Here is a 56678-nt window from a genome sequence, read left to right as displayed (position 1 = left end):
CCACCGCCGTCCTCGACCGGGACAAGGCGGCGATCGCTGAGACGGGCAGCGCCAGTTGGTTCGACGACGTCAGTGCGGTACCGCTCGCCTCCTGGTCGTACAAGGTCACCGGCGTCCACCGCAGCGGCTCCACCGCCACCGCCGACGCGGAACTGCGCTACCAGGTCCAGGGCTACGACAGCGCCCCCGTCACCGTCGCCCGCACCCTGGACCTCTCCCTGGACGCGTCCGACCAGTGGTACGTCGTCGGTGAGAAGCCCGCCGGGAAGGCACCGCAACAGCTGTGGGACCAGGGCGAGGTGACCGTCGTGCGCGGACGGCACAGCCTGGTCCTCGGCGTCGGACACTCCGGCGAGAAGCTGCACTCCTTCGCGGATCTGGCCGACCACGCCGTGCCCGCCGTGTCGGACGCCTGGGGCACCGAGTGGTCCCGGCACGTCGTCGTGCTCGTGCCGGGGTCCGTGGAGGGGATGGCGGGCCTGCTCGGCTCGCCCGCCTCCTCGTACCGCGGGATCGCGGCCGTCACCACCGGCGAGACCGGTGCCCCGGCGCAGGCGCCCGCGGACCGGATCATCGTCAACCCCGACGCGTACGGCCTCCTCGGCACCGTGGGCGGGCAGGTCGTGCTCACCCACGAGACCACCCATGTCGCCACCCGCGCCGACAGCACCGCCGCGACCCCGCTGTGGCTGTCGGAGGGGTACGCCGACTGGGTCGGTTACCGCGGCACCGGGCGCACCCCGGCCGAGGCCGCACCGGAGCTGGGAGAGGCCGTCGCCGAGCGCCGGGTGCCGACGGTCCTGCCGTCCGACGCGGACTTCGGTTTCGGCGGCACCGCGACCGGGCTCGCCAGGTCCTACGAGAGCGGCTGGATGGCCTGCCGGATGATCGCGGACCGGTGGGGCGAGGCGAAGCTGGGCGCGTTCTACCGGTCCGTGGGCACGCACAAGGAGCGGCCGGGGGCGGTGGAGGAGGCCATGGCGAAGGTGCTCGGCACCGACCTGAAGGCGTTCACGGCCGAGTGGCGCGCGTATCTGCGGGCTCAGCTCGGCTGATCCAACCGTTCGATGGCCAGAGGCTGGTGCGGGGTCGTGACGGTGCTGTTCCGGCGGACATGTGCCGGAGTTCAGGAGGAGGCGGAGGCTTCCTGGGCGGGGGCCTCGGCCTGATCCGGCACCGGGGCCGCCGGGGCGGGCTTCGGGACCGTCGCCTTCCACAGCTCGCGCATGCCGATGACGGTGGCGAGGACCAGCAGGCCGTTGCGCGCGACCAGGAGGACGATGCCGCGCGGGGTGCTCCCCACCACGTCCGCGAACCAGATCGGGAACTCCAGGACCGTCACGAAGCACGCCATCAGCACCAGGACGGCCGGCACGCCCATCCGGCTCGCGCGAAAGCACAGACAGGCCGCCGCGAGACCGACCAGCCACACCAGGTACTGCGGGCTGATCACGCGGCTGGTGGTGGTGAACATCAGCACCGCCACCAGCGCCGCGTCGGCCGCCGTGTGCGCCTCGAACCGGGTGGCCGCGAGCCGCCACAGCAGCAGCAGTCCGAAGGCCATGCCGGTCAGCGCGAGCGCGGCCGTGCTGACCATGGTCACCCAGGGGCCGAGGAACTCCACAGAGCCGTAGTTGAGCAGCACCGAGCCCTCCCAGCCGTGGTGCCGGGCGATGTGGAAGACCAGCGAGCCCAGCGACTCCACCTCGGTGCCCCGCTCCCGCTGGAAGGTCAGGAAGGCGAAGGCCCCCGGCATCGCGACGGCGAACAGCCCGGCCACCACCACGACCGTCACCGCGGCCGAGGCCCAGACGCTCCGCCTGCGGATCCCGACGAGGATCAGCGCGGGCCACACCTTCAGCAGCGCCCCGAAGCCCACCAGCGCCCCGGCCACCTTCGGATGCCGGGCGGCCGCGAGGACCGCGGCGACGGCCACCGCGGTCACCATCACGTCGTAGCGGGAGTAGACGGTCGGGCCGAGCAGCGGTACGCCCGCCACCCACACCCAGGCCCCCCGCAGCCGCCGTCCGGGACGCAGGCCCGCGTACAGCAGCAGGAGGAGGGCGGCCAGGTCCGCGGCGAAGGCCATGAGGAAGAAGGCCTGCGTGTACTCCAGGAAGGGCAGCAGCGCGGGGGAGAGGATCGCGAGCGCCGCGGCGGGCGGATACTGCCAGGTCACGTCGGACTGCGGGAACGTTCCGGTGCGCAGGACGTCGTACCAGCCCTGGTAGATGACCGACACGTCACTGGTGACGTCCGGGCCCGGGAAGACGTAGACCTTGAAGACCCACAGCAGGAGCAGCAGCCTGGTCACGCCCCAGGTCAGCAGCAGCCACGTCAGGGACCGCCGCACGCCCGTCGTCTCCACGTGGTTCCCCGCCGTTCGCCGTAGCCCTGAAATGGTCGCTTGAGGAGAACATGATGTCCCGCTCTCCTGTGAGGGTGCCATAAGGGCGGCCGTCCCCGGCTGTGAGCTGCCGGTTCGGTAGGGTCGGCGGCGATGCACAAGACCCTGATCGTGACGAACGACTTCCCGCCCCGCCCGGGCGGTATCCAGGCGTTCCTGCACAACATGGCGCTGCGGCTCGACCCCGATCGCCTGGTCGTGTACGCCTCCACCTGGAAGCGGAGCCGGGAGGGCGTCGAGGCGACCGCCGCCTTCGACGCGGAGCAGCCCTTCACGGTCGTACGGGATTCCACGACCATGCTGCTGCCGACGCCCGGGGCCACCCGCAGGGCCGTCGGGCTGCTGCGTGAGCACGGCTGTACGTCGGTGTGGTTCGGGGCGGCCGCGCCGCTCGGGCTGATGGCGCCGGCGCTCCGGAGGGCGGGTGCCGGGCGACTGGTGGCCACGACCCACGGGCACGAGGCCGGATGGGCCCAACTGCCCGCCGCACGGCAGCTGGTCGGCCGGATCGGGGAGTCGACCGACACGATCACCTACCTCGGCGAGTACACGCGGTCCAGGATCGCCGCCGCGCTGACCCCGGCGGCCGCCGCACGGATGGTGCAGCTGCCGCCGGGCGTCGACGAGAAGACCTTCCATCCCGGGTCGGGCGGCGACGCCGTGCGGGCGCGGCTGGGGCTGACGGACCGGCCGGTGGTCGTGTGCGTGTCCCGGCTCGTGCCGCGCAAGGGACAGGACACGCTGATCCTCGCCATGCCGCGGATCCTCATGAAGGAGCCCGACGCCGTTCTGCTGATCGTCGGCGGCGGGCCCTACGAGAAGGAGCTGCGCAGGCTCGCGCACGAGACCGGTGTCGCCGACTCCGTCCGCTTCACCGGAGCCGTGCCCTGGGCCGAGCTGCCCGCCCACTACGGCGCCGGGGACGTCTTCGCGATGCCGTGCCGGACCCGCCGGGGCGGGCTCGACGTCGAGGGGCTCGGGATCGTCTACCTGGAGGCCTCCGCGACCGGCCTGCCCGTGGTCGCCGGGGACTCCGGAGGCGCCCCGGACGCGGTCCTCGACGGCGAGACCGGCTGGGTCGTGCGCGGCGGATCGGTCGAGGAGACCGCCGAGCGGATCGTCGTCCTCCTCGGCGACGCGGAACTGCGGAGGCGTATGGGGGAACGGGGACGGGAGTGGGTCGAGGAGAAGTGGCGGTGGGATTTGTTGGCGGAAAAGTTGAAGACCCTGCTATAGCCGGAGGCCGATAATCCGCCGATGCTGCGCGCATGACAGCAAAACTGATGCAGCGTCAGCTGACTAGACGTCAGATCCTTGGTATGGCCGCCCTCCAGACGGCGGCCACTTACGGCTTCACCCGTGTCGGCCTCCAGTCGGCCCGCGCGGACGAGCCCGCCGCGGTCGAGTCCGCGCCCGCCATCGTCGTCGGCTCCGGCTACGGCGCCTCCGTCGCCGCCCTCCGCCTCGGCCAGGCCGGCATCCGCACCCTCGTCCTCGAGATGGGACGGCTCTGGAACACCGCAGGGCCCGACGGCAACGTCTTCTGCAACACCGCCAACCCCGACCAGCGCTCCATGTGGTTCCGCACCCGCACCGAGGCGCCGCTGGCCACCTTCCTGTGGCTGGACGTCGTCAACAAGGACATCAACCCCTACCCCGGCGTCCTGGACCGCGTCCGCTTCTCCAACATGTCCGTCTTCGTGGGCCGCGGAGTCGGCGGCGGCTCCCTGGTCAACGGCTCGATGGCGGTCACCCCGCGCCAGTCCTACTTCGCCGAGCAGTTCCCCGGCGTCGACACCGCGGAGATGTACAACACCTACTTCCCGCGCGCCCGCGCCATGCTCGGCGTCAACACCGTCGACCCGGCCTGGTTCGAGTCGACCGAGTGGTACCAGTTCAGCCGGGTCTCCCGGAAGCACGCCGGCAACACCGGCCTGACGACCACCTTCGTGCCCAGCGTCTACGACTTCGGCTACATGCAGCGCGAGGCCGCCGGTACCGCCACCAAGTCGGCCCTCGGCCAGGAGGTCATCTACGGCAACAACCACGGCAAGAAGAGCCTCGACAAGACGTATCTGGCGTCCGCGCTCGGCACCGGCAACGTCACCATCCACACCATGGAGAAGGTCACCGGGATCAGCCGGGCGGGCGACGGCAGCTGGGTGCTGACCGCCGACCGCATCGACAACACCGGCGCGGTCGTCGAGACCAGGCAGTACGGCTGCACCTATCTGTTCCTCGGTGGCGGCAGCCTGGGGACGAGTGAACTCCTGCTCAGATCACGGCAGTCGGGGACCCTCCCGGCGCTGGACGCGAGCGTCGGGGCCGGCTGGGGCCCCAACGGCAACGTGATGCTCGGGCGGGCCAACCACCTGTGGGACACCGTCGGCGCCAACCAGTCGACCATGCCGGTCATGGGCATCGACGACTGGGCCAACACCGACAACCCCGTCTTCGCCGAGATCGCGCCCTTGCCCACGGGACTCGAGCACTGGGTGAGCCTGTACCTGGCGATCACCAAGAACCCGCAGCGCGCCAGATTCTCCTACAGCGGAGGGAAGTTGAACCTCGACTGGAGCGCCGCGCAGAGCTCGGTCTCCTCCGGCATGGCCAAGAAGCTCTTCGACCGGATCAACTCCGCCAACTCGACCATCTACCGGTACGACCTCTTCGGCTCCCCCAGCAGGGTCTTCGCCGACGACTTCACCTACCACCCGCTGGGCGGCTGTGTGCTGGGCAGGGCCACCGACACCTACGGCCGGGTGAAGGGCTATCAGAAGCTCTACGTCACCGACGGCTCGCTGATCCCCGGCAACATCGGGGTCAACCCGTTCGTCACCATCACCGCGCTCGCCGAACGCACGATGGCGCGGGTCCTCGCCGAGGACACCGCGCCATGACGCTCTCTCACCAGGCGTTCTACTTGGCGTAGATCGCCTCGATCTCGTCCGCGTAGTCCTTCGCCACCACATTGCGCTTCAGCTTCAGCGACGGCGTGAGGTGGCCCGTCTCCTCCGTGAACTGGGAGGACAGAATGCGGAACTTCCGCACCGATTCCGCTTTCGACACCGCGGCGTTGCCGTCGTCGATCGCGGCCTGGATCGCCGCGTTCAGGTCCGCGTCCCCGGCCAGCGACGCCGCGGTGGCACCCGCCGGCTTGCCGTGCTCCTCGGCCCAACGGCCCAGGAACTCCTCGTCGATGGTGATCAGCGCGCCCACGAACGGCCGCCCGTCGCCCACCACCATGCACTCCGCGACCAGGGCGTGCGCCCGGATACGGTCCTCGATCACGGCCGGCGCGACGTTCTTGCCGCCCGCGGTGACGATGATCTCCTTCTTGCGGCCGGTGATCCTGAGGTAGCCGTCCTCGTCGAGGGTGCCGATGTCACCGGTGTGGAACCAGCCGTCGGTCAGCGCCTCGGCCGTGGCGGCCTCGTTGTTCCAGTAGCCCTTGAACAGGTGCTCGCCGTGCAGCAGCACCTCGCCGTCGTCCGCGATCCGAATCACCGAACCCGGCAGCGGCTGACCGACCGTGCCGATCTTCGTGCGGTCCCACGGGTTGAACGCGGTCGCGGCACAGGACTCGGTCAGGCCGTAGCCCTCCAGGACCGTGAAGCCGATGCCGCGGAAGAAGTGCCCCAGGCGCTCGCCGAGCGGGGCGCCACCGGAGATGGCGTACTCGCCGCGACCGCCCAGCACGGCCCGCAGCTTGCTGTAGACGAGTTTGTCGAAGGTCTTGTACTTGATCTTCAGGCCGAGCGACGGACCCGACGGGGTGTCCAGGGCCTTGCTGTAGGCGATCGCCGTGTCGGCGGCCTTGTCGAAGATCTTGCCCTTGCCGTCCGCCTGCGCCTTGGCGCGCGCCGAGTTGTAGACCTTCTCGAAGACGCGCGGGACGCCCAGGATCAGCGTCGGCCGGAAGGACGCCAGCTCGTCGGTGAGGTTCTTGATGTCCGGGACCATGCCCAGCTTGATCGGCGCCATCATCGGCGCGATCTGCACCAGCCGGCCGAAGACGTGCGCGAGCGGCAGGAAGAGCAGCACCGAGCACTCACCGGTGCGGAACAGCGGGCGCAGCCGCTCCACGATGTTGCCGCACTCCGCGAAGAAACTGCGGTGGGTGAGCACACAACCCTTGGGACGGCCGGTGGTGCCGGAGGTGTAGACGATGGTCGCCGGGTCGTCGGCCTTCGCCAGCGAGCTGCGCTCCTCGACGGCCGCGTCGCTGATGTCCTTGCCGGCGCGGGCCAGTTCCTCGATCCCGCCGCCCTCGATCTGCCAGACGTGCTTCAGGGCGGGCAGCGAGTCGCGCACCGACTCGACGGCCGCGGTGTGACCGTCCAGCTCCACGACGCAGGCGGTCGCGCCGGAGTCGCCGAGGATCCACTGGATCTGCTCCGGCGAACTGGTCTCGTACACCGGCACGGTGATCGCGCCCGCGCTCCAGATCGCGAAATCGAGCAGCGTCCACTCGTAGCGGGTACGGGACATCAGGCCGACCCGGTCGCCCGGCTGGACGCCGGAGGCGATCAGCCCCTTGGCGGCGACGTGCACCTCGGCCAGGAACGCCGTGGCCGTCACGTCCTGCCATTGACCGCCCACCTTGCGGGCGATGACGGCGACGTCGGGATGCTGCGCGGCGTTTCTCCGGACGATGTCGGTGAGATTGCCGTCCGCAGGGACCTCGTACAAAGCCGGAAGGCTGAACTCGCGCAAGACTGCTGCTCCTCATAGGGCGCCGGCGCCACGACGTTGTGTGATGCGACGGTCGGTCCAAGGCTCGGGCAGTGCTCAGAGATTCAGTAGTTGAACGCTGAGCACGACTGGACTGCCCGGACGTTACCCGCCGGTATGGCTTCTTCGACAGGGGGTCTCGGCGAGATGTTCGCTGCGTCACACGTATTGGGGGTTCTTCGCGCACAGTAGTCCACCTACTTACCGACTGGCCAGTAACCACAGGACCGGTCGGCTCTGTTCACGTATGCCGCACAGGCCTACTCTTGATCGTCATGGCACCCACACCGGCCGGAAACCGGAAGACGCGCGTACACGTGGTCAGCGATGTGCACGGCAACGCCCGTGACCTGGCCAGAGCCGGCGAGGGTGCCGACGCCCTGATCTGCCTGGGCGACCTCGTTCTCTTCCTCGACTACGCCGACCACTCGCGCGGGATCTTCCCCGACCTGTTCGGGACGGAGAACGCCGACCTGATCGTGGAACTGCGCACCGCCCGCCGTTTCGAGGAGGCGCGAGAGCTCGGGGCCCGGCTGTGGGGCGGGATCGGCGCCGACCGGGCCTCCGTGATCGAGAAGGCGGTGCGCAAGCAGTACGCCGAGATGTTCGCCGCGTTCCCCACACCGACGTACGCGACTTACGGCAATGTCGACATGCCGCCTCTGTGGCCGGAGTACGCAGGGCCCGGTACGACCGTGCTCGACGGCGAGCGGGTGGAGATCGGCGGCCGGACGTTCGGCTTCGTGGGCGGCGGTCTCAGGACCCCCATGCGGACGCCGTACGAGATCAGCGACGAGGAGTACGCGGCGAAGATCGAGGCGGTGGGCGAGGTGGACGTGCTGTGCACGCACATCCCGCCGGAGGTGCCGGAGCTGGTGTACGACACGGTGGCGCGGCGGTTCGAGCGGGGGAGCCGGGCGTTGCTGGACGCGATCCGCCGAACCCGGCCCCGGTACTCGCTGTTCGGTCACGTCCACCAGCCGTTGGTCAGGCGGATGCGGATCGGGGCGACCGAGTGCGTGAACGTGGGGCACTTCGCGGGGAGCGGGAAGCCGTGGGCGCTGGAATGGTGAGCCCGGACGCGCGGTAGCCTTCACGCTGCACAGACGTGCGTACCACCCTTCCTCACCGGACCTTATCTGGAGGAGCCACGGCGATGGCGGAACACACCAGTTCGAGCATCACGATCGAAGCTGCGCCTGCCGACGTCATGGCGGTGATCGCGGACTTCGCCCGCTACCCGGACTGGACGGGCGAGGTGAAGCAGGCGGAGGTCCTCTCGACGGACGCCTCCGGCCGCGCCGAGCAGGTCCGGCTGGTCATGGACGCGGGCGCCATCAAGGACGACCAGGTCCTCGGCTACACGTGGACCGGCGAGAACGAGGTTTCCTGGACGTTGGTGAAGTCCCAGATGCTGCGGCAGCTGGACGGTTCGTATGTGCTGAAGCCGGCGGGTGCGGGTTCGACGGAGGTCACCTACCTGCTGACGGTCGACGTCAAGATCCCGATGCTCGGCATGATCAAGCGCAAGGCGGAGAAGGTCATCATCGACCGGGCGCTGGCGGGGTTGAAGAAGCGGGTGGAATCGGGGCAGTAGGGGTTTCGCGGTCGGCTGCGGGCCGGTGGGGGTCGGTCGCGCAGTTCCTCGCGCCCCTGAGTAGGTGCAGTCATTGCCTGCCTAGCTGTACCCACCTAGGGGCGCGGGGAACTGCGCGACCAGCCCCCACCGGCCTGGAGCCGGACTGATCCGCCGCGTCCGTTACGGTTCACCCCTATGCGCACCATCCTGATCACCGGCCCCGGCGGCAGCGGTCGTACGACGGTCGCCGCCGCCACCGCCCTGCGCGCCGCAGGCAACGGCATCCGCACCCTGGTGCTGAGCGCCGACCGCACCGACACCCTCGGCACGGCTCTCGGCGCGACAACGGGCCCCACCCCCACCCGGGTCACCCCGCACCTCACCGCCTGGCGCCCCGACGCCACCGCCGGCTTCCGGGATGATCTCGCCCGCTTCCAGGACCGCGCCTCCAACGTGCTCAACCTGCTCGGCGCCTCCCGCCTGGACCCCGAGGAGGTCACCCCCCTCCCCGGCGCCGAGGAGCTCACCCTCCTGCGGGCCGTGCGCGACGCGGCGCTCTCCGAGCGGCACGAGCTGCTCGTCGTGGACCTGCCGCCCACCCAGCAGGCCCTCGCCCTCCTCTCCCTCCCCGACGAACTCCGCCGCTACCTGCGCCGCCTGCTCCCGGCCGAGCGCCAGGCCGCCGCGGGCCTGCGCCCCGTGCTCGGAAGGCTCGCCGGCGTCCCCATGCCCTCGGAGTGGCTTTACGAGACCGCCGCCCGCTGGGACACCGAACTCGGCGCGGTCGAGGCCGTCCTCGCCGATCGGGAGGTCGTCGTGCGACTCGTCGCCGAACCCGGCCCCGCCGGCACCGACGACGTACGGTCCGCGGGCCTCGCCCTCGCCCTGCGCGGCCTGCGCCCCGACGCCCTGATCGCCAACCGCGTGGTACCGGAGGAGTGGCCCGCCGGCCTCGTCGCCCAGCAGCGCAAGGCCCTGGAGGAGTGGCAGGAGTCGTACGACGTCCATGCCGTCCCGCACCTCGGCCACGACCCGCGCGGCACCGACGACCTCACCGCCCTGCCCGTCCCCGAGGTCAACGACACGACCTCCACGGTCGAGTGGCCCGTCACCGATCACCTCGCCGAGGACGGCGTCCTGGTGTGGCATCTCCCGCTGCCCGGCGCCATACGCGACGAACTGGACCTGATCCGGCGCGGCGACGAACTCCTCGTCAGCGCGGGGCAGTTCCGCCGGATCGTGCCGCTGCCCTCGGCCCTGCGCCGCTGCACCGTCGCCGGCGCCGCCCTGCGCGAGGGCGAGCTGCGGATCCGGTTCGCGCCGGACCCGGATCTGTGGCCCCGGACCCCGTGAACCGGGTACGCCCGTTCGGGTAACGTCGTAGGGACGAACCGTAGTCAGGAGGTCGTCATGAGCGAAGAGCTCCCCCCGTCCGACGCCGGAGACCGCGAGCCCGTGGAGCCCGTGGACGAGGTACGGGCGACCGACGCCGACGCGTGGGCGACGGCGGCCGCTGAGGACCTCGCGGCGGAGAAGGCCCGCCGCCGCACCCAGTACGGCCCGCCCCCGGGCTCGGCAGCCGAGGAGCTGCGCAAGCTCGTCGACAACGTCGCCGAGAAGCTGTCCGGCCTCCAGTCCCCGCTCCTCGGGGGCATCGCAGGACCTGCCGCCCAGCAGGTGGTCAAGCAGGTCGTCCAGCAGGCCAAGGCCGCGGTCGAGCCGGTCATCGAACGCAACCCGGACGTCTTCGACCACCTCGCCGCCGCAGGGGGCGAGCTCCTCGCCGCGTACCGTTCCGCGGTCCAGGCACAGGAGCAGCGCTGGAGCCGCCGCGACGACACCCTGCGCGACCGGGGCGAGGACCCCGGTCCCGGTGAGCGCATCGACTTGGACTGAAACCCCCTGACGGCAGGGGCTCGGGTACGGTTGGCCGTAGCGGGGCTCGACCGAAACTGAGGGATTCATGGGACTCACCATCGGCGTCGACATCGGCGGCACGAAGATCGCGGCCGGCGTGGTCGATGAGGAAGGCAACATCCTCTCGACCCACAAGGTGCCGACCCCGGGCACGGCCGAGGGCATCGTGGACGCGATCGCCTCGGCGGTGGAGGGCGCGCGCGCCGGGCACGCGATCGTGGGCGTGGGCATCGGTGCGGCCGGATACGTCAACCGCCAGCGCTCGGAGGTCTACTTCGCGCCCAACATCCACTGGCGCAACGAGCCGCTGAAGGAGAAGGTCGAGACCCGGGTCGGCCTTCCGGTCGTCGTGGAGAACGACGCCAACGCGGCCGCGTGGGGCGAGTACAAGTTCGGCGCGGGCAAGGGCCACCGCAACGTCATCTGCATCACCCTGGGCACCGGCCTCGGCGGCGGCATCATCATCGGCAACAAGCTGCGCCGCGGCCACTTCGGGGTGGCGGCCGAGTTCGGCCACATCCGCATGGTCCCGGACGGCCTCCTGTGCGGCTGCGGCTCGCAGGGCTGCTGGGAACAGTACGCGTCGGGACGGGCGCTGGTGAGGTACGCCAAGCAGCGCGCCAACGCGACCCCCGAGAACGCCGAGATCCTCCTCGGCCTCGGCGACGGCAGCCCCGACGGCATCGAGGGCAAGCACATCTCCATGGCCGCCCGCCAGGGCGACCCGGTGGCCGTCGACTCCTACCGCGAGCTCGCCCGCTGGGCCGGCGCCGGCCTCGCCGACCTGGCCTCCCTCTTCGACCCCTCCGCGTTCATCGTCGGCGGCGGCCTCTCCGACGAGGGAGAACTGGTCCTGGACCCGATCCGCAAGTCCTACAAGCGCTGGCTGGTGGGCGGCAACTGGCGCCCGGTCGCCGACGTCATCGCGGCCCAACTGGGCAACAAGGCGGGCCTGGTGGGCGCCGCGGACCTGGCGAGAGAGCCGGACCCGATCATGTAAACCTGCATGCAGTGGACCTACTCAGGGGCGCGGGGCGGCACACACCTCGCGCCCCTCCCTCTTGCTCTGGGGCCTTGCTCTTGGGCGTAGATTGATCCACATGGTTCCGGTCAAAGTCCTGAGCTACAACATCCGCTCGATGCGAGACGACACAGACGCGCTGGCCCGAGTCATCAAGGCCTGCGAACCCGATCTCGTACTGATCCAGGAGGCCCCCCGCTTCTTCCGCTGGCGCAAGAAGCTGGCAAGGCTGGCGTCAGCCTCAGGACTGGTCATCCTCACCGGAGGCGGCACAGCGGCGGGCCCCGCGATCCTCTGCAACCTGCGGGCAACGGTCGAACGTACCGAAGACGTCCTCCTCCCGCTCACCCCCGGCCAGCACAGAAGGGGCTTCGCCACAGCGGTCGTACGACTCGGCGGCGCCCGCCTCGGTGTCCTGAGCTGTCACCTGTCGTTGCAGGAGGACGAGCGCTACGACCAGGCGGGCATGCTCCTCGACCGCCTCGCCGGCATGGGCGTGGACCACGTCATCGCGGGCGGCGACCTGAACGACCGCCCCACCGGCCGCACCTTCAGGCGCCTCGCCGCGAACCTCCAGGACTGCTGGGCGACCAGCCCGATGGGTGCCGAACACACCTGGACCCACTCGGAGCCCCACCAGCGCATCGACGCGATCTTCGCCACGAAGGGCATCGAGGTGCTCGGCTGTGGAGTCCCCACGCACCTCCCCGGGATCACGGAGGCAGACATGAGGGCGGCCACCGACCATCTCCCGGTCCTGGCCACCCTCCAAATCCCCACGAACTGAGCCGTACTAGACCACGGCACCCCGGCCGGGATCCTCGTCGTCCTCGTCGTCCGGCCGCATCCGCGTCACCAGCGTGACGAAGCCACCCAGGAACCCGCCGATCCCCGCCGTGGCCAGCCACCACGTCATCTCCCAGCCGAGCAGCACCGCGACCAGCAGCAGAACCGGCCCGCCCAGCACTCCCAGCCAGGCGAACCTCGAGGTGGTGTCGGCGGCCGGGAGCGGTGGCGGCTCCGGCGGGACGAAGTGCCCCTCGTCGTCCTCCTCGAAGTCCTCCTCGGACGGCTCGGGCGCGCTGTAGTCACGGGGCCCGACACCGGGTGCGAAGGCGACGGAACCGCCCAGCGGTTTCGCCGGGTTCTCGTCCTGCTTCGGCGCGTCCTTCTTCGCCCCGTCCTTCTTCGCCCCGTCCTTCGTGGGCTGCGTCTCCGTGGTCGTCGGGTCGTCGTTCGTCTCGGTCTCGAGGAGCGCGAGATCCTCGACCGACTTGAACGGCTTCGTGCCCGGCGGGTCCTTCGGCTCCTCGCCGTATCCGGCCACGATGGCCGCCCACGCGGCCTCCTCGTCGAACGGGACGCCCTGCTCGTCCGGCTCGCGGTCCTCGCGGTCGGAGTCGTGCTCAGCCACGTGCGGCCGTCCCTTCGCTGCCGATGCCGGTGGTGTGCCGGCCGATGAACGCGAGGCTCTCGTCGAAAATCCGCTCCGCGTCATGGTCCAACGTCGCCACGTGGTAGCTCTGTTCCAGCACGATCTCAGTTACGTCCGTCGACGACACCCGGCTCAGCACACGCGCGGAGTCGGCCGCCGGCACCACATGGTCCTGGGCACTGCGCAGCACCAGCAGCGGCTGGGTGACCTGCGGCAGCTCGCCGTCCACCTGCCGGAAGAAGGTGCGCAGGGAGTGCGCCGCGTGCAGCGGCACCTTGTCGTACCCCAGCTCGACGCTGCCCTCTTTCTTGATGTCGCTGGCGATCCCGGGCGCCGTACGGACGAAGTGGCGGGCCACCGGAAGGGCGTACGGCGCGAGGCCGTGCATGCGGTTCGCCGGGTTGACGACCACGACACCGCTCACCGCGTCCCCGTGCTTGGCGGCCAGCCTGAGGGCCAGGGTGCCGCCCATGGACAGACCGGCCACGAACACGGAGGTGCAGCGCTCGCTGAGGGCGCGCAGCTCGCGGTCCACCTCGGCATACCAGTCCTGCCAGCCGGTCAGGGCCATGTCCTGCCAGCGGGTGCCGTGCCCGGGCAGCAGCGGCAGGGAGACCGTCAGGCCGTGCTCGGCGAGGTGCTGGGCCCAGGGGCGCAGCGACTGGGGGGAACCGGTGAAGCCGTGGCAGAGAAGGACACCGGCCTCCCCGCCCTCATGGCGGAACGGCTCGGCTCCGGGGAGGACCGGCACCTAGGTCTCCTGTTCATGAAAGAAGCGTGAGCAAGTCCAGGTGAGGTTCACCGTACGCGACCGCACTGACACCGACCAGGGCCGTCGGGCTGTTTGACAGGGCTCCGGGTTAAGGTCTCATCGACGGACACAGGAGGCACTCGGTTGTTGTACGGCACGATGAAGGTCGCCATCGGAGGGCCGCTGAAGGTCGCCTTCAGACCCTGGGTGGAAGGCCTCGAGAACATTCCCGCCGAGGGCCCCGCGATTTTGGCGAGCAACCACCTCTCCTTCTCCGACTCCTTCTTCCTGCCCGCGGTCCTCGACCGCAAGGTCACCTTCATCGCGAAGGCCGAGTACTTCACGACTCCCGGGGTGAAGGGCCGCCTCACGGCCGCCTTCTTCAAGGGCGTCGGCCAGCTCCCGGTGGACCGGTCCGGCGCACGCGGCGCGGGCGAGGCGGCCATCAAGAGCGGCCTCGACGTGCTGGAGCGCGGCGAGCTGTTCGGCATCTACCCCGAGGGCACCCGCTCGCCCGACGGCCGCCTCTACCGCGGCAAGCCCGGCGGCCTCGCGCGCGTGGCGCTCGCCAGCGGCGCCCCGGTCATCCCGGTCGCGATGATCGACACGGAGAAGATCCAGCCGCCGGGCAAGGTCATGCCCAAGCTGATGCGGCCGGGCATCCGCATCGGCGAGCCCCTGGACTTCAGCCGCTACCAGGGCATGGAGCACGACCGTTTCGTGCTGCGCGCGGTGACCGACGAGGTCATGTACGAGATCATGAAGCTCTCCGGCCAGGAGTACGTCGACATCTACGCGACCGCCGCCAAGCGGCGGATCTCGGAGGCGGCCAAGGCCGAGAAGGAAGCGGAGAAGGCCGCCAAGGCCGCTGTCGCGAAGACCGACAAGGACAAGCCCTAGGATCCTGGGACACGGTGGTCCGGGCCCGGGGTGGGGGAAATGGCCAAACAAGTACGCGTCATGCGCATGTCGGTCGAGCAGCCGCTGTGGCGTGCGCTGACCGGGTACCGGGTGCTCACCATGCTGTACGCGGTCGGGCTCTTCGCCACCGCGTACGACGAGTTCGACCGGCCCGGCATCGCCATCGCCTACTACGTCGTCCTGTGCGTGTGGACGTTCGCCACGCTGCCCCGCGTCCAGAACGCGGCCGCCTGCACCAAGCGCTTCCTCGCCGTTGACCTCGCGATCGCGGTCACCGGGATCGTGCTGACCCCGCTGGTCGTCAACGACCACCACATCGACAGCGGCGGCCCCACCCTGCCGTCGATATGGACGGCAGGTTCCGTCCTGGCGTTCGCCATCAAGGGCGGCTGGCGCTGGGCCGCGCTCGCCTCCACGCCGGTCGCCGCCGCCAACCTCATCGAGCGCGGCCAGCCGGCCCGCGACACGGTCCACAACGTGATCCTCGTCTGGGTCGCCTCCATCGCCATCGGCTACGTCGTCGAGGTCGCCCGCGCCTCCGAGCGCACCCTCGCCCGCGCCCTGGAGATCGAGGCGGCGACCCGGGAGCGTGAGCGGCTGGCCCGGGACATCCACGACAGCGTCCTTCAGGTGCTCGCCATGGTGCAGCGCCGGGGCGCGGTCATGGGCGGCGAGGCGGCCGAGCTGGGCCGGATGGCCGGTGAGCAGGAGGTGGCGCTGCGCACCCTGGTCTCCGGTGGCCTGACCTCCGTCTCCCGGGTGTCGGGGGACGCGGCCCAGGGGGCGGTCGTCCACGTCGTCGACGACGAGCGGGACGGCGACGGGCCGGACGGCGGGCCGCTCGACCTGCGCGCACTGCTCGCCCCGTACGCCTCGGCGAAGGTCTCCCTCGTCGAGCCCGGCGCCCCCGTCCCGCTGCCCCCGCCCGCCGCGCGCGAGCTGGCCGCGGCCGTGGGGGCCGCCCTGGACAACGTCCACCGGCATGCCGGTGAGCACGCGCGCGCGTGGATCCTCGTCGAGGACGAGCCCGACGAGGTGATCGTGACCGTACGGGACGACGGACCCGGCATCCCCGAGGGACGGCTCGCCCAGGCCGAGGGCGAAGGGCGGCTCGGGGTGGCCCTGTCGATCCGGGGCCGGCTGCGCGAGCTCGGCGGCAGCGCCGAGCTGATCTCGCCTCCGGGACAGGGCACGGAGGTCGAACTGAAGGTACCGAAGGTCTCACGGGGGAAGGCAGGACAGCGATGAGCGACAAGGGTCCGATCAAGGTCATGGTGGTCGACGACCACCCCATGTGGCGCGACGCGGTCGCCCGGGACCTGGCCGAGTCCGGCTTCGACGTGGTCGCGACCGCGGGCGACGGCGACCAGGCCGTACGCCGGGCCAAGGCGGCGAACCCCGACGTGCTGGTGCTCGACCTGAACCTGCCGGTGAAACCCGGCGTCCAGGTCTGCAAGGAACTCGTCGGGCACAACCCTGCCCTGCGCGTCCTCGTGCTGTCCGCGAGCGGCGAGCACGCCGACGTACTGGAGGCCGTGAAGTCGGGCGCGACCGGCTATCTGCTGAAGTCCGCGTCGACCGAGGAACTCCTGGACGCGGTCCGCCGCACGGCCGTCGGCGACCCCGTCTTCACGCCCGGCCTCGCCGGGCTGGTCCTCGGCGAGTACCGGCGCCTGGCCACCGACCCCGCGCCCACCACCGACCCCGACCAGCCCAGGGCCCCGCAGCTCACCGAGCGTGAGACCGAGGTGCTCAGGCTGGTCGCCAAGGGCCTGAGCTACAAGCAGATCGCCGAACGCCTGGTGATCTCCCACCGCACCGTCCAGAACCACGTCCAGAACACCCTCGGCAAGCTGCAACTCCACAACAGGGTCGAGCTCGTCCGATACGCCATCGAAAGAGGCCTCGACGACGAGTGAGACGCGCGTCACACTGACCCTTCGTCAGGCACCTGCGGCGAAGGGAACTGTCCATGCGCGTCGGAGTACTGACCGGAGGCGGCGACTGCCCCGGCCTCAACGCCGTCATCCGGGCCATCGTCCGCAAGGGCGTTCAGGAGTACGGCTATGACTTCACCGGCTTCCGGGACGGCTGGCGGGGTCCACTGGAGGACCGCACCGTACGTCTCGACATCCCGGCCGTCCGCGGCATCCTGCCCCGCGGCGGCACCATCCTCGGCTCCTCCCGCACCAACCCGCTCAAGCAGCAGGACGGCATCCGCCGGATCCAGGAGAACCTCGCCGCGCGGGAGATCGAGGCGCTCATCGCCATCGGCGGCGAGGACACCCTGGGCGTGGCCGCAGAACTGTCCGACCACCACGGCGTGCCCTGTGTCGGCGTCCCGAAGACCATCGACAACGACCTCTCCGCCACCGACTACACCTTCGGCTTCGACACCGCGGTCGGCATCGCCACGGAGGCCATCGACCGGCTGCACACCACCGCCGAGTCCCATATGCGCGTCCTGGTCTGCGAGGTGATGGGCCGCCACGCCGGCTGGATCGCCCTGCACTCCGGCCTCGCGGGCGGCGCCAACGTCATCCTCATCCCCGAGCAGCGCTTCGACGTCGACCAGGTGTGCGCCTGGATCACCTCCCGCTTCAAGGCGTCGTACGCCCCGATCGTGGTCGTCGCCGAGGGTGCCATGCCGAAGGACGGCGACGTGGTCCTCAAGGACGAGTCGCTCGACTCCTTCGGACATGTGCGGCTGTCCGGCGTCGGCGAGTGGCTGGCCAAGCAGATCGAGAAGCGCACCGGCAAGGAGGCCCGCACGACGGTCCTCGGGCACATCCAGCGCGGCGGCACCCCCAGCGCCTTCGACCGCTGGCTCGCCACCCGCTTCGGCCTGCACGCCATCGACGCCGTCCGCGAGGGCGACTTCGGCAAGATGGTCGCCCTGCGCGGAACGGACATCGTGCGCGTGCCGATCGCGGAGGCGACGGCGAGGCTGAAGACGGTCGACCCGAAGCTGTACGAGGAAGTGGGGGTGTTCTTCGGCTGACGCCAGCCGGCTCACACGGCCGTGCGGCGCAGCTGCCTCACCAACTCCCGTACGACGACGGCGCCGTTCAGCGTCAGGACCGACTCCGGGTGGAACTGGACGCCGGCGAAGCCGGGGCCGCGCAGCGCGTGCACTTCTCCGTTGCCGGCCCGGCTGATCTCGACCTCGTGCGCGTCCAGTTCGCTCGCCGTCTCGTCGTCGCAGTGCGCCACGAAGCTGTTGTAGAAGCCGACGGTCTCGGACCGCCCGAACAGATCGACCGTCGTCTGCGCACCCTGGTACGGCACTTCCTTCCGTACGATCTCCAGGCCCAGCTCGGCCGCGATCAGCTCGTGTCCGAGGCAGACGCCGAGGACGCCGTGCCGGTGATCGCGGAGCACTTCGGCGGTCAGGGCACGCAGGAACCGCATCTTGGGATCCTGGAGATCGGACGGGTCACCGGGACCGGGGCCGAGCACGACGGGCCCCTCGTGCGCGCGCACGGCGTCCGTGAGGCCCGGTTCGTCATAGCGCCTCACGGTCACGTCCAGCCCGCCCGACCGCAGCACATGCGCGAGCATCGAGGTGAAGGTGTCCTCGCCGTCCACGACGAGGGCGTGCCCTTCGAGGTCGTCCGACCGCTCCTGCATCCGCAGCCAGAACGGGGCGAGGTTCGTGCGCCGCCCGTCGAGCGCGGCACGCACGCGTGGATCGTCGGCGAGACTCACGCGCGCGTGCTCCGCACGGGTCCGGGACGGTCGTACGCCGAGAGCCGCCAGTACCCCCGCCGCCTTGGCGTGGGTCTCCGCGACCTCGCTCACCGGGTCCGAGCCGCGCACGAGGGTCGCGCCGACGGGGACCTTGAGGCGACCGTCGGCGGAGATGTCCGCGGTGCGGATGAGGATGGGGGAGTCGAGGGTCTGCGCCCCGACAGCTCCTTCCCGCCCGCCACCCGCGTACCGGCCGAGCAGGGCCAGCGCGCCGGCGTAGTACCCGCGCCCCCCGACCTCGTGCCGCTCGATGACCCGGCAGGCGTTCTGCACCGGCGAGCCGGTGACGGTGGCCGCGAACATGGTCTCCTTCAGGACCTCCCGCACGTCCAGCGAGGACTTCCCGCGCAGTTCGTACTCGGTGTGCGCGAGGTGGGACATCTCCTTCAGCCGGGGCCCGATGACGACCCCGCCCATGTCACCGACCGTGCACATCATCTTGAGCTCCTCGTCGACGACCATCGACAGCTCCTCGATCTCCTTGCCGTCGGCGAGGAAGTCGAGCAGGTGCTCGGGGGTGGGGCCCTCGGCGGGATAGCGGTACGTCCCGCTGATCGGGTTCATGACGACGGTCCCGCCGCTCATCCGGACGTGCACCTCCGGGCTCGCGCCGACCAGGGTCCGCTCGCCGGTGTGCACGACGAAGGTCCAGTACGCGCCCCGCTCGCCCACCAGGAGCCGCCGGAACAGGGCGAGCGCGTCCGCGCGGGAGAACCCCGGGATCTGGCCCTCGTAGGTCCGCCGGATCACGAAGTTGGCGCCCTCGCCGCGCCCGATCTCCTTGTCCAGCACCCGTCCGACGATCTCGGCGTACTCCTCGTCGGCCACGTCGAAGCCGCCGTTCTCGACGCGGACGTCGTGGGCGGGAAGCTGCGCGAGGGCCTCCCTGAGGGAGAGGACGCGGGTCTCCTCGGGCGTCAGCACCGCGAGCGGCGTCCCGTCGTCCCGCACGTCGAAACCGCGCTCACGGATCTGGCGGAAGGGGATGAGCGCGAGCCCCTCGTCGGGGAGGTCGGCCAGACGGTCGTAGGTGCTGACGGGGCCGAGGAGCAGTTCCACCGTGCTGTCGTCGTGGCCGGGGGTGCGGCGGCGGAGCAGGGCGAACGGGCGGTCGTCGTCCAGGAGGTGTGTCAGGTCCATGGTTCCTCAACTCTCGATGACTCGATGTCGGTGAGGAACGACCCCGGAAAACACCGAAGGCCGCCCCTCGGGCGGCCTTCGCGAAGTCTTGCGTACGCGCAGTCAGTGGGCCGCCGGATGAGCGGTCCACCACCAGTTCTGGGATGAGTGCGCGAACATGCGACGCACCCTATCCCATGTCCGACCCTTGTACCCCGTGTCTCATTTCCTGGGCATGGCTCGGGAGCCATGACACGACCCCGTAATGTTGACGTCGTGACCGTGAACGCTAAGACCAGCGCCAGCGCTGGCAACACCTGGCGAGACCTGCCCGCGGCGCAGCAGCCCGAGTACCCCGACACCGAGGCTCTGCGCGCAGTGATCGCGGACCTCGAGTCGTATCCGCCGCTCGTCTTCGCGGGCGAGTGCGACCAGCTGCGCGCCCGGATGGCGGCCGTCGCCAAGGGCGAGGCGTTCCTCCTCCAGGGCGGCGACTGCGCCGAGGCCTTCGACGCCGTGTCCGCGGACCACATCCGCAACAAGCTCAAGACCCTGCTCCAGATGGGCGCCGTGCTGACGTACGCCGCCTCGGTGCCGGTCGTGAAGGTCGGCCGCATCGCCGGCCAGTACTCCAAGCCGCGCTCCAAGGGCACCGAGACCCGCGACGGCGTGACGCTGCCGACGTACCGGGGCGACTCGGTCAACGGCTTCGAGTTCAACGAGAAGGCCCGCATCCCGGACCCCGAGCGCCTGAAGCGGATGTACAACGCCTCCGCCTCCACGCTCAACCTGGTGCGCGCCTTCACCACCGGCGGCTACGCCGACCTGCGCCAGGTGCATGCCTGGAACCAGGACTTCGTGAAGTCGTCCCCCTCCGGCCAGCGCTACGAGCAGCTGGCCAGGGAGATCGACCAGGCGCTGAACTTCATGCACGCCTGCGGGACCGACCCGGAGGAGTTCAAGACCGTCGAGTTCTACTCCTCGCACGAGGCGCTGCTGCTCGACTACGAGTCGGCGCTCACCCGCGTGGACTCGCGCACCGGGCGTTTGTACGACGTCTCCGCGCACATGGTGTGGATCGGTGAGCGCACCCGGCAGCTGGACGGCGCGCACATCGAGTTCGCCTCGAAGATCCGCAACCCGATCGGCATCAAGCTCGGCCCGACGACCACGGCCGAGGAGGCGCTGCAGTACATCGAGCGCCTCGACCCCGACCGTGAGCCCGGCCGGCTGACCTTCATCGTCCGCATGGGCGCGGACAAGGTCCGCGACAAGCTGCCCGAGCTGGTCGAGAAGGTCACCGCCTCCGGCGCGACCGTCGCCTGGATCACCGACCCGATGCACGGCAACACCTACGAGGCGGCCTCCGGCCACAAGACCCGCCGCTTCGACGACGTGCTCGACGAGGTCAAGGGCTTCTTCGAGGTCCACAAGGGCCTGGGCACCCACCCGGGCGGCATCCACGTCGAGCTCACCGGTGACGACGTCACCGAGTGCGTGGGCGGCGGCGACGAGATCTTCGTCGACGATCTGCACCAGCGCTACGAGACGGCCTGCGACCCGCGCCTGAACCGCAGCCAGTCGCTCGACCTGGCGTTCCTCGTCGCGGAGATGTACAGGGACCAGTGACGGGGACACCTGTTACAGGAACGTGAATGGGGCGCGGATCACATACGATCCGTGCCCCGCTCCACTTTTGCGGTTCCTGAGCGCCGGGTAAGGTTAGGTTAGCCTTATCGATCTCGGCGGGAGGTGGAGTCCGCGTGTACGTCTGCAACTGCTTCGGAGTGACCGAAGCGCAGGTCCAGCAGCACGCGGACAACGGCGCCTGTACGCCCCGCCAGATCGCCTCCGCCTGCAAGGCCGGGACGGACTGCGGATCCTGTGTACGTCGGATCCAGGCGATCCTCGGCCGAGGCGCCTACCCTCGCCGTGAGCCGGCCGACCCGGGCCGGCAGGTCCTGACCGGACTCGAGGAACTCGAAGAAGCGGCCTAGCTCGGCCCAACTCGGTCTAGCTCTCCGGCTGCTCGATCAGCTGCGCGATGTAGAGCGCCTCGCCGAGCTTCTCCAGAAGCTCCAGCTGCGTGTCGAGATAGTCGATGTGGTGTTCCTCGTCCGCGAGGATCGACTCGAAGATGTTCGCCGACGTGATGTCCCCCTTGGCGCGCATCACCTCGATGCCGCGCTTGAGGCGGTCGATGGCCTCGACCTCGACCTGCCGGTCGGCCTCGAACATCTCCTTGACGGTCTGGCCCACGCGCACGTGGAACAGCCGCTGGTAGTTCGGCAGCCCCTCCAGGAAGAGAATGCGGTCGGTCAGCACCTCGGCGTGCTTCATCTCGTCGAACGACTCGTGCCGCGTGTACTTCGCGAGCTTCGTCCAGCCGAAGTTCTCCTGCATCTTCGCGTGCAGGAAGTACTGGTTGATCGCGGTGAGCTCGCCCGTGAGCTGCTCGTTGAGGAATTCGATGACCTCGGGGTCGCCCTGCATCGCAGAGGCTCCTTCCAACCGTGGGGAACTGGCAGGCTGCGCCGCATCCTCGCACCGGTGAAGAAGATCGTCCAGTAAGTCTTCACTTAGTAAGTAAGGGCATGCTTAGTCCGATGTGAGATGAATTGGACGAGGGCTGGTCAGGTGCATCGCCTCGGGTCTGTCAGGATGGAAGGCATGGGTCAGCCGGTGGAGAGCGAGAGTGGAGAAGCGGCGCACTCCGAGCTTCCGCCAGGGCAGCGACTGCAGCGCGGCTGGCCCGTCACGCACTACGGCCCGGTCCCCAGGTTCCGGCCCGAGCGCTGGGAGTTCCGGGTCTTCGGCGCCACCGCGGACGGCGAGAAACACTGCTGGAACCACGAGGAGTTCACGGCGCTGCCGTACACCACCGTCGTGGGCGACCTGCACTGCGTGACGAAGTTCAGCATGCTCGGTGCCGAGTGGGGTGGCATTCCCGCCCGCACCATCCTGGACATCGCCCCGCCCGCCCCTGCGGTCACCCACGTAATGGTGTGGGCCGAGTACGGCTTCAGCTCCAACCTCCGCCTCGAGGACTTCGCGTCCGAGCGCGCGATCTTCGCCACCCACAAGGACGGGGAACTGCTGACCGCGGAGCACGGCTTTCCGCTCCGGCTGGTCGTCCCCCATCTGTACGCCTGGAAGGGGCCCAAATGGGTCCGTGGCGTCGAGTACATGACCGCCGACCGCCGCGGCTTCTGGGAAGAGCGCGGCTATCACAACGTCGGCGATCCCTGGAAGGAACAGCGGTACTCGTACCAGGAGCAGCCGGGAGACGGCCCCGAGCTGTGACGGTCAGTGCGGCCAGTGCCCTTACCCGTTCCGGAGTTTCTTCAGCCTCTCCACGTCCGCTGCGTGCCCCTCCTTGCCGCCGGGCGTTTCGATGATCAGCGGTACGCCCGCGGTGGCGGGGTGGGTCATCAGGGCGCGGAACGGGTCCTCGCCGATGTGGCCGGAGCCGATGTTCTCGTGACGGTCCTTGTGGGCGCCGACCACGTCCTTGGAGTCGTTGGCGTGGATCAGCTTCAGGCGGCCCTCGCCGACGGTCTCCACCAGGAGGTCGAGCGTCTGGTGCATGCCGCTCGGACCGGTGAGGTCGTGGCCGGCCGCGAAGATGTGGCAGGTGTCCAGGCAGACGCCCAGCCTCGGGTGGGCGTCCAGCGCCTCGAAGTACGGGCCGAAGTCCCAGGTGCGGGAGCAGAGGGAGGATCCCTGGCCGGCCGTCGACTCCAGGAGCAGATACGGGTCGTCGTCGTGGGTGAGTTCGTCGAGGAGCGGCAGCAGGTGCTCGCGCACCTGCTTCAGGGCCACGGAACGGTCGCGGCCGCCGGTGGCGCTGCCGGTGTGCACGACGACGCCCAGCGCGCCGATCTCGCGTCCGCGCCTGAGGGAGTGCCGGAGCGAATCGACCGACCTCTCCACGGTCGCCTCGGTGTGTGAGCCGAAGTTGATCAGGTACGGCGCGTGGACGTACGCCGGGATCGCCTCTTGCGCGCAGGCCTCGCGGAACGCCTCGTCCTGGCGGGGGTTTCCGGCGGGGGTGGCCCAGCCGCGCGGGTTGGCGACGAAGACCTGCACGGTCTCGGCGTCGAGGTCACGGGCATACGACAGGCCGACGGAGTTCAGGCCGCCGGCCACGGGGACGTGGCCGCCGACGGGGTTGCGCTGAGTTGTCACCGGTCAAGGGTGCCATTGCCTGCGGCGCTTGGGCGGGTGGGGTGGGGTGCGGCTTCTCGTTGGGCGGTCGCGGGTCGGGGTGGGGCTGTTCGCCGTCGGCGGCTGCGGGTCGGTGGGGGGCTGGGCGCGCAGTTCCCCGCGCCCCTGGGTGGGTGTGGCACAGGGGGTCGCCCCTGCAGCCGTGTGACGGCAAGGAGCTGCCACGCGCCCTGGGCGGGTGTGCGTAGGGGGTCGTCAGCGAATGGTGATCGTGATCGTCGAACCCTTGGGGGCTGTGTCCCCGCCCTTCACGGACTGTTTCTTCACCGTGTCGCCGAACAGGCCGAGCAGGCCGCGGTCCTCGTCGACCTGGAAGCCCGCGTCCTCCAGTTCGGTCTTGGCGTCGTCGACGCTGTCGCCGGTGACGTCCGGGACCTCGATCATCTCGGGGCCCTTGGAGAGCGTCAGGGTGACGGTGTCACCGTCGGCCGCCTGGCTTTCGCCTGCCGGGGTCTGCTTGGCGACCTGGCCCGCGTCGTACTCGGAGTTGACCCGGGTGGTGGCGATCCTCACCTTCAGACCGGCCTCCGTCAGGTCGGCCCTGGCGTCGGCCAGGTCCTCGCCGGTGACGTCCGGGACGTCGACCGGGGCGCCCTTGCTGACGGTGAGCGCGATCGCCGAGCCGGCGCGCAGGGTGGTGCCGTCCTCGGGATCCGTGCTGATCACGAAACCCTTCGGTACGTCGTCGCTGAACTCCCGGGTGACCATGCCCGGTTGCAGCCCTTCCGCCTTCAGCCGGGTCCTGGCAGTACTCAGCGCGTCCCCTTGGACATCGGGCACCTTCACCGTCTGCGGGCCCTTGGAGACGGTGATCGACACGGAGTCGTTGTTCCGTATGCGTTCGCCCACCTCCGGGTCCGTGCTGATGACGGTGCCGCGCTTCACGGTGTCGCTGTAGGCGTACGTGACCTTGCCGGTCTCCAGACCGGCCTCGTCCAGTCGGTCCCGGGCCTGTGCCTCGGTCTTCGTCAGGAGGGCCGGGACCTGGGTGAACTGGCCGGAGTTGATGTACCAGACGCCCGCCCCGAGCCCGAGGGCAAGCAGGATCGCAGCGACGATCAGGAGCGGGCCGCGCCGGGGGCCGCCGGACGAGCGGCCGCGCCGGGAAGGCGGGGGTGGCGGGCTCTCCAGGCGGCTGGTGCGGTGGTACACCGGCTCGTCCTCGTTGACCGGCAGGGGGCGCGGCACGGTGAGGGTGCGCGGGATCACGCTCGTGCGGTTCTCGGCGCCCGCGTACTCCGCCGAGAGCGCCTGCGGCGGTACCGCGTCCAGCTGGTCGGCGCTCAGCCTGCCGTGTGCCTCGCGGGTCTGCGCGAGCAGCGCCACGGCGTCGTACGGACGCAGGTCCGGGGTGCGGGCGGTGGCCGACGCGACCAGCTCGTCCAGTTCGTACGGCAGCCCCGGGACCACGGCCGAGGGCGGCGGGACGTCTTCGTGGAGGTGCTTGTAGAGGACGACGGCGGGGGAGTCGCCGTCGTGCGGGCGATCGCCGGTCAGCATCTCGTACAGGACCACACCGCACGCGTACACGTCGACGCGGGCGTCCGCGGTGCCTGGCTGCTCGATCTGCTCGGGCGAGAGATAGGACACGGTGCCGAGTACGGCTCCGGTGGTGCTGGTCACGGTGTTCACCGACCGCACGAGTCCGAAGTCGGCGACCTTGACCCGGCCGTCGTCCCCTATCAGGACGTTCTCCGGCTTCATGTCCCGGTGTACGAAACCTGCCCGGTGTGCGGCGCCGAGCGCGGCGAGCACGGGCTCCAGGATGTCCAGGGCGGCGCGCGGCTGCAGGGCCCCGCGCTCGCGGAGCACGTCGCGCAGGGTGCACCCGGCGACGTACTCCATGGCGAGGTAGACGTACGACCCGTCGGTGCCCTGGTCGAAGACCTGCACGACGTTGGGGTGGGCGAGCCGGGCGACGGACTTGGCCTCCCGGATGAACCGCTCGACGAAGGACCCGTCCGCCGCGAGCGCGGGGTGCATCACCTTGAGCGCGAGCACGCGGTCCAGACGGGTGTCCAGGGCCCGGTAGACCGTGGCCATCCCGCCGACCGCGATCCGCGCGTCCACGCGATAGCGGCCGTCGAGCACCTGCCCGACCAGCGGGTCCTGAAGGGTCGTATCCACGCAGGTGAGTGTACGAGCCGACGCTGACAGCCCGTCCGGTTCGGCCGATATCGAGGCGGGACTGCAGCGTAGCTGTGACGCAGATCGCACGGAGGTGCCGGTCGGGGACAGGCGTGCCACTCGGGTCACGTCCCTCGCCCAGGCCCCACGTCAGGTCACTGGAAAGCAGGCCGCTCCGGGTCCAGTACCGCCCTGCCCGCCACCGGAGACGACGCCTCGGCGAAGTGCCGTCGGGGGATCCGCCCCGCCCGGTACGCCAGCCGCCCCGCCTCCACCGCGTGCCGCATCGCGTGCGCCATCAGCTCGGGCTCCTGCGCCCGCGTCACCGCTGAGGCGAGCATCACACCCGCGCACCCGAGCTCCATCGCCAGAGCAGCGTCCGACGCCGTGCCCGCCCCCGCGTCCAGGATCACCGGCACCCGCGCGTGCTCGACGATCAGCTGGAAGTTGTGCGGGTTGCGGATGCCGAGGCCCGAGCCGATCGGTGAGCCCAGCGGCATGACCGCCGCGCAGCCCACGTCCTCCAGCTTCCGGGCGAGCACCGGGTCGTCGTTTGTGTACGGCAGCACCGTGAAGCCGTCGTCCACCAGGGTCTCCGCCGCGTCCAGCAGCTCTATGGGATCCGGCAGAAGGGTGCGCTCGTCGGCGATGACCTCCAGCTTGACCAGGTCGGTGCCGAGCGCCTCGCGCGCGAGGCGGGCCGTCAGGACGGCCTCTCCGGCGGTGAAACAGCCCGCGGTGTTCGGGAGCACCCGGATGCCGAGCCTCTCCAGTACGGACAGCACCGAGCCGTGCACCGAGGGGTCCACGCGACGCATCGCGACCGTCGTCAGCTCGGTGCCGGAGGCGACCAGGGCCCGCTCGAGCACGTCCAGGCTGGGCGCCCCGCCCGTGCCCATGATCAGCCGGGACGAGAAGGACGTACCGCTGATGACAAAGGGATCGTCGGCCATGGGTCAGCCTCCTTGGACGGCGGTGAGGACTTCCACGCGGTCACCCTCGGAGAGGGACGTCGCGGGCCACTGCGCGCGCGGGACGACGGTTTCGTTGAGCGCCGCGGCCACCCCGGACGGCGCCGGCGTCAGCGCCCGCACGACGGTGTCGAGAGCCGTGCCGGGAGCGAACTCCCGGGTCTCCCCGTTGACGGAGATGTTCATGCCGGCTGCTCCAGGAGTTCCGTGGCGGCGAATCGCCTCGGGGTGAACGGGCGGGCCACATCGGGGAGTTCACCCGTCGTCAGAACGTGCGCCATGGCGTCCCCGGTGATCGGCGTGAGCAGCACGCCATTGCGGTAGTGGCCGGTCGCGAGCACCAGCCCGGTCAGTTCCGTGGGTCCGAGCAGCGGGGCGTTGTCCGGGGACCCCGGGCGCAGACCCGCGCGGGTCTCCGTGAGCGGCAGCTCGGTGATGCCGGGGACCAGTTCGTGGGCGTCCCGCAGCAGCTCGTACACCCCGCCCGCGGTCACCGTCGTGTCCCAGCCCAGCTCCTCGCTGGTCGCGCCGATCACCAGCTCGCCGTTCTCCCGCGGCACCAGGTAGACCTGGCTGCCGCGGACCACGGCCCGCACCGTGCGGCTCAGGAAGGGCGCGCTGCGCGGCGGCACGGTCAGCCGCAGCACCTGGCCCTTCACGGGCCGTACCGGGGGCAGGACATCCGCTGGGACCCCTTCGAGGCGGCCGCTGAGACTTCCGGCGGCGAGCACCACCTGCCCCCCGCCCAGCTCGTCGCCGTCGGTCGTGGTGACCCCCGCGGCCCGGTCCCCTGCGACCCGGAGGCCCTTGGCCCACGCGCGGTGGAAGACGACACCCGCCTGCTCGCACGCGGCCAGCAACGCGCGCGTGAGCCGCCGTGGATCGATCTGGTGATCGCCGTCCACCCGCAGTCCGCCCCGCACCCCCGGTGCGAGCATCGGCTCCAGGCGTCGGCACTCCCGGCCGGACAGCCACTCCGACTCCAGCCCCGACTGCCGCTGCAACGCGTGCAGTTCGCGCAGGTGGGCGCGGTCGTCGGCGTCCAGAGCCACGGCGAGTGTGCCGCAGCGGCGGTAGCCGAGGTCGAGGCCTGTCAGGTCGGTGAGCTCGGCCGCGAAGTCGGGATAGCGGTGGGCCGAGGCGAGGTTCAGCCCCAGCAGGGTGTGCTCGCCGTAGTGCAGTTCGGTGACCGCGGCCAGCATCCCGGCAGCCACCTGGGCGGCCCCGCCGCCCGGTTCGGGGTCCACGACGGCCGTGGTGAGCCCGCGCTGCGCGGCCCGCCAGGCCGTGACCAGGCCGATGATGCCGCCCCCGACGACGAGGACGTCTGACGTACGTGAGGACATGGGCGTCCAGCCCCTCCCTTCGCCGGCATGACCCGGATCAGGTTCGTACGGTCGGAGGCCGCCAGCCTCCCTCTCAGCCCGGTGCGTCCGGGCTCCCGCGAGTGCTCTACGTTGGCCACCCTAGCCCGTGCCCGTGCGCCTCTGTAAGGGAGCCTTCCGCCATGCCCCGCTCGCTCGACGGCCTCGTCCTCGCCCCGGTCGCCGATCAGGCACCGGGTCAGGTGGGTACACGGACCCGGTTCACCTACCACGAGCAGGACGGGGAGATCTGGGCCGAGTACGCGGGCGGTGACGTCGTACGCGGACATCTCGTCGGCACGCGCGCGGGGGACCGTCTCGACTTCAGGTACGTGCAGCTGAAGCACGACGGAACGACATCCTCCGGGCACTGCGTCTCGACGGTCGTGGAGCTTGTCGACGGCCGGCTGCGGTTGGAGGAGACGTGGGAGTGGGAGTCGCAGCCGGGCAGCGGTACGAGTGTTGTGGAACAGGTCACTGAGCACGACTCCTGACTGACGGATTGTCAGGTGACTAGGGTGATCAAATGAGCGAGCAGACGCAGGCGCAGCGGCGGGTGGTCGTGGTCGGCGCGGGCATGGCCGGCGTGCAGACCGCGGTCGCCCTGCGCGAACAGGGATTCAAGGGCACGGTCACGGTGATCGGCGCGGAGCCCCATCAGCCGTACGACCGTCCGCCGCTGTCCAAGGCCGTGCTGCTCGGCAAGGCCGAGGACTCCGCCTTCGACGTGGACTTCGAGGCCCTCGGCATCGAACTGCTGCTCGGCCGCGAGGCGCTGGGCGTACGCCCCGAAGCGCACGAACTGGACACCGAAGCCGGGCCTGTCCCGTACGACGTCCTGGTCCTCGCCACCGGTGCCGAACCGATCCGGCTGCCCGGCACGGAGGGTGTGCCGGGCGTGCATCTGCTGCGCACCCTGGACGACGCCGAACGGCTGCGCCCCGTGCTCGCCCGACAGCACGACATCGTGGTCGTCGGCGCGGGCTGGATCGGCGCCGAGTTCGCCACCGCCGCGCGCGAGGCGGGCTGCGCGGTGACGGTCGTGGAAGCCGCCGACCGGCCGCTCGCGGGCGCGCTGCCCGCCGAGGTGGCCGCGCCGATGACCTCCTGGTACGCCGACGCGGGTGCCGTGCTGCGCACACACGCGCGCGTGGAGCGCGTCGAGCCCGGCGCGGTCGTCCTGGACGACGGCTCCCGGGTGGCCGCGGGCGCGGTCGTGGTGGGTATCGGCGCCCGGCCCGCCACGGCCTGGCTCGCAGGTTCGGGCATCGAACTCGGCGCCCACCGCGAGGTCGTCGCCGACGACCGGCTGCGCACGTCCGCGCCCGACGTCTACGCGGTCGGCGACTGCGCCTCCTTCCCCTCGGGGAGGTACGGCGAGCGCCTGCTGGTCCACCACTGGGACAACGCCCTCCAGGGCCCCCGCACGGTGGCCGCCGACATCCTGGGCGAGACCCGCATGGTCTACGACCCCGTCCCGTACTTCTGGTCCGAGCAGTTCGGCCGCTTCGTCCAGTACGCCGGCCACCACGCGTCCGCCGACACGACGCTGTGGCGCGGCGAGCCGTCGGGCCCCGCCTGGACGGTGTGCTGGCTGCGCGAGAACCGCCTGGTGGCCCTCCTGGCGGTGGGCCGGCCCCGGGACCTGGCCCAGGGCCGCCGCCTGATCGAGGCGGGCACGGAGATGAACCCGGAACTGCTGACGGACCCGGCGAGGCCGCTGAAAGCGGCGACGGCGTAGGAGACAGCCCGGCGGCTCGGGCAGCCCGCCGCGACCGGCCGGGCGGACTCCGCCGGTCCTTGGCGGCCGGGGTGCGGAATCTGGTGACCGGGGCGCGCGCGGTTTCTGGTGACCGGGGCGCGCTTGGTCTCGGCGGCCGGGTCCGCATGGCTCCAGCGACCGGGATCGCCTGGTTCTATGGCGGTCGGCAGCCGGTGATCATGCCCCCCGTTCCCCCGCCGGAGGCGCCCCGGCTTCCGACTGTCAGTGCGGGATGGCACGCTTAATCCCGTGACCGAGATTGACGCAAAGATCGATGCTCTCGTCCCCGCCTGGCTCACCCTCCCCGACATCGCAGAGATGCTCGATGTCGAGGTGACGCGTGTGCGGCAGCTGGTCAAGGACGGCCAGCTCATCGCCGTACGCCGTGGTGAGAACCGTGCGCTGCACGTCCCCGCCGCCTTCATCGACGGGGCCGAGCAGAAGGTCGTCAAGGGCCTGGCCGGGACCCTGACGCTCCTGAGGGACGACGGCTTCACCGACGAAGAGATGCTGGAGTGGCTCTTCACGCCCGACGAGAGCCTGCCCGGCACCCCCGCGCAGGCCCTGAGCGAGAATCGCGGCACGGAGGTGAAGCGCCGCGCCCAGGCGCTCGCCGTCTGATCCGAACCACACCGGCGTACGGGCCGTGACCGCCGAGGCCACGGCCACGGTCCGGCACGGCCCGTACGCCACCGAACCCGGGGGAGACTCACGCATGCCCGACACCACCCGTGACCTGCTCGCCGACGCCCGCGTCTACCTCTGCACGGACGCCCGCAAGCGGCAGGGCGACCTCGCCGAGTTCCTGGACGCGGTCCTGGCCGGGGGCGTCGACATCGTGCAGTTGCGGGACAAGGGCATGGAGGCGGCCGAGGAACTGGAACATCTGCAGGTGTTCGCCGACGCCTGCGCGCGGCACGGCAAGCTCCTCGCGGTCAACGACCGGGCCGACGTCGCCCACGCGGCCGGCGCCGGTGTGCTGCACCTCGGCCAGGGTGACCTGCCCGTCCCCGCCGCCCGCGCGATCCTCGGCGACGACATCCTCATAGGCCGCTCCACGCACGCCGAGGCGGAGGCCGCCGCGGCCGCGGTCCAGGACGGCGTGGACTACTTCTGCACCGGCCCCTGCTGGCCGACCCCCACCAAGCCAGGCCGGCACGCCCCGGGCCTCGACCTGGTCCGGTACACCGCCGCCCTAGGCACCGACCGCCCCTGGTTCGCCATCGGCGGCATCGACCTCGGTAACCTCGACGACGTCCTGGAGGCCGGTGCCCGCCGGGTCGTGGTCGTCCGGGCGATCACCGAGGCGGACGACCCGGGCGCGGCCGCCGCGGAGTTCGCCAAGCGGTTGAGTGACACGGAGTAAGGGGCCGGTATTCGCCGGTCGCATGATCGGCCCGGTGTCCGAGGGGTGGACAACAAGTCGACAAAACAGGCATATTTCCGTGATCCGGTTGGGCGACCGCTCCCCCCTGGCTAACCTGCGGGTATGGCCCTAGGAACCGCATCCACCAGGACTGACCGCGCACGCACGGTGCGTGACATGCTCGCCGCAGGCAAGACGACGTACTCCTTCGAGTTCTCGGCGCCGAAGACCCCCAAGGGTGAGCGGAACCTGTGGAGCGCGCTCAGGAGGGTCGAGGCGGTCGCCCCGGACTTCGTCTCCGTGACCTACGGCGCCGGCGGCTCCACCCGCGCGGGCACCGTCAAGGAGACCCAGCAGATCGTCGCGGACACCACCCTGACCCCGGTCGCCCACCTCACCGCGGTCGACCACTCCGTCGCGGAACTGCGCAACATCATCGGCCAGTACGCCGACGCCGGGATCCGCAACATCCTGGCCGTGCGCGGCGACCCGCCCGGCGACCCGATGGCCGAGTGGGTGGCGCACCCGCAGGGCCTGACCTACGCCGCCGAACTCGTCCGGCTCATCAAGGAGTCGGGCGACTTCTGCGTCGGCGTGGCGGCCTTCCCGGAGATGCACCCGCGCTCGGCCGACTGGGACGCCGACGTCACGCACTTCGTCGACAAGTGCCGCGCCGGCGCCGACTACGCCATCACCCAGATGTTCTTCCAGCCGGAGTCCTATCTGCGGCTGCGTGACCGAGTCCACGCGGCGGGCTGCGCGACCCCCGTCATCCCCGAGATCATGCCCGTGACCAGCGTACGGATGCTGGAGCGGCTACCACAGCTCAGCAACGCGATCATCCCCTCCGTCCTGAAAGAGCGGATCCTCACAGCAAAGGACGATCCGACCGCTGTACGCTCGATCGGAATCGAGTTCGCCACGGAGTTCTGCGCCCGGCTGCTGTCCGAGGGAGTGCCCGGACTGCACTTCATCACGCTCAACAACTCCACGGCGACCCTGGAAATCTACGAAAACCTGGGTCTGCACCATCCACCGCAGGCCTAGACCGGCCGCACGGATATACGACACACTGCGTAGCGGTCACTGGGAGAGGGGCGTACATGGGCTGGACGGTCCTCTACATCGCGTTCGGAATCGTCGCGCTGTGGCTGCTGGGCGAGGTGCTGCTGCAGTACAAGGCACGGCTGCGCTGGCGGCTGCTCGCCTTCGTCGGCTTCCTCGGTGTGGTCCTCGGCGTGCTGATGCCGTCGGTGGTCGTCATCGGGCTGGGCGCGATCGCCTTCGCGGTCGGCCAGACCTACGTCACGCTGTCGTTCCGCCGCGGCTTCGAGCAGGGCTGGGCGGTCAACCCGCCGGCCGCGCTGGGCGGTCTGACCGGCGGCAAGAAGAGCCGTCGTGAGCGCGGCCGTGAGGAGCCCGCCCTGGAGGTCTCCGACCTGGAGGCGGGTGAGGCGGCCCACGGCGACGAGGCCGGGTACGACCAGGGCCGGCCGGACACCTCCGGCTACGGCCACGACGACTACGACCGCGACGACGTCTTCACGCCCGCGCGCTCCGCCGCGCCCACGGCCGCCGAGACCACCTCGGTCTACGAGCCGCAGCCCCTGCCGGACGACACCGGCTCCTACGGCATATACAACGACTCCTCCTACGCCGGTGACCAGTCCTACGCGTCCGCGGGCCAGGCCCAGGACCAGTACGCGACGGCCGCCGCCGACCAGACCTACGGCTACGACGGCTACTCGGGCTACGACCAGCAGCAGTACGGCTACGACCAGACCGGGCAGCAGCAGTACGCCGCCTACTCCGACCCGTACATCGGCACCCAGACCTATGGCGCGGGGTCGTACGACACCTCCTACGGCGGCCAGCAGCAGTTCGTCCAGCAGGGCTACGACCAGTACGGCGGGACGTACGGCGGAGAGACCCCGGCCGGCGGGGTGTGGGTGCCGCAGCAGCGCACCGACGAGTCCTACGGCGGCGAACTCCCCCAGGAGCAGGGGTACTACCAGGACAACAGCGGCCAGGGGCAGCAGAACCAGGGCCAGGGGTACGACGAGCAGTACCGCTTCTGACGCGGCGCGGCTCCGTCACTGAGAACCGCGAAACTCCGGTCCCTCCACGACCAGTCCGGCCACCAGCGAGCCCGACATGCCCGCGTGGGGGAGGCCCCCGCCGGGGTGTGACCAGCCGCCGACCGCGAACAGGCCAGGTATCGCCGTGCTGTTGGACGGGTGCAGGGTGCCCTCGCCGCCGGCCAGCGCGGGCGGCGGAACGGCGCCGCCGACGGCTCCTGTCTCCCACTCGGTGTGCACGGGCGTCCGTACGTCGCGCCAGAGGATCCGCTCACGCAAGCCCGGAATCGCCCGGTCGGCGGCCGCGACCATCCGGTCCGCGAAGGCCTCGACGACTCCCGGCGCGGCCCAGTCGTGGCCCAGACCGCTGGGCACGGTCGCCGACAGCACCACGGACTCGTGGTCCGCGTCGGGACGCAGGGCGGGGTCGTCCGGCCGGTCGATCCGGACCGTGGGGTCGGGCGTCTCCCCGTGCACGAAGAGGTCCAACTCGCCCTCCGGTTCGGGGCCGTACACCACCGTGCGGTGCACGGCGTCCGGCTCCCGCGCTCCGCGCAGGGCGAGGCACACGACGACCCGGCCGGGGTGCAGGTCCTCGGCGTCGGGAAGGACGTCCTTCGCGCCGTAGAGCTCACGACCCGGTACGAGCCCGCGCAGTCGCCAGGGTCCGGTGCCGACGACGGTGTCCGCCTCCACGACCGCCCCGTCGGACAGCTCCAGACCCGCCGCGCGACCGTCCTTCTCCAGGACGCCCGTCACCTCGGCACCGAAGTGGAACTCGACCTTGCGCTGGACGCACCGCTCGTACACCGCCCGCGCCAACTCCCGCATGCCGCCCCGGACATACCAGGTCCCGAAGGCGTGCTCCATGTACGGCAGGACGGCCGCGCTCGCCGGTGCGGTACCGGGGTCGACGCCGTGGGCGAGCGCATGGCCGTACAGCAGGGCCGCGAGCCGCGGGTCCCGCAGCTCCCAGGCGCCGATCTCGTGCAACGTGCAGGCCCGTCGGGTGCGCAGCAGCCGTTTGTGCGGCACCGCGGGGTAGGGCTCGCGCTGCAGCACCTGCCAGTTGGGCCACAGAGGCTCCTCCAGGAGCGGCCTGCGGGTGCGGTCCCAGGCCTCGCGGGCCCGGATGAGGAAGTCGCCCCAGCGTCCGCCCGCGCCCGCGCCGAGGGCCTCGTCCAGTGCGGCGACCACTCCCGCGCGCGAGGCGTTCGGCAGGGACACCTCGGTGCCGTCCGTGAAGACGTGCCGTGACGACGGGTCGACCTGGATCAGCTCGACGACCGACTCCAGCGGCTCCTTGCCGGTCTTGATGAACAGATCGCGGTAGACCGCGGGGAGGGTGAGCAGTCCCGGCCCGGTGTCGAAACCGAACCCGTCCCGCTCGAACCGGCGCACCGCACCGCCGTACGTCTCCGTGCGCTCGTACACCGCCACCCGGTGGCCCGCGACGGCCAGCCGGGCAGCGGCCGCCATCGCGCCCATCCCGGCGCCGATCACCGCAATCCGTGCCATGCCTGCGACTTTATCGGCCGCCACTGACACTCCGCCCGCGGGCAGCCGGCTTGCCGACGCGGACCTGGGGCACACCGTGGCCGGTCGTCAGCCGGCCGGCCGGCCGATGCGTGCCGCGAGGCGTTTCTCCTCCCGGCGTTGGGCTCTGCGGCGTCGGAATCTTCGGATGCGGGAGATCAGGAAGAAGAGCGTCAGCAGACCCGCCAGCAGCAGTACGCCCGCGACGACCGCGGCCGCTTCCGGGTGGAACATCGCGAAGGTGACGACACCGCCGACTCCGAGATCCTCGGCCAGGCTCACGATCACGTTGCTGAAGGGCTCGGGCGAGGCGTTGACCGCCATGCGCGTGCCCGCCTTGACCGTGTGGCTGGCCAGGGCCGTCGAACCGCCGATCAGGCCGGCCGCCACGTCGGAGAGCGAACCGCTCTGACCTGCGAGCAGCGCGCCGACCCAGGCGCCGGCGACGGGGCGGATCACCGTGTGGACCGAGTCCCAGGCCGAGTCGACGTAAGGGATCTTGTCGGCCACCGCCTCGCACAGGAACAGCACGCCCGCTGTGACGAGGACCTCAGGGCGCTGCAGGGTCTCGGGGACGTCGTCGCTCAGCCCCGTCGCGCCGAACACGCCGAGCAGCAGCACCACCGCGTAGGCGTTGACGCCGCTGGCCCAGCCGCTGGTGAACACCAGAGGGAGTACGGACACGGAGGCGATCGTAGCCAGTCGGCCGCGGGCCCGTCTGGGGGTGAGTGCGCAGGACTGAGTATCCGTACCTAGGGGGTGAGATGAGTACGCGCGCGGATGGGCCCCGACCTGCTCGAACGAGAGAGTGGAGCCACGGCGAAGGGGAACGGCTCCGGCACCGGCGACACGGGGCGCCGGAACGGAGCCGCCCCGGATCCGCTCCTTCCGCCGGCCGAGGTCGGCGGGAGCGAGGCACGGGGGAACCCGGGAAAGCGGGGGAACGACCGAACGGGGGCCCAACGGGGGGTACGGGGGAAATCGGGGGAGCAAGAGAAGGCGCCGGTTCGAGGTGGCCCGCGGGGGACGCGGCCACACCGGACCGGCGCTTTCGCATGTCAGCCCCGTGTCATCCGCGGCGCCCGCTCACCCGCCCCTGCAACAGCCGCGACAGCGCCGCGTGCACATCGTCCAGAGAGCGCTCGGGCTGGAAGGACTGCCAGTCCAGGGCGGCCACCAGGACCATGCCGACCAGGGCGGAGGCGGTCAGCGGTACGTCGATCTCGTCGCTGAACTCGCCGTTCTCCACGCCCTCGCGCAGGACGCCCTCCACGACCGCCACGGCCTGCTGACGGACCACCATGAGCGTGGACTTCCATGCCCTGTTGGTGCGCCACAGCTCGGCCACGTACAGCTGTGTGAAGGCCGGGTAGCGGTCGATGAAGACGAGACCGGCCCGGATCATCGCGTCCAGGGCGTCCACCTTGCCGCCACCCGCGCGTGCCGTCGATTCCGCCGCGTCCCTCAAGGAGGCGGTGAGAAGGCCCACGCCGTGCCGCAGCAGTTCCTCGAAGAGGACGGACTTGCTCGCGAAGTTGTAGTAGACCGTGCCCTTCGCGACTCCGGCCCGCTCGGCGATCTCGTCGACCGTGGTGGCGGAGAAGCCCTGCTCGGCGATGAGCGTGACGGCCGCCTCGTAGAGCTTCTGCCGGGTGGCCTCGCGGCGTGTGCTGACGCCCGCGGTGGCGCTGCTGCGTTCCATGGTCCTGATTCTCACAGGTGAGGCCGCCTTTGAGGTCGCGGAAGGGCTCACAGGGTCAGCTCCGGGTGCAGCCGGTCCAGCGTCCACACCTGCCGGCGGCGGGCCGACAGGGCGGTCAGCGCGAGGGCGCCGGCGGTGAAGGCGAGGAGCACCACGCACGCGTGCCACACCGGCGTGAGACCGCCGCCCGTGATGAGCCTCCTGAGGGCATCCACGACGTAGCTCATCGGCAGGAAGGGGTGGATCGCGTTGAAGAAGCCCGGGCTGGTCTGGACGGGGTAGGTGCCGCCCGCGGACGTCAGCTGGAGCATCAGGAGCGCCAGGACGAGGATCCGGCCCGCCGCTCCGAAGCGTGCGTTCAGCCATTGGACGATCGCCGCGAAGCAGGCCGTCACCAGGAAGAGGAAGCCGACGGTCCCCGCCGCCCGCGCCATCTGCAGGCCGATCGCCCAGTGCAGCACCGACATCAGCGCCACCGTCTGCAGCACTCCGATGGCCACCACGGGCAGCCACCCGGCCAGCGCGATCCGCCAGGCCGCGGCACCGGCGGCGAGCGCACGCCGGTTCATCGGTGTGATCAGCATGTACGCCACCATTGCGCCCACCCACAGGGACAGCGGGATGAAGTACGGGGCGAACCCGGTGCCGTAGTTCGGCGCCTTGTGCAGGTCCCTGGAGACCAGTTGGACCGGATCAGCCATCACGTCGGTACGCCGGTCGCGGTCCTTCTTGTCGTAGTCGGGGATCTGCGAGGCGCCGTCGTGCAGTCCGTCGGAAAGCTTCCCTGAGCCGTCGGCGAGCTTGTACATGCCGCCGCTCAGGTCGTCGGCCCCGGTCCTGAGCCGGCCGACGCCCTCGTCCAGGTCCTGTGCGCCGGTCCTCGCCGTGCCGAGGCCGGAGTGGAGCGTCCTGGCGCCGGCGGCGACCTGGCCCGCGCCCTGGTTCAGCTTGTTGATCTTCGCTACGGCGTCGTCCAGGTCCTCGGAGAGGCGTGGCGCCCGGTCGGCGAGCGCGCGGGCCTGCTGCTGGAGCGTGGCGAGCCGGCTGTCGAGCTTCTTCAGATCACCGTTCTGGTCGGCGACGAGCGCGTTGACGTCGTCGGCGACCTTCGAAACGTCGGCGGCAGCCTGCGCGGCCTTCTTCAGATCGGCGCAGGCGGGGTCCGGCAGCACCGGGTCCGTACAGCGCGCCTTATAGACGGCGTTCAGGGTGTCGGTGGCCTTGTGTGCCCCCTTGGCGGCCGCCGGGGCGGTCCTCACCAGGGTGTCGAGGTTGTGGCGGACGGCTCCGGCCGAGTCGGCGACGAGCCGGGCGGTGTCGCCGATGGTCTTCTCGTTGCCTTCGAGGAAGGGGCCCACCTTGTCCGCGACCCCGTTGACCTTGGCGGCGAGGCTCTGGGTCCCGTCGGCGACCTGTTGTGCGCCGTCGGCGAGGTCGCCCGAGCCGGTGTCGAGCTTCGCCAGCCCGTCGGAGAGCTTCCCGCTGCCCGTCTCGGCGTCCTTCAGGCCCGTGGCGAGGTCCTCGGATCCCTTCTCCGCCTTGCCGATGCCGCCTTCCAGGTCGTCGGCCCCGTTGGCGGCCTTCACCGTGGCGCCGTGGATGTCGGAGAAGGAGATGAAGATCCGGTCCAGGAAGGACCGCGACGCCTTCGTGGACGCGGCCCGGCGCACCTCGGCGAAGACCGTCCTGGAGATCTGCCCGACGATGTAGTTGTTCGAGTCGTTCGTACGGACCTGGAGGGCGCCGGTCTCGGGGGAGTCACCCGCACTGGAGGCGATCCGCTTGCTGAAGTCGGCCGGCATGGTCAGCGACAGGTAGTAGGTGCCGTTCTCGACGCCCTTTCGTGCCTGTCGGGCGCTCACCTGGTGCCACTCGAAGGTGTCGCTCTCGCGCAACCCTTTGGTGAGGTCGTCGCCCGCGGTCAGTTTCCTGCCGTCGGCGGTGGCGCCCCTGTCGTCGTTCACGAGGGCGACGGGGATGCGGTCCAAGCGGCCGTACGGGTCCCAGAAGGACCACAGATACAGGGCGCCGTACAGCAGCGGCAGCACGAGCAGCGCCACCAGGGCGGCGCGCGGCAGCTTCCCCCTGCCGAAGCGGCGCAGCTCAAGCGCGGCCAGTTTCGGCGAGCGCATCGGCCGTCTCCTTCCGGGTGTGCGTGTCCTCTTGCGGTTCAGGTCGCGTGGACACCGTCACGGCGTCCTCCGGGGCCTCACTGCACACCGCCACGACCGTCGTCCCGGCCGCGGCGAGGGACCTCAGCAGCGCCCAGGCCTCGGTCCGCTCGGCGTCCGACAGCTTCAGGTCCAGGTCGTCGACGGCGAGCAGCCGCGGGCGGCCTATCAGGGCCAGGGCGATCGACAGCCGCAGCGCTTCCAGGCGTTCCAGATCGCGTACGGCCGTTCGCTCGCCCTTCGGCAGCGTCTGTGGGTCGAGCCCGGCGGCCGCCAACGCGGTGTCGATCCGCAGCCTCGCCTCGGCCGTACGCTCCGCGCGGGGTCGCAGCAGGGCGCGCACCGAATCGCCGAACCGGCGCTGCAGCAGCGTCCGTTCGCGCAGGTGCTCCCCGACGGTCAGGGCCGGGTCGAGGTCGGTGACCCCTGAGACGTTCGTCGGCGCGCTGAACCGGCGTACCGCCGCCAACTGCTTCGGCAGCCGCGCCCCGCCTACGGTCGCCGTCCCATCGGTGGCCTTCATCCGCCCCGTGAGCGCGAGCAGCAGGCTCGTACGGCCGGACCCCGAGGGCCCCTCCACGGCGATCAACGCGCCGGGCTCCGCGGCGAGGTCGACCCCGCGGAACGCCCAGCCGCGAGGCCCCTTGAGCCCGAAACCCTCGGCCGTGACAGCGATTCCGTCCACGGCCACCCCCTGATCTTCTTGAATCGAGAACTTTTTGAACTGACTGGTCAGTGCAAAAACTAACCCGAACCTTCGATCGAAGCAAAAGCCCAGGTCAGAACGGATTGTCAGTGGCATACCTCACGATGGGCACATACGGCACTCCGTAGCGGGATGTGCCGGCAACCAGACGACAGGAGGTTCGTCATGGCCAGCTATCACGCAGCCGCCGCCCGTCGGCGCCGCGCCACCGGCCCTGCCCCCTCACTGACCGGCCCGGCGAGCGACGTACACCCCGTGCTGCGCCGGACGACGGCCCCACCCGCTGCCCTCGACCTGCTCGCCCAGGCCCGAGCCGGCCTCGACGAGGCCTCGGCGCTGGAGACGCCGAACGAGCGCTATGCGACGGCGCATCTCGCCGCCCTGCGCACCGCGGCCGCCGTGCTCGCCGCGCGGGGGCGTCCGGAGCCGACGCCCCGACGCCGCGCCAAGATCCGGAGCGCCTGGGAAGTGCTCCCCGAGATAGCGCCCGAGCTCACCGAGTGGAGCGCGCTGTTCGCCTCCGGGGCCCGGCGCCGCGCCCGGGCCGAGGCCGGCATCCAGGGCGCGGCCAGCCGCCGGGACGCGGACGACCTCATACGCGACGTGGCGATGTTCCTGCGCCTCGTCGAGCGGATGCTGGTGCTCCAGCCGGTCCTGCCCCAACCCCGCCAGGACGCGGACCAGCCCGAGGAGGACGCCGACCACACCGACCGCGGCCGCGACTTTCCGGACGCGGGCTGAACTCGGCGACTCCGGTGCTTGTTCCGCAGGGGATGGTCCGGCAGACCGTCTCGACGGCGGCGGCCTGGAGGGACGCCCCGCGGTTGGGGACCGGGGCGTGCCACGAGGGAGGCCCAGGACACAGCCCCACGCGGTGCCCCGGCAAACCGACCCTCGACCGGGGGTGGACCCGCCTCCCCGGCGTGGATCGCAGACACCGCCCGTGGATCACCCCGCCGAGTCTCAGGCGCCGCCTTCCCGGCTCGTGCGAGCCGCGGAGTGTCCTCCGTGGACGATCCTGCAGAGCCGCAGGTGCCGTCTCCTCGCCTCGCTCCGGCGTGGATCGCAGACACCGCCCGTGGATCGTTCCGCCGAGTCTCAAGCGCGGCCTTCCCGGCCCGGTGCGAGCCGCGGAGTGCCTCTGCCGACCGCCCCGTCGAGCATCTCCTTGCACCGCCCCGTGCCCCACCCCAGCCACCAGTCGTCTCCCGTCGCCCGCCCGGTGGGACGTGCCCCCGGCCGCGGCACCGCGATGGCTGGGCGCGGTGGCGGAGGCAATAGGGTGGGGAGCGCCTGAAGCCTCCCCGTCCACGCCCCCGGCCGGGAAGGCGCCCCGATCGCTCCGCCGTGCAACGGGCGGTGCCGCGCCGAGGAGTCAACTGCCGTGTCGGACCCGCTGCGACCCCGCGCCTCTCTCCGTACCGCCGTGGTCTGGGAGGTCCTCCAGGACGCCCTCGACCGCCGGGTCAAGGCCACGGGACGCCAGGCGCTGGACGTCCTCGACACCGGAGGCGGCAGCGGCAACTTCGCCGTGCCCGTCGCCCGCCTCGGCCACCAGGTCACCGTCGTCGACCCCAGCCCCAACGCACTGTTCGCCCTGGAGCGCCGCGCGGCCGAGGCCGGAGTCGCCGACCGGGTGCGAGGTGTCCAGGGCGACGCCCACGGCCTCTTCGACGTGGCCGAGCGCGGCGGCTACGACGTGGTGCTGTGCCACGGCGTCCTGGAGTACGTGGACGACCCGGCCGAGGGCGTGCGCAACGTCGTGGCCGCCCTGCGCCCCGAGGGCGTCCTCAGTCTGCTCGCCGCCGGTCTCGGCGGTGCCGTGCTCGCCCGGGCCCTGGCCGGCCACTTCAAGGAGGCCAGGCAGGCGCTCGCCGACCCGAACGGCCGCTGGGGCGACGGCGACCCCGTGCCGCGCCGCTTCACCGCCGAACAGCTCACCGCGCTCGTCGAGGGCGCGGGCCTCACCGTAGGCGCGGTGCACGGTGTGCGGGTCTTCGCCGACCTCGTCCCCGGCGTGCTCGTGGACACCGAGCCCGGCGCCCTGGAAGCCCTGCTGAAGCTGGAGGAGGCGGCGGCCGAGCTCCCCGCCTTCCGCTCCGTGGCCACACAGCTCCATGTGCTCGGCGAGACCCGGGAGGCAGCCGAGGCCTGAGCCGCCCCCTGTGCCGGAGTGCTGATCAGGTACTTGATGGCACATGGAGTACGCCACAGGCCCCCCGATCGCGCGCGCGGCGCCGTATGATCGAGGGAGACCGCCCGGCATGACGGGACGGCCGCTGGGGAATGACAAGATTCAGCAGCCGGAGCGTTCATGGCGGAATCCGGTTGGCCAATTGGCGCAGAGGGGCGGGTTTCACGGGGGCGATTCCCTGCCTATCCTGAAGGGACCCCCCGAGTCGCCCCGGCGACTGCACGATGAGGAGGACTCCGTGCCGCTCTCGGAGCACGAGCAGCGCATGCTCGAGCAGATGGAGCGAGCGCTGTACGCCGAAGATCCCAAGTTCGCGTCGGCGCTCGAGGGAAGCGGGCTGCGTACGTACACCCGGCGGCGGGTCTACCAGGCAGTTGCCGGCTTCCTCGTAGGTATCGCGCTCCTCATGGCCGGTATGGTCGCCAAGCAGGTGTGGCTCAGTGTGGTGGGCTTCCTCGTCATGCTGGGTTGTGCGGTGCTCGCCGTGACCGGCTGGCGCAAGGCCCCCAAGCCGGGCGAGCAGCCTGCCGCGGGCGCCCCGCATGCCCGTCGCCAGGGACGCCAGAAGCGCTCGATGATGGATCGGATCGAGCAGCGCTGGCAGCGGCGACGAGACGAGCAGGGCGGCCAGTAGCCGGCGGCCGAGCAGCTCCCACAGATGTTCTGAGGGGGTGAGCACCCAGCCCGGTGCTCACCCCCTCACGTATGTCCTCAAGCTCGCGCGTGTCCTCAGGAGGTCACCCCCACCCGTCTCCGCAGGACACTCCCACCCCTGGCAAGACGGTGGCCCGGGCCTGTGCAAGGCCCGGGCCACCGTCGTTCCGCCGTCTGCGTGCGGCGCTTTTCAGCCTTGCTGACCGAACGGCTTGCGCAGGGTCGGCCGGATCGCCGCCGCCCGTGCCCTGACCCCGGCCCACCACTCCGACGCCGCCCACGCCACCCGTGCGGTGGAACGCGGGGCGATGAGCGCGCGCGCCCGCGTGGCCCGGCCGACCGAGCCGCGCAGTCCGCCGATCATCCGGTAGACGTCCTGGGCGAGGCCGGCCGTCGGCCGGGGGCGCGGGGCGTAGAGCACCTGCTCCACGGCGTCCGCGACCCGGTGCACCGAGGCCGCGGCCGTCGGATCGAGATGCCCCAGCCGTACGATCCGCGCCGCCGCCTTGCGCGGCGTCTGCGAGTCGTCCGGCAGGATCCCGAAGTCCCACGCCGTGTCCGTCAGCTCCTCCCAGGCCGCCAGGGCATGCGCGGCGGCACCCGCATCACTGCGGCCGTGCCCGCCCAGGCGTACCGAACGGGTGCGCAGCCGCCACAGCATCGGCGCCAAGGGGATCAACAGCACGAGCAGCCCCACGAACACCCAGAACAGCAGCCCCACGGGCCACCACGGGCCCTGTACGGCCCACCAGGGGCCGCCACCGTCCCCGGCCGCCGCGGCCGCGGGCGACGCGCTGTCGCACGCCTCCAGCTTCCGCAGCTGGGCCGAGCAGTTCTCGCTCGCCGAGGGGGAGGCCGACGGCGCCGTGGACGAACCCGCGGACGGCCGCGGCACGTCGGGGGTCAGACTTCCGGTGGCGTCCGGGACGGTGTACGAGGGCACCGTGCCCCGAGTCGGGGTGGGCTCGAAGCGGGTCCAGCCCACCCCCTCGAAGTACAGCTCGGGCCAGGCGTGGGCGTCCTTGAGCCCCACCGAGATCGAACCGTCCGCCTGCGGGGTGCCCGGCGCGAAGCCCACCGCGACCCGGGCCGGAATGCCCAGGGAGCGGGCCATCGCCGCCATGGCGAAGGAGAAGTGCACGCAGAAGCCCTGCTTGTCCCGCAGGAAGTTGGCGATCGCGTTGGGCCCGTCGCCGACCTCCACCTTGGTGTCGTACTCGAAGCCGCCGGTCACCGCGAAGTAGTCCTGGAGCGCGACCGCCTGCTCATAGGGGTTCTTCGCGCCCGCGGTGACCTCGCGGGCGGTCTTGGCCACCACGGATGGCACCGAGTCGGGCATCTTGGTGTAGTCGCGCTCGATGGCCGAAGGCGCGGTCGGCGCCGACGCGAGCTGCTCGGCCGTCGGCTGCACGTCCAGGCTCTTCACCTGGTACGTCAGCCCGCGCGTGTTCTGCCCGTGGTCGCCGACGAGCGCCATCCCCTCGGGCTCGTAGCGCCAGCTGCCCCGGATCTTCACGCCGCTCGGCGGGTACGGCATCGGCAGGTAGTCCTGCGCGTACCAGTTCGCCGCCTCGATGGTCGTCTCCACCTCCGCGCGTTTGACGTCGCCGCCGAGTCCGACCGGGGTGGGGAAGTCGTCCGGTACGGCCTTGATGGGCCGCTTGGACGGCTTCCAGGTCCGGCCGTCGAACTCGTCCAGGGAGACGATCCGCAGGTACAGGTTGGAGATGTCGGTGTCGCTCCCGGTCCGCACGGACAGCACCTGACGGTCCTCGTCCACGTTCAGGCTGTCGCGCAGGGTGAGCAGCGGGTTGACGGCGGAGATCGTGCCGCCGTTGCCGTTTCCGGCGCCCACGCCCGCGCCGGTGGCGTCCAGGAGGCCGCCGTTCAGCGTGGGCAGGGAGGCCGATACCGCGAGGGCGACGCCGAGGCTCGCCACGCCGATCCGCCGACCGGTGCGCACCGGCGCCACCGGCCCGGAGTCGGCGCCCGGGCCGCGCGCGGCCCCGCCGAAGACGCGGCCCCACTGCGAGAGCCGCTCCCGTCCCTCGGCCAGCAGCAGCAGCAGATAGCCGGCCCCCGCGACCAGGAACCAGAACCAGTCGCCATGTCCTTCGGACAGCCCCGCGGCGACGGAGTACAGCGCGAGCAGCGGCAGGCCCGCCGGGGCCGCGCTGCGGAAGGTCACCGCGAGGATGTCCACCACGAGTCCGATGATCAGGACTCCGCCGAAGACCATCAGCTTGATGCCCTCGGACGCCAGCGGCGCCGGGATCGCATAGCGCGCGATGTCGTCGCCGCCCTGCTGGAGCAGGTCCCCGAAGTGCACGAAGGCGCCGGGGCCGGGGATCAGCCCGAAGAGGGCCTGGTCGCGGGCGAAGATCAGGGTCAGCATGACCAGCGTGACGAGGGTCTGGGCCGCCACCGTCAGGGGACGGGCCAGCGGGATCCGCCGGGTCGCCGCGCCCACGACCGTCTGCACACCGAGCAGGAAGGCTGCCTGCACGATCCAGGTGACCGGCTCGACCAGCGGGATCAGAGCGCACGCGGCCATCAGCGTGGCCGCCCACGCGCACAGCGCCACTCGTGCCCGCCCGCTCATCACGGCCCCTCCCCGGCGCCGGCCACGCCGACGCCCGTGCGCTCGCGGTCCGCGAGGCGCCACAGCTCCTCCAGCGAGGCGCCCCGGGGCACACCCAGTGCCGTCCAGCCCGCCTCGCGCAGCATCCGCAGCCGCTCCTCGCGCTCCTGCAGCGCCCCGGGCACGCCGGTCGGTTCCCGCACCCAGCTCTCGCTGTCGAGCACGAAGGCGAGTGCGCCCCCGCTGCGCTGCCGCATCTTGGCGACCACCGTGGCCTGCTCCTCGTCGAGGTCGCCGAAGAAGGCCACCAGCAGTCCTTCGTTCCCCCTGCGCAGCACGTCGTACGCGCGCGACAGGCCGGTGTCGTCGGAGTGGTCGATCACCGCGAGCGTGTCCATCATCAGCCCGGCCGCGTCCGCCGTCCCCTGGCTGGCGCCCGCGAAGCCGTCCGCGCCCTCGCCGGGCACGGAGTTGCCGGTGTCCGTCAACAGCCGGACGGAAAAGCCCCGTTCGAGCATGTGGACCAGGACGGAGGCGGCGCCCGAGACGGCCCACTCGAACGCCGAGTCCGGGCCCGCGCCCGCGTAGGCCAGGCCCCGGGTGTCCAGGAGCACCGTGCACCGGGCGCGCTGGGGCTGTTCCTCGCGGCGCACCATCAGCTCGCCGTAGCGGGCGGTGGAACGCCAGTGCACCCGGCGCAGGTCGTCGCCGTAGCGGTAGCCGCGCGGGATGGCGTCGTCCTCGCCGGCCAGGGCGAGCGAGCGCTGCCGCCCGTCGCCGTACCCCTTCGCCTCGCCGTTCAGCCGCACCGGCGGCAGCGCCTCCACGCGCGGGATCACGGTCAGGGTGTCGTACGTCGAGAAGGAGCGGGTCAGTTCGCACATGCCGAACGGGTCGGTCAGGCGCAGCTGGAGCGGGCCGAGTGGGTAGCGGCCCCGCAGGTCGGAGCGGACCCGGTAGGACACCTCACGGCGGCCGCCCGGCTCGACGCGGTCGAGCACGAAGCGGGGGCGCGGGCCGAGGACGTAGGGGACCCGGTCCTGGAGCATCAGCAGACCGGTGGACAGCCGTGAGACGTTGTCCATCCGCAGGTGGACGCGGGCCTCGCTGCCGGCGGGCACGCGCGCGGGGGAGAGCCTTCGGCTGCCCGCGACCCGGTAGCGGGTGCGGTAGAGCACGGTGGCGCAGAGCAGGGGCAGCACGGCCAGCATCAGGCCAACCCGCAGCAGGTTGCTCTGGCCGAGGACGCAGGCGCAGATGGCCGCGGCGATACCGGCGGCGAAGAAGGACCGGCCCCGGGTGGTCAGACCCGCCAGCGCGGTACGCACCCCGCCCTTGTCGCCCCGGTCGGCCTCGGGGCCGTCGGCCGCGGGCACCCCGGTGGACATCACAGGCCCCGCGGCGGCTGCTGCGGATACGCGGGTGCGGTGCGGCCGATCCCGAGGCCGCCCTGCTGGGGCGCGGCGGGAACCGGGGTGCGCTGGAGGATCTCCTGCACGACCTGCTCCGCGGTGCGCCGGTTCAGCTGGGCCTGGGCGGTGGGCAGCAGACGGTGGGCGAGGACGGCCACGGCGAGCGCCTGGATGTCGTCCGGCAGCGCGAACTCCCGGCCGCTGAGGGCGGCGGAGGCCTTGGCGGCGCGCAGCAGGTGCAGCGTCGCGCGCGGGGACGCGCCGAGTCTGAGGTCGGGGTGCGTGCGGGTGGCGGAGACCAGGTCGACGGCGTACCGCCGGACCGTTTCGGCGACGTGGACGCCGCGGACGGCCTCGACCAGCTTCACGATGTCGTGCGCGTGCGCCACCGGCTGGAGGTCGTCCAGCGGGTTCACCCCGCCGTGGATGTCGAGCATCTGCAGCTCGGCGTCCGCGCTGGGGTAGCCGATGGAGACCCGGGCCATGAAACGGTCGCGCTGGGCCTCCGGCAGCGGATACGTGCCCTCCATCTCGACCGGGTTCTGCGTGGCCACCACCATGAAGGGGCTCGGCAGCTCGTAGGTCTGCCCGTCGATGGTGACCTGGCGCTCCTCCATCGACTCCAGAAGCGCCGACTGGGTCTTCGGCGAGGCGCGGTTGATCTCGTCGCCGATCACTATCTGCGCGAAGATCGCACCCGGTTTGAACTCGAAGTCCCGGCGCTGCTGATCCCAGATGGACACACCCGTGATGTCCGAGGGCAGCAGGTCGGGCGTGAACTGGATGCGGCGCACCGAGCAGTCGATGGACCGCGCCAGCGCCTTGGCCAGCATGGTCTTGCCGACGCCGGGGACATCCTCGATCAGAAGATGTCCCTCGGCGAGCAGCACGGTCAGCGAAAGCCGAACGACCTCGGGCTTCCCCTCGATCACGCCCTCCACCGAACTGCGTACCCGCTCCACGACGGCGGTCAGATCAGTGAGGCTCGCTCGATCGTCATAGGTGGTCACCCGGCCCTCCTCGGCCCGTACTTTCCGGGCCGACGCTCTGTGATGCGTAACCGGCCCACCCCGAATCACGGACACCACGCGAGAAAAGTTCCGCGTGACGCCACAACCGCATTCTTGCTGCCGTTACCGATTCGTGTCACTCGACTGTGGACAACTGGCTGCACTATGTCGGGTCTTACGGCGTTTTGGGCACCCTGAGGGCCGAAATCAACAGCGAAACGACAGCTACGGCAGCCGCTTACGCGGGGTCGATCTCGCGCAGCAGACCCGTCTTCACGTCGAACACGAAGCCGCGCACGTCGTCGGTGTGCACCAGGAACGGCGAGGTGCGCACCCGCTGCATGGACTGCCGTACGTCCTGGTCGACGTCCCGGAAGGCCTCCACCGCCCACGCCGGACGCTGGCCCACCTCCATCTCCAGCTCGGTGCGGAAGTCCTCGGTGATCGCCTCCAGGCCGCAGCCCGTGTGGTGGATCAGGACGATGCTGCGGGTGCCGAGCTTGCGCTGGCTGATGGTGAGCGAGCGGATCACGTCGTCGGTGACCACGCCGCCCGCGTTGCGGATGGTGTGGCAGTCGCCGAGCTCCAGGCCGAGCGCGGCGTGCAGGTCGAGTCGGGCGTCCATGCAGGCCACGACGGCAACGTGCAGCACCGGCCGGGCGTCCATACCGGGGTCGGTGAACGCGGCGGCGTACCGCTCGTTGGCGTCGACAAGGCGATCGGTCACACGGCCGCCGGGGGATATGGCGCCTTCGGTGGGAACGGATGCGGAAGTCGTCATAACCATGACGGTACTGGTCACCGCTGTTCCGGTCCTGCCGTGAGAAGGGAAAAAGAGCGTCATCACGTCCTCTGTGTGAGGTACCCCACATGCATCTCGGGTGCACCCGAACGGGTGTTTTCCGCCCTTTCATGGCGTCGAGTCCGCACCGGGGCGCGACGCGCAGGCCGGTTGATTGACCGCGAGAGGCCGTGGACTAAAGTGACGCGAAGCGGGAGGCGAGGCCTCCCTGCTGGACTTTCCCCGGAGACCCCGGCGATTTTCCGGAGATCTCCCCACGTGCGCGGCGCGTACGTACGGCTCGGCCTCCTCCCGCTCCCGGTCGGCTGACGCTTCCGGCGCCGGCAGGCCTCCCCTTCTCGAGCGGGCGGGGACCCGGCGGTGCGTATGGACGCGCCGGACTTGAGAGGGCCCCTTGAGCAAGAGTCGACATGTCCCGGTGATGCTCCAGCGGTGCCTGGACCTGTTGGCCCCCGCTCTCGAGCGGCCCGGCGCGGTGGTCGTCGACTGCACGCTCGGCCTCGGTGGTCACAGTGAGGCACTGCTCCAGCGGTTCCCCGAGGCCCGGCTCGTCGCCCTGGACCGCGACAAGGAGGCCCTGCGCCTGTCCGGCGAGCGGCTCGCGCCCTTCGGCGAGCGTGCCACCCTCGTCCACGCGGTCTACGACGAGCTCCCCGACGTCCTCGACAGGCTCGGCATCGCGCGCGTGCAGGGTGTCCTCTTCGACCTCGGCGTCTCCTCCATGCAACTCGACGAGGCCGACCGGGGCTTCGCCTACGCCCAGGACGCCCCCCTCGACATGCGCATGGACCAGACGGCCGGCATGAGCGCCGCCGAGGTCCTCAACACCTACCCGCCGGGCGAACTCGTCCGGATCCTCAGGGCGTACGGCGAGGAGAAGCAGGCCAAGCGGATCGTGTCCGCGATCGTGCGTGAGCGGGAGAAGGAGCCCTTCTCCCACAGCGCCCGGCTCGTCGAGCTGATCAGGGACTCCCTGCCGCAGGCCGCCAAGCGCACCGGCGGCAACCCGGCCAAGCGCACCTTCCAGGCCCTGCGTATCGAGGTCAACGGCGAACTCTCCGTCCTGGAGCGGGCGATCCCGGCCGCGGTGAAGTCGCTCGCCGTGGGCGGCCGGATCGTCGTGCTGTCGTACCACTCGCTGGAGGACCGGCTGGTCAAGCAGGTCTTCGCGGCCGGCGCCGCCACCACCGCCCCGCCCGGACTGCCCGTCGTCCCCGAGCAGTACCAGCCCCGGCTCAAGCTGCTCACGCGCGGTGCCGAACTTCCCACCGAGGAAGAGATCGCCGAGAACCGGCGGGCCGCACCGGCGCGATGCAGGGGCGCCGAGCGAATCAGGGAGTCCATCGAGTGAAGTGCGTGAGGCGCGTGAGGCGCGCGAGTGAGTTGGGAAACCGGACTCACTGGAGGGTGAGTGAGTAGGAAACCCGAACTGAGGGGGAGGGCGGCCCGTCTCGCGCGCCTGTTCCCCGGCCCGACGGGCTCCGGACAGGCGGCCCGCACCCCCTTCGTGCTCCTCGTGGTCCTCCTCCTCGGCGGCGGCCTCATCGGGCTGCTGGTGCTGAACTCCGCGCTCAGCGAAGGGTCGTTCAAGCTCACCGACCTCCAGAAGGAGACGAAGAGCCTCACCGACGAGCAACAGGGTCTCCAACGGGACATCGACGCCTACTCCGCGCCCGAGGCCCTGGTACGCCGCGCCCGTGAACTCGGCATGGTGCCCGGCGGAGACCCGGCCTTCCTCGACCCCGACGGCACCGTCAAGGGCGTCCCGTCCCCCGCCTCCGACGCCGAACCGGCCTCCTTGCGGATGCCGCTCGTCCTCGCCCCCGAGGTGATCGACAGCGCGACCGTCCCGACGCCGACGGCCAGTCCCACCCCGACGGAAACCGTCGTACCAGCGCCCGAGGCCGTGCCCTCGGTCGTCCCGCCCCCCACGACCCCGACCCCCGGCAGGTGACGGAAGTGTCCGACGATTTCGGCAGGCAACCGCCGCGCCGCCGCGTGCCCGGACCCGCGCGCCCCGAGCGCTCCGCCCGCCCCGTCGGCCGACCCCGCCCGGGCCCCGGAGCCCGTCCGGCCCGCCGCCCCGCGGCGCCCCGCCCCGCGCCCCCCAAGACCATCCGCCTGGGCAGTCCCCGCCCCCGGCTGCGCCTGGTCGGCCTCGCGCTGACGCTGGTGCTGGCCGCCTTCGTCGTACGACTGCTCCAGGTGCAGGCCGTCGACGCGAGCACGTACGCCGCCAAGGCCGAGCAGAACCGGTACGTCGGCTACACGCTGGCCGCCGAGCGCGGCGGGATCACCGACCGCGACGGCGTGGCCCTCGCGACCAGCGAGGACGCGTACGACATCACGGCCGACCCCACGCTGTTCACCCGCGAGGAGTTGAAGATCGACGACGGCCCCGAGCAGGCCGCCGCCCTGCTCGCCCCGATCCTGGGGCAGGAGCAGGAGGCGATCGTCAAGAAGCTGCGGCCCAAGGACAGGAAACTCCGCTACGCCCTGCTCGCCAACCGCCAGACCCCGCAGGTCTGGAAGCAGATCAAGGACCTGAAGTCCGCGCTCGCCACCAAGAGCGAGACCGACCCGGGCACGGCCAACGTCCTCGCGGGCGTCCTGTCCGTGCCGACCACCAAGCGCGTGTACCCGAACGGCGATCTCGCCGCCGGGATACTGGGCTGGGTCAACGCCGACGGCAAGGGCGGCGGCGGTGTCGAGCAGCAGTTGAACTCCCTGCTGGCCGGCAAGGACGGCAAGATCCGCTACGCCCAGTCCGGCGGCCGTCAGGTGCCCACCGTGGGCTCCACCGAGACCCCCGCGGTGCCCGGCAGCGACGTCGAGCTCACCATCGACCGCGACATCCAGTGGGCCGCCCAGCAGGCCATCACCGAGCAGGTGAAGGAGTCCAAGGCGGACCGCGGGTACGTGATAGTGCAGGACACGCAGACCGGTCAGGTTCTCGCCATGGCCAACTCGCCCGGCTTCGACCCGAACGACCTGTCCAAGGCGAGCTCGGTGAACATGGGCAACGCGGCCCTCCAGGACGCCTACGAGCCCGGTTCCACCGCCAAGGTCATGTCCATGGCCGCCGTACTGGAACAGGGCGTCGCCACCCCGCTCACGCATGTGATCGTGCCCAACCGGCTGCACCGCGGTGACCGGCTCTTCAAGGACGACATCGACCACGAGACCTGGTACCTCACGCTCAACGGCGTGCTCGCCAAGTCCAGCAACATCGGCACCATCCTGGCGACCGGCCAGCTCGGCAAGACCCAGGCGCAGGCCAACCGGGTCCTCTACTCGTACCTGCACAAATTCGGGCTCGGCCGCTACTCCGGGCTCGACTTCCCCGGCGAGACCCCGGGCATCCTCGCCAAGCCCGCGGACTGGTCGACCTCGCAGCAGTACACGATTCCTTTCGGCCAAGGCGTGTCCCTCAACGCGATGCAGGCCGCGTCCGTCTACTCGACGATCGCCAACGGCGGTGTCCGCGTCGAACCGACCCTCGTGCGCGGCACGAAGGGACCCGACGGACGCTTCACACCCGCCGCGAAGCCCAAGGAGACAAGGGTCGTCAGCGCCAAGACGGCCAAGACGCTGGCCCGGATGCTGGAGTCGGTCGTGGACGACCAGGAGGGCACCGGCACCAAGGCACGCATCCCCGGCTACCGGGTCGCGGGCAAGACGGGCACGGCCAACCGCGTGGATCCGGCCACCGGCAAGTACAAGGGCTACACCTCGTCGTTCGCCGGCTTCGCGCCCGCCGACAAGCCCCGGATCACCGTCTACTGCGCCATCCAGAACGCCACCAGCGGCAGTTACTTCGGCGGCCAGATCTGCGGACCCGTCTACAAGCAGGTCATGGAGTTCGCCCTGAAGACCCTGCAGGTCCCGCCCACGGGGGCGAAGGCCGCGAAGCTGCCCGTCTCCTACACGCCCTGATCAGCACCAGCCGAGCACCTCATCAGCACCTCATCAGCACCTCGGAAAGGCCACCAGGAACCACCTCGTGACGACGATCACCTCCGATTCCGGGAACCAGGGGGCGCCTCGCCCCTCGCTTCGCTCCGAGGCGGGTGTGCCCGGTACGCTCACCGCCGTGCCACACGCTGATCAGACCCAAACCACCCAGAAGGGCGCACCCGTGACATATCCCGGACCGCCCCGGCCGGTCCGGGTCTCCGCAACACCCCTCGCGGAGCTCGCCGACCAGCTGGGTGCCGAGCAGCCGGGGAACGCCGCGCAGGTCACGGGCATCACCCATGACTCGCGTGCCGTCCGCCCCGGCGACCTGTACGCCGCCCTCCCGGGCGCCCGCCTGCACGGCGCCGACTTCGTCACCCAGGCCGTCGGTCTCGGCGCGGTCGCGGTGCTGACCGATCCGGCAGGCGCCGAGCGTGCCGCCGCGACCGGGCTCCCGGTGCTGGTCGTCGAGGACCCGCGCGCGGGGATGGGCGAACTGGCGGCCACGATCTACGGTCACCCCGGCCGGGACCTGCTCCAGATCGGGATCACCGGCACCTCCGGCAAGACCACCACGGCGTACCTCGTCGAGGGCGGTCTCAAGGGGGTCAGGTCCACCGGTCTGATCGGCACCGTCGAGATGCGCATCGGCGACGAGCGCATCAAGTCCGAGCGCACCACGCCCGAAGCCACCGACCTCCAGGCCCTGTTCGCGGTCATGCGCGAGCGCGGGGTCGAGGCGGTCGCCATGGAGGTCTCCAGCCACGCGCTGGTCCTCGGCCGGGTCGACGGCTGTGTCTTCGACATCGGCGTCTTCACCAACCTCAGCCCGGAGCACATGGAGTTCCACTCCGGCATGGAGGACTACTTCCAGGCCAAGGCGCAGCTGTTCACGCCGAAACGCAGCCGTCTCGGCGTGGTCAACCTCGACGACGAGTACGGACGCCGGCTCGTCAAGGAGGCCACGGTCCCGGTCGTCACCTTCTCCGCCGAGGGCCACCCGGACGCCGACTGGCGCGCCGCGGACGTCCAGGTCGGCCCGATGGACTCGACGTTCACCGTGGTCGGCCCCAAGGACGAGCGGATCACCGCCAGGTCGCCGCTGCCGGGGCCCTTCAACGTGGCGAACACCCTCGCCGCGATCGTCGCCCTGGCCGCCGCGGGCCTCGACCCGCAGACCGCCGCCGACGGCGTCGCCGCGGTGCCGGGCGTGCCGGGCCGGCTGGAGCGCGTGGACGCCGGACAGCCCTACCTCGCGGTCGTGGACTACGCCCACAAGACCGACGCTGTCGAGTCGGTACTCAAGGCGCTCCGCAAGGTCACCGAGGGCCGGCTGCACGTCGTGCTGGGCTGTGGAGGCGACCGCGACAGGACCAAGCGCCGTCCGATGGGCGCCGCCGCGGCCCGCCTCGCCGACACCGCCGTACTGACCTCCGACAACCCCCGCTCCGAGGACCCCCTCGCGATTCTCGCAACCATGCTCGAGGGCGCGGCGTCCGTGCCAGTACACGAACGCGGCGAGGTCCAGGTCTTCGAGGACCGGGCCGCCGCGATCGCCGCAGCCGTCGCCCGCGCGCGGCCGGGCGACACCGTACTGGTCGCCGGGAAGGGCCACGAGCAGGGCCAGGACATCGCCGGGGTGGTCCGTCCCTTCGACGACCGCCAGGTGCTTCGAGAAGCCATCCAGAAGACCCAGGGATGAACTTGTGATCGCCCTCTCTCTCGCCGAGACCGCCTCAGTCGTCGGCGGGCAGACGCACGACATACCGGATCCGTCGGTGCTGGTGCACGGGCCGGTCGTCATCGACTCCCGGCAGGTGAAGGACGGCGCTCTGTTCGCCGCCTTCGTGGGGGAGCGCGTCGACGGCCACGACTACGCCGAACAAGCCGTCCGGGCCGGCGCGGTGGCCGTGCTGGCCCAGCGCCCCGTCGGCGTGCCCGCGATCGTCGTCGAGGACGTCCAGACGGCCCTCGGCGCCCTCGCGCGTCATGTCGTACGACGACTCGGCGCTACCCTCGTCGCCCTTACCGGCTCGGCCGGCAAGACCAGCACCAAGGACCTGATCGCCCAGGTGCTCCAGCGCAAGGCGCCGACGGTGTTCACACCGGGCTCGCTCAACAACGAGATCGGCCTGCCGCTCACCGCGCTCACCGCCACCGAGGAGACGAAGTTCCTCGTCCTGGAGATGGGCGCCCGCGGTATCGGCCACATCAGCTACCTCACGGATCTGACGCCCCCGAGGATCGGCCTGGTCCTGAACGTCGGCTCCGCCCATATCGGCGAGTTCGGCGGCCGCGAGCAGATCGCGCAGGCCAAGGGCGAGTTGGTGGAGGCGCTCCCCTCGGCGAGTGAGGGCGGCGCCGCGATTCTCAACGCCGACGATCCTCTCGTACGGGCCATGGCCTCCCGTACGAAGGCGAAGGTGATCCTTTTCGGAGAGTCCGGCGAAGCGGACGTTCGAGCCGAGAACGTACGACTCACGGACAGCGGACAGCCCGCCTTCATGCTTCACACACCCTCCGGTGCAAGCGAAGTGACCATGCGCCTGTACGGTGAGCACCACGTGTCGAACGCGCTCGCCGCGGCCGCCGTCGCCCATGAGCTGGGCATGTCCGCAAGTGAGATCGCCACCGCGCTCTCCGAGGCGGGCTCCCTCTCCCGCTGGCGTATGGAGGTCACCGAGCGCCCGGACGGCGTGACCATCGTCAACGACGCCTACAACGCGAACCCCGAGTCCATGCGAGCGGCCTTGCGCGCGCTCGCGGCGATGGGCAAGGGGCGGCGGACCTGGGCGGTGCTCGGCAAGATGGCCGAGCTCGGGGACGAGGCGCTCGCCGAGCACGACGCGGTCGGACGGCTCGCCGTCCGGCTCAATGTCGGCAAGCTCGTCGCGGTCGGGGGCAGGGAAGCGTCCTGGCTGCAACTGGGCGCATATAACGAGGGTTCGTGGGGTGAGGAGTCGGTGCACGTGTCCGACGCACAGGCGGCGGTCGACCTGCTGCGCAGTGAATTGCGCCCGGGAGACGTCGTCCTCGTGAAGGCGTCCCGTTCGGTCGGCCTGGAGAGCGTCGCCCAGGCGCTGCTCGACGCCGAGGGTGAGGTTGCCGCCCGATGATGAAGCAGATCCTGTTCTCAGGAGTCATCGGCCTCTTTCTGACCCTGGTCGGCACCCCGCTGCTGATCAAGCTGCTCGCGCGCAAGGGTTACGGCCAGTACATCCGGGACGACGGCCCGCGCTCGCACGGCAGCAAGCGCGGTACGCCGACGATGGGCGGTATCGCCTTCATCCTGGCGACGGTCGTCGCCTACTTCCTTTCCAAGGTCATCACCGGGTACCCGCCCACCTACTCGGGCCTGTTGGTGCTCGGCCTGATGTGCGGCATGGGCCTGGTCGGCTTCCTCGACGACTACATCAAGATCGTCAAGCGGCGTTCGCTGGGCCTTCGGGCCAAGGCGAAGATGGCCGGCCAGCTGATCGTCGGCATCAGCTTCGCGGTGCTCGCGCTGATGTTCCCGGATGCCCGGGGCAACAGTCCGGCCTCCACGAGGCTGTCGTTCATCACCGACTTCGGCTGGAAGATCGGCCCGATCCTGTTCGTGGTCTGGGCGCTGTTCATGATCCTCGCCATGTCGAACGGCGTGAACCTCACCGACGGTCTGGACGGCCTCGCCACCGGCGCCTCCGTCCTCGTCTTCGGCGCCTACACGTTCATCGGCGTCTGGCAGTTCCAGGAGTCCTGCGCCAACGCGGGCACCCTGACCAACCCGAACGCCTGTTACGAGGTGCGCGATCCACTCGACCTCGCGGTGATCGCCTCCGCGCTGATGGGTGCCTGCCTCGGCTTCCTGTGGTGGAACACCTCGCCGGCCAAGATCTTCATGGGCGACACCGGTTCGCTCGCCCTCGGCGGTGTCCTCACGGGCCTGGCGATCCTGTCCCGCACGGAGCTCCTGGTCGCCATCATGGGCGGTCTGTTCGTCCTCATCACCATGTCGGTCGTCATCCAGGTCGGCTCCTTCCGGATGACGGGCAAGCGGGTCTTCCGGATGGCACCGCTCCAGCACCACTTCGAACTCAAGGGCTGGTCCGAAGTCCTCATCGTGGTCCGTTTCTGGATCATCCAGGGCATCTGTGTGATCGTCGGACTGGGCCTCTTCTATGCGGGATGGGCAGCGGAAAAGTGACCTCCTCGGAGCCTTTGGACTGGCAGGGCAAGCACGTCACCGTCGCCGGACTCGGTGTCTCCGGCATCCCGGCGGCCAAGGTGCTGCACGCGCGCGGGGCGAACGTCACGGTCGTCAACGACGGCGACGACGCACGCGCGCGTGAGCAGGCCGCCGAGTTGGAGGCGCTCGGCATCACCGTGCGCCTCGGTGACGGTGCGACCCTGCCCGAAGGCACCGAACTCGTCGTCACCGCGCC

The 56678-nt window shown here is 70.9% G+C and carries 53 protein-coding genes and 1 riboswitch (2 of these 54 cut by a window edge); of the genes, 32 read left to right on the top strand and 21 right to left on the bottom strand.

The window, feature by feature from the left end; all coding sequences use genetic code 11:
* On the top strand, positions 1 to 1055 hold the 3' portion of the coding sequence (locus tag ACIBJB_RS00765) for a hypothetical protein (RefSeq protein ID WP_398925095.1). The gene continues 139 nt to the left of window position 1, outside the view; the window shows 1055 of its 1194 coding nt (coding positions 140-1194); its start codon lies off the left edge, out of view; it ends in the stop codon at positions 1053 to 1055.
* 71 nt (positions 1056 to 1126) lie between these two features.
* On the opposite strand, the gene ACIBJB_RS00760 is transcribed toward ACIBJB_RS00765, so the two are convergent.
* Entirely contained in the window at positions 1127 to 2368 is a 1242-nt protein-coding gene (locus tag ACIBJB_RS00760; RefSeq protein WP_398925093.1) for a glycosyltransferase 87 family protein, read from the bottom strand.
* Between the two features lie 132 nt (positions 2369 to 2500).
* Here ACIBJB_RS00760 and ACIBJB_RS00755 point away from each other — a divergent pair, with 132 nt between their 5' ends.
* Both ACIBJB_RS00755 and ACIBJB_RS00750 read left to right on the top strand, forming a co-directional pair.
* Positions 2501 to 3643, top strand: a complete 1143-nt coding sequence (locus ACIBJB_RS00755) for a glycosyltransferase family 4 protein (RefSeq protein ID WP_398925091.1) — start codon at positions 2501 to 2503, stop codon at positions 3641 to 3643.
* Between the two features lie 83 nt (positions 3644 to 3726).
* Positions 3727 to 5307 (top strand): GMC oxidoreductase, encoded by a 1581-nt coding sequence (locus tag ACIBJB_RS00750; protein ID WP_398925089.1) that lies wholly within the window; start codon positions 3727 to 3729, stop codon positions 5305 to 5307.
* 19 nt (positions 5308 to 5326) lie between these two features.
* Here ACIBJB_RS00750 and ACIBJB_RS00745 read toward each other — a convergent pair whose 3' ends face one another.
* The gene (locus tag ACIBJB_RS00745; protein WP_398925087.1) at positions 5327 to 7123 is read right to left on the bottom strand and encodes an AMP-dependent synthetase/ligase; all 1797 of its coding nucleotides are present in this window, start codon (positions 7121 to 7123) and stop codon (positions 5327 to 5329) included.
* Between the two features lie 335 nt (positions 7124 to 7458).
* Here ACIBJB_RS00745 and ACIBJB_RS00740 point away from each other — a divergent pair, with 335 nt between their 5' ends.
* The 6 genes from ACIBJB_RS00740 (at position 7459) to ACIBJB_RS00715 (ending at position 12445) form a co-directional block, all read left to right on the top strand.
* The gene (locus tag ACIBJB_RS00740) at positions 7459 to 8214 is read left to right on the top strand and encodes a metallophosphoesterase (protein ID WP_398926785.1); all 756 of its coding nucleotides are present in this window, start codon (positions 7459 to 7461) and stop codon (positions 8212 to 8214) included.
* Positions 8215 to 8297: 83 nt separating this feature from the next.
* On the top strand, positions 8298 to 8738 hold the full coding sequence (locus tag ACIBJB_RS00735) for an SRPBCC family protein (RefSeq protein WP_053849311.1): 441 nt from the start codon (positions 8298 to 8300) through the stop codon (positions 8736 to 8738).
* A gap of 177 nt (positions 8739 to 8915) precedes the next feature.
* Positions 8916 to 10073, top strand: a complete 1158-nt coding sequence (locus tag ACIBJB_RS00730) for an ArsA family ATPase (RefSeq protein WP_398925085.1) — start codon at positions 8916 to 8918, stop codon at positions 10071 to 10073.
* Between the two features lie 57 nt (positions 10074 to 10130).
* Positions 10131 to 10616 carry a DUF5304 family protein gene (locus ACIBJB_RS00725; RefSeq protein WP_398925083.1) on the top strand — a complete coding sequence of 162 codons (486 nt, stop codon included), beginning with the start codon at positions 10131 to 10133 and terminating at the stop codon, positions 10614 to 10616.
* 67 nt (positions 10617 to 10683) lie between these two features.
* Positions 10684 to 11637, top strand: coding sequence for an ROK family glucokinase (locus ACIBJB_RS00720; RefSeq protein WP_031061936.1), 954 nt, complete (start codon positions 10684 to 10686; stop codon positions 11635 to 11637).
* Between the two features lie 100 nt (positions 11638 to 11737).
* A complete protein-coding gene (locus ACIBJB_RS00715) occupies positions 11738 to 12445 on the top strand; it encodes an endonuclease/exonuclease/phosphatase family protein (RefSeq protein ID WP_398925081.1) in 708 nt (235 codons plus the stop codon).
* Between the two features lie 6 nt (positions 12446 to 12451).
* On the opposite strand, the gene ACIBJB_RS00710 is transcribed toward ACIBJB_RS00715, so the two are convergent.
* Together ACIBJB_RS00710 and ACIBJB_RS00705 are read right to left on the bottom strand one after the other, a co-directional pair.
* Positions 12452 to 13072 (bottom strand): hypothetical protein, encoded by a 621-nt coding sequence (locus tag ACIBJB_RS00710; protein WP_398925079.1) that lies wholly within the window; start codon positions 13070 to 13072, stop codon positions 12452 to 12454.
* Positions 13065 to 13844 carry an alpha/beta hydrolase gene (locus tag ACIBJB_RS00705; RefSeq protein ID WP_398925077.1) on the bottom strand — a complete coding sequence of 260 codons (780 nt, stop codon included), beginning with the start codon at positions 13842 to 13844 and terminating at the stop codon, positions 13065 to 13067. The genes ACIBJB_RS00710 and ACIBJB_RS00705 overlap by 8 nt, the downstream gene beginning before the upstream one ends.
* A 159-nt stretch (positions 13845 to 14003) precedes the next feature.
* On the opposite strand from ACIBJB_RS00705, the gene ACIBJB_RS00700 reads away from it, so the two are divergent.
* From ACIBJB_RS00700 to ACIBJB_RS00685, 4 genes are read left to right on the top strand one after another with little or no spacing between them, the layout of a single operon-like run.
* A complete protein-coding gene (locus tag ACIBJB_RS00700) occupies positions 14004 to 14744 on the top strand; it encodes a lysophospholipid acyltransferase family protein (RefSeq protein ID WP_398926783.1) in 741 nt (246 codons plus the stop codon).
* A gap of 39 nt (positions 14745 to 14783) precedes the next feature.
* The gene (gene macS, locus ACIBJB_RS00695; protein ID WP_398925075.1) at positions 14784 to 16013 is read left to right on the top strand and encodes a MacS family sensor histidine kinase; all 1230 of its coding nucleotides are present in this window, start codon (positions 14784 to 14786) and stop codon (positions 16011 to 16013) included.
* A complete protein-coding gene (locus ACIBJB_RS00690) occupies positions 16010 to 16684 on the top strand; it encodes a response regulator (protein WP_398925073.1) in 675 nt (224 codons plus the stop codon). The genes macS and ACIBJB_RS00690 overlap by 4 nt, the downstream gene beginning before the upstream one ends.
* A gap of 53 nt (positions 16685 to 16737) precedes the next feature.
* A complete protein-coding gene (locus ACIBJB_RS00685; RefSeq protein ID WP_398925071.1) occupies positions 16738 to 17766 on the top strand; it encodes a 6-phosphofructokinase in 1029 nt (342 codons plus the stop codon).
* Between the two features lie 11 nt (positions 17767 to 17777).
* Here ACIBJB_RS00685 and ACIBJB_RS00680 read toward each other — a convergent pair whose 3' ends face one another.
* Together ACIBJB_RS00680 and ACIBJB_RS00675 are read right to left on the bottom strand one after the other, a co-directional pair.
* Complete coding sequence (locus ACIBJB_RS00680) at positions 17778 to 19655, bottom strand: anthranilate synthase family protein (protein ID WP_398925069.1); 1878 nt, start codon at positions 19653 to 19655, stop codon at positions 17778 to 17780.
* A gap of 102 nt (positions 19656 to 19757) precedes the next feature.
* Positions 19758 to 19814, bottom strand: coding sequence for a trp operon leader peptide (locus ACIBJB_RS00675; protein WP_398926781.1), 57 nt, complete (start codon positions 19812 to 19814; stop codon positions 19758 to 19760).
* A gap of 96 nt (positions 19815 to 19910) precedes the next feature.
* Between ACIBJB_RS00675 and ACIBJB_RS00670 the strand changes: the two genes are divergently transcribed.
* Positions 19911 to 21263, top strand: coding sequence for a class II 3-deoxy-7-phosphoheptulonate synthase (locus ACIBJB_RS00670; protein ID WP_398925068.1), 1353 nt, complete (start codon positions 19911 to 19913; stop codon positions 21261 to 21263).
* Positions 21264 to 21397: 134 nt separating this feature from the next.
* Entirely contained in the window at positions 21398 to 21631 is a 234-nt protein-coding gene (locus ACIBJB_RS00665; protein ID WP_398925067.1) for a bacterioferritin-associated ferredoxin, read from the top strand.
* 16 nt (positions 21632 to 21647) lie between these two features.
* On the opposite strand, the gene bfr is transcribed toward ACIBJB_RS00665, so the two are convergent.
* Entirely contained in the window at positions 21648 to 22127 is a 480-nt protein-coding gene (bfr, locus tag ACIBJB_RS00660; RefSeq protein ID WP_007381448.1) for a bacterioferritin, read from the bottom strand.
* Positions 22128 to 22304: 177 nt separating this feature from the next.
* Between bfr and ACIBJB_RS00655 the strand changes: the two genes are divergently transcribed.
* Complete coding sequence (locus ACIBJB_RS00655; protein ID WP_398925065.1) at positions 22305 to 22937, top strand: sulfite oxidase-like oxidoreductase; 633 nt, start codon at positions 22305 to 22307, stop codon at positions 22935 to 22937.
* A gap of 21 nt (positions 22938 to 22958) precedes the next feature.
* Here ACIBJB_RS00655 and ACIBJB_RS00650 read toward each other — a convergent pair whose 3' ends face one another.
* From ACIBJB_RS00650 to thiO, 5 genes are all read right to left on the bottom strand, one after another.
* A complete protein-coding gene (locus ACIBJB_RS00650) occupies positions 22959 to 23822 on the bottom strand; it encodes a deoxyribonuclease IV (RefSeq protein ID WP_398925063.1) in 864 nt (287 codons plus the stop codon).
* 234 nt (positions 23823 to 24056) lie between these two features.
* Entirely contained in the window at positions 24057 to 25988 is a 1932-nt protein-coding gene (gene pknB / locus ACIBJB_RS00645; protein ID WP_398925061.1) for a Stk1 family PASTA domain-containing Ser/Thr kinase, read from the bottom strand.
* Between the two features lie 155 nt (positions 25989 to 26143).
* Positions 26144 to 26941 carry a thiazole synthase gene (locus tag ACIBJB_RS00640; RefSeq protein WP_398925059.1) on the bottom strand — a complete coding sequence of 266 codons (798 nt, stop codon included), beginning with the start codon at positions 26939 to 26941 and terminating at the stop codon, positions 26144 to 26146.
* 3 nt (positions 26942 to 26944) lie between these two features.
* Positions 26945 to 27145 carry a sulfur carrier protein ThiS gene (gene thiS / locus ACIBJB_RS00635; RefSeq protein WP_398925057.1) on the bottom strand — a complete coding sequence of 67 codons (201 nt, stop codon included), beginning with the start codon at positions 27143 to 27145 and terminating at the stop codon, positions 26945 to 26947.
* Complete coding sequence (gene thiO, locus ACIBJB_RS00630) at positions 27142 to 28305, bottom strand: glycine oxidase ThiO (protein ID WP_398925055.1); 1164 nt, start codon at positions 28303 to 28305, stop codon at positions 27142 to 27144. The genes thiS and thiO overlap by 4 nt, the downstream gene beginning before the upstream one ends.
* Positions 28303 to 28414: riboswitch (TPP riboswitch) on the bottom strand. Its footprint overlaps the gene before it by 3 nt.
* A gap of 52 nt (positions 28415 to 28466) precedes the next feature.
* On the opposite strand from thiO, the gene ACIBJB_RS00625 reads away from it, so the two are divergent.
* From ACIBJB_RS00625 to ACIBJB_RS00600, 6 genes are all read left to right on the top strand, one after another.
* On the top strand, positions 28467 to 28817 hold the full coding sequence (locus ACIBJB_RS00625; protein WP_398925053.1) for a hypothetical protein: 351 nt from the start codon (positions 28467 to 28469) through the stop codon (positions 28815 to 28817).
* A 32-nt stretch (positions 28818 to 28849) separates the two neighbouring features.
* Positions 28850 to 30064 carry an NAD(P)/FAD-dependent oxidoreductase gene (locus ACIBJB_RS00620; RefSeq protein WP_398925051.1) on the top strand — a complete coding sequence of 405 codons (1215 nt, stop codon included), beginning with the start codon at positions 28850 to 28852 and terminating at the stop codon, positions 30062 to 30064.
* 270 nt (positions 30065 to 30334) lie between these two features.
* The gene (locus ACIBJB_RS00615; protein ID WP_020119884.1) at positions 30335 to 30706 is read left to right on the top strand and encodes an Rv2175c family DNA-binding protein; all 372 of its coding nucleotides are present in this window, start codon (positions 30335 to 30337) and stop codon (positions 30704 to 30706) included.
* A 94-nt stretch (positions 30707 to 30800) separates the two neighbouring features.
* Positions 30801 to 31451 carry a thiamine phosphate synthase gene (gene thiE, locus ACIBJB_RS00610; protein ID WP_398925049.1) on the top strand — a complete coding sequence of 217 codons (651 nt, stop codon included), beginning with the start codon at positions 30801 to 30803 and terminating at the stop codon, positions 31449 to 31451.
* 123 nt (positions 31452 to 31574) lie between these two features.
* Positions 31575 to 32498, top strand: coding sequence for a methylenetetrahydrofolate reductase [NAD(P)H] (gene metF / locus ACIBJB_RS00605; RefSeq protein WP_398925047.1), 924 nt, complete (start codon positions 31575 to 31577; stop codon positions 32496 to 32498).
* A gap of 56 nt (positions 32499 to 32554) precedes the next feature.
* Entirely contained in the window at positions 32555 to 33529 is a 975-nt protein-coding gene (locus tag ACIBJB_RS00600; protein ID WP_398925045.1) for a hypothetical protein, read from the top strand.
* A gap of 15 nt (positions 33530 to 33544) precedes the next feature.
* On the opposite strand, the gene ACIBJB_RS00595 is transcribed toward ACIBJB_RS00600, so the two are convergent.
* The 5 genes from ACIBJB_RS00595 to ACIBJB_RS00575 form a co-directional block, all read right to left on the bottom strand.
* Entirely contained in the window at positions 33545 to 35047 is a 1503-nt protein-coding gene (locus ACIBJB_RS00595) for a phytoene desaturase family protein (protein ID WP_398925043.1), read from the bottom strand.
* 87 nt (positions 35048 to 35134) lie between these two features.
* Positions 35135 to 35749 carry a DUF4126 domain-containing protein gene (locus ACIBJB_RS00590; protein WP_398925041.1) on the bottom strand — a complete coding sequence of 205 codons (615 nt, stop codon included), beginning with the start codon at positions 35747 to 35749 and terminating at the stop codon, positions 35135 to 35137.
* A 385-nt stretch (positions 35750 to 36134) separates the two neighbouring features.
* Complete coding sequence (locus ACIBJB_RS00585; protein ID WP_398925039.1) at positions 36135 to 36767, bottom strand: TetR/AcrR family transcriptional regulator; 633 nt, start codon at positions 36765 to 36767, stop codon at positions 36135 to 36137.
* 47 nt (positions 36768 to 36814) lie between these two features.
* On the bottom strand, positions 36815 to 38899 hold the full coding sequence (locus ACIBJB_RS00580) for a YhgE/Pip family protein (RefSeq protein WP_398925037.1): 2085 nt from the start codon (positions 38897 to 38899) through the stop codon (positions 36815 to 36817).
* The gene (locus ACIBJB_RS00575) at positions 38871 to 39629 is read right to left on the bottom strand and encodes an ATP-binding cassette domain-containing protein (protein ID WP_398925035.1); all 759 of its coding nucleotides are present in this window, start codon (positions 39627 to 39629) and stop codon (positions 38871 to 38873) included. Before ACIBJB_RS00575 ends, ACIBJB_RS00580 begins: the two co-directional genes overlap by 29 nt.
* A gap of 180 nt (positions 39630 to 39809) precedes the next feature.
* On the opposite strand from ACIBJB_RS00575, the gene ACIBJB_RS00570 reads away from it, so the two are divergent.
* The 3 genes from ACIBJB_RS00570 to ACIBJB_RS00560 all read left to right on the top strand — a co-directional run bounded on the left by ACIBJB_RS00570 (position 39810) and on the right by ACIBJB_RS00560 (position 42472).
* Positions 39810 to 40385, top strand: a complete 576-nt coding sequence (locus tag ACIBJB_RS00570; RefSeq protein WP_398925033.1) for an SAV_6107 family HEPN domain-containing protein — start codon at positions 39810 to 39812, stop codon at positions 40383 to 40385.
* A 643-nt stretch (positions 40386 to 41028) separates the two neighbouring features.
* A complete protein-coding gene (locus ACIBJB_RS00565; RefSeq protein ID WP_398925031.1) occupies positions 41029 to 41799 on the top strand; it encodes a methyltransferase in 771 nt (256 codons plus the stop codon).
* Positions 41800 to 42076: 277 nt separating this feature from the next.
* The gene (locus ACIBJB_RS00560) at positions 42077 to 42472 is read left to right on the top strand and encodes a DUF3040 domain-containing protein (protein WP_057618523.1); all 396 of its coding nucleotides are present in this window, start codon (positions 42077 to 42079) and stop codon (positions 42470 to 42472) included.
* Between the two features lie 210 nt (positions 42473 to 42682).
* Here the strand turns inward: ACIBJB_RS00560 and ACIBJB_RS00555 are convergent, their stop codons facing one another.
* From ACIBJB_RS00555 to ACIBJB_RS00540, 4 genes are all read right to left on the bottom strand, one after another.
* Positions 42683 to 45094 carry a DUF3488 and DUF4129 domain-containing transglutaminase family protein gene (locus tag ACIBJB_RS00555; protein ID WP_398925029.1) on the bottom strand — a complete coding sequence of 804 codons (2412 nt, stop codon included), beginning with the start codon at positions 45092 to 45094 and terminating at the stop codon, positions 42683 to 42685.
* Positions 45094 to 46461: a DUF58 domain-containing protein gene (locus ACIBJB_RS00550; protein ID WP_398925027.1), complete on the bottom strand. Its 1368-nt coding sequence runs from the start codon at positions 46459 to 46461 to the stop codon at positions 45094 to 45096. The genes ACIBJB_RS00555 and ACIBJB_RS00550 overlap by 1 nt, the downstream gene beginning before the upstream one ends.
* Positions 46461 to 47495 carry an AAA family ATPase gene (locus ACIBJB_RS00545; protein WP_398925025.1) on the bottom strand — a complete coding sequence of 345 codons (1035 nt, stop codon included), beginning with the start codon at positions 47493 to 47495 and terminating at the stop codon, positions 46461 to 46463. The genes ACIBJB_RS00550 and ACIBJB_RS00545 overlap by 1 nt, the downstream gene beginning before the upstream one ends.
* Before the next feature lie 238 nt (positions 47496 to 47733).
* On the bottom strand, positions 47734 to 48339 hold the full coding sequence (locus ACIBJB_RS00540) for a carbonic anhydrase (protein WP_266565988.1): 606 nt from the start codon (positions 48337 to 48339) through the stop codon (positions 47734 to 47736).
* A gap of 352 nt (positions 48340 to 48691) precedes the next feature.
* Here ACIBJB_RS00540 and rsmH point away from each other — a divergent pair, with 352 nt between their 5' ends.
* The 7 genes from rsmH to murD form a co-directional block, all read left to right on the top strand.
* Complete coding sequence (gene rsmH, locus ACIBJB_RS00535) at positions 48692 to 49648, top strand: 16S rRNA (cytosine(1402)-N(4))-methyltransferase RsmH (RefSeq protein WP_398925023.1); 957 nt, start codon at positions 48692 to 48694, stop codon at positions 49646 to 49648.
* A 60-nt stretch (positions 49649 to 49708) separates the two neighbouring features.
* Positions 49709 to 50251, top strand: coding sequence for a hypothetical protein (locus tag ACIBJB_RS00530; protein ID WP_398925021.1), 543 nt, complete (start codon positions 49709 to 49711; stop codon positions 50249 to 50251).
* Positions 50252 to 50256: 5 nt separating this feature from the next.
* The gene (locus ACIBJB_RS00525) at positions 50257 to 52233 is read left to right on the top strand and encodes a peptidoglycan D,D-transpeptidase FtsI family protein (RefSeq protein WP_398925019.1); all 1977 of its coding nucleotides are present in this window, start codon (positions 50257 to 50259) and stop codon (positions 52231 to 52233) included.
* A 202-nt stretch (positions 52234 to 52435) separates the two neighbouring features.
* Positions 52436 to 53956, top strand: coding sequence for a UDP-N-acetylmuramoyl-L-alanyl-D-glutamate--2,6-diaminopimelate ligase (locus ACIBJB_RS00520; RefSeq protein ID WP_398925017.1), 1521 nt, complete (start codon positions 52436 to 52438; stop codon positions 53954 to 53956).
* A gap of 4 nt (positions 53957 to 53960) precedes the next feature.
* Positions 53961 to 55370, top strand: coding sequence for a UDP-N-acetylmuramoyl-tripeptide--D-alanyl-D-alanine ligase (murF, locus tag ACIBJB_RS00515; protein WP_398925015.1), 1410 nt, complete (start codon positions 53961 to 53963; stop codon positions 55368 to 55370).
* Positions 55367 to 56440, top strand: a complete 1074-nt coding sequence (gene mraY, locus ACIBJB_RS00510) for a phospho-N-acetylmuramoyl-pentapeptide-transferase (protein ID WP_306982778.1) — start codon at positions 55367 to 55369, stop codon at positions 56438 to 56440. The genes murF and mraY overlap by 4 nt, the downstream gene beginning before the upstream one ends.
* On the top strand, positions 56422 to 56678 hold the 5' portion of the coding sequence (gene murD, locus ACIBJB_RS00505) for a UDP-N-acetylmuramoyl-L-alanine--D-glutamate ligase (RefSeq protein ID WP_398925013.1). The gene runs 1177 nt beyond the window's last position; the window shows 257 of its 1434 coding nt (coding positions 1-257); its start codon is at positions 56422 to 56424; its stop codon lies off the right edge, out of view. The genes mraY and murD overlap by 19 nt, the downstream gene beginning before the upstream one ends.

This window comes from Streptomyces sp. NPDC050759, assembly GCF_044456945.1.
Lineage (GTDB): Bacteria > Actinomycetota > Actinomycetes > Streptomycetales > Streptomycetaceae > Streptomyces.
Note: the sequence above shows the minus strand (reverse complement) of the source record. Positions and strands in the feature narration are given on the sequence as shown.

Coding starts and splice junctions, on each gene's coding strand:
- ACIBJB_RS00755 (WP_398925091.1), top strand. CDS start 2,501: ATGCACAAGACCCTGATCGTGACGAACGACTTCCCGCCCCGCCCGGGC.
- ACIBJB_RS00750 (WP_398925089.1), top strand. CDS start 3,727: ATGGCCGCCCTCCAGACGGCGGCCACTTACGGCTTCACCCGTGTCGGC.
- ACIBJB_RS00735 (WP_053849311.1), top strand. CDS start 8,298: ATGGCGGAACACACCAGTTCGAGCATCACGATCGAAGCTGCGCCTGCC.
- ACIBJB_RS00730 (WP_398925085.1), top strand. CDS start 8,916: ATGCGCACCATCCTGATCACCGGCCCCGGCGGCAGCGGTCGTACGACG.
- ACIBJB_RS00725 (WP_398925083.1), top strand. CDS start 10,131: ATGAGCGAAGAGCTCCCCCCGTCCGACGCCGGAGACCGCGAGCCCGTG.
- ACIBJB_RS00720 (WP_031061936.1), top strand. CDS start 10,684: ATGGGACTCACCATCGGCGTCGACATCGGCGGCACGAAGATCGCGGCC.
- ACIBJB_RS00715 (WP_398925081.1), top strand. CDS start 11,738: ATGGTTCCGGTCAAAGTCCTGAGCTACAACATCCGCTCGATGCGAGAC.
- ACIBJB_RS00700 (WP_398926783.1), top strand. CDS start 14,004: ATGAAGGTCGCCATCGGAGGGCCGCTGAAGGTCGCCTTCAGACCCTGG.
- macS (WP_398925075.1), top strand. CDS start 14,784: ATGGCCAAACAAGTACGCGTCATGCGCATGTCGGTCGAGCAGCCGCTG.
- ACIBJB_RS00690 (WP_398925073.1), top strand. CDS start 16,010: ATGAGCGACAAGGGTCCGATCAAGGTCATGGTGGTCGACGACCACCCC.
- ACIBJB_RS00685 (WP_398925071.1), top strand. CDS start 16,738: ATGCGCGTCGGAGTACTGACCGGAGGCGGCGACTGCCCCGGCCTCAAC.
- ACIBJB_RS00680 (WP_398925069.1), bottom strand. CDS start 19,655: ATGGACCTGACACACCTCCTGGACGACGACCGCCCGTTCGCCCTGCTC.
- bfr (WP_007381448.1), bottom strand. CDS start 22,127: ATGCAGGGCGACCCCGAGGTCATCGAATTCCTCAACGAGCAGCTCACG.
- ACIBJB_RS00655 (WP_398925065.1), top strand. CDS start 22,305: ATGGGTCAGCCGGTGGAGAGCGAGAGTGGAGAAGCGGCGCACTCCGAG.
- ACIBJB_RS00640 (WP_398925059.1), bottom strand. CDS start 26,941: ATGGCCGACGATCCCTTTGTCATCAGCGGTACGTCCTTCTCGTCCCGG.
- thiS (WP_398925057.1), bottom strand. CDS start 27,145: ATGAACATCTCCGTCAACGGGGAGACCCGGGAGTTCGCTCCCGGCACG.
- thiO (WP_398925055.1), bottom strand. CDS start 28,305: ATGTCCTCACGTACGTCAGACGTCCTCGTCGTCGGGGGCGGCATCATC.
- ACIBJB_RS00625 (WP_398925053.1), top strand. CDS start 28,467: ATGCCCCGCTCGCTCGACGGCCTCGTCCTCGCCCCGGTCGCCGATCAG.
- ACIBJB_RS00620 (WP_398925051.1), top strand. CDS start 28,850: ATGAGCGAGCAGACGCAGGCGCAGCGGCGGGTGGTCGTGGTCGGCGCG.
- thiE (WP_398925049.1), top strand. CDS start 30,801: ATGCCCGACACCACCCGTGACCTGCTCGCCGACGCCCGCGTCTACCTC.
- metF (WP_398925047.1), top strand. CDS start 31,575: ATGGCCCTAGGAACCGCATCCACCAGGACTGACCGCGCACGCACGGTG.
- ACIBJB_RS00600 (WP_398925045.1), top strand. CDS start 32,555: ATGGGCTGGACGGTCCTCTACATCGCGTTCGGAATCGTCGCGCTGTGG.
- ACIBJB_RS00595 (WP_398925043.1), bottom strand. CDS start 35,047: ATGGCACGGATTGCGGTGATCGGCGCCGGGATGGGCGCGATGGCGGCC.
- ACIBJB_RS00585 (WP_398925039.1), bottom strand. CDS start 36,767: ATGGAACGCAGCAGCGCCACCGCGGGCGTCAGCACACGCCGCGAGGCC.
- ACIBJB_RS00580 (WP_398925037.1), bottom strand. CDS start 38,899: ATGCGCTCGCCGAAACTGGCCGCGCTTGAGCTGCGCCGCTTCGGCAGG.
- ACIBJB_RS00570 (WP_398925033.1), top strand. CDS start 39,810: ATGGCCAGCTATCACGCAGCCGCCGCCCGTCGGCGCCGCGCCACCGGC.
- ACIBJB_RS00555 (WP_398925029.1), bottom strand. CDS start 45,094: ATGAGCGGGCGGGCACGAGTGGCGCTGTGCGCGTGGGCGGCCACGCTG.
- ACIBJB_RS00550 (WP_398925027.1), bottom strand. CDS start 46,461: ATGTCCACCGGGGTGCCCGCGGCCGACGGCCCCGAGGCCGACCGGGGC.
- ACIBJB_RS00540 (WP_266565988.1), bottom strand. CDS start 48,339: ATGACGCTCTTTTTCCCTTCTCACGGCAGGACCGGAACAGCGGTGACC.
- mraY (WP_306982778.1), top strand. CDS start 55,367: ATGATGAAGCAGATCCTGTTCTCAGGAGTCATCGGCCTCTTTCTGACC.